Below are 56985 nucleotides of genomic sequence, written 5' to 3' on the forward strand. Positions count from 1 at the left end.
GTGGCAGACCGTGCTGGGGGCGTTGTGCGCGCTCTTCCCCATGATTCCGGAAGCGACGTGGCGCGACCGGTTCGCGCGCGGGCGGGTGCTGGATGCCGCGGGCCATGCGCTGGCCGAGGGTGCGCCGTACCGGCTGGGTGCGGACATCCATTACTACCGCGAGGTGGTCGAGGAGCCCGCGATCCCCTTCGAGGAGACGGTGCTGCACGTCGATGCCCACCTGGTGGTCGTAGACAAGCCGCATTTCCTGCCGGTGGCGCCGGCCGGCCGACATGTCCACGAGACGTTGCTGGGGCGCCTGATGCGGCGCCTGGACAATCCGCACCTGGTGCCGCTGCACCGGCTGGACCGCGACACCGCGGGGCTCGTGCTGTTCTCGGCCGATCCCGGCTCGCGTGCGGTCTATCAGGCGCTGTTTCGGGATCGACGGATTGCCAAGGGCTACGAGGCGCTGGCGCCGGCGTTGCCGGAAATGGCCTTCCCAATGGCGCACCACTCGCGGCTGGAACCGGGCGAGCCGTTTTTTCGAATGCGCGAGGTCCCTGGGACGGCCAACAGCGAAACCCGGATCGACGTGATCACGCGTGGTGACGACCTCTGGCAATACCACCTGGAGCCGGTCACCGGCCGCAAGCACCAGTTGCGCGTGCACATGGCGGCGCTGGGTGCACCGATCGTCAATGATCCCACCTACCCTGAGGTGGAGCCGCGTCGCCACGATGACTTTACCCGGCCACTGATGTTGCTCGCGCGCAGGTTGGAGTTCTTTGATCCCATCGATGGGGGGCTGCGGAGTTTTGAGAGCGCTTTTCGCTTGTTACCTGCGACTTGACGAAAGTGCTCCGGTAGTCAGGTGCGGCTACGGGAGCTGGAAAATACGCCGTTCATCACGCGCTGCTACAATGCCAATCTCACCCGAGGAGATTTCACCGCCAAGGCGTGCTGCATCACCTGTTTCCTGTTTCCGCGTTATTGACGAGCGTTGCCCTCCTGCTGGCGGGCAACGGGTTGCTCAGTACGCTGCTGGCAGTGCGGGGCAGGGCGGAAGGCTTCAGTGACGGCCTTATCGGGCTGATCATGTCGGGCTATTTCGTCGGTTTTTTTCTTGGCACGTTCCTTGCGCCGCCGCTTGTGGCGCGCATCGGCCACATTCGGTCGTTTGCCTTCTTCGCGGCCTTGGCCGCATGCACGGCGTTGATTTACCCGTTGGCGGTCCTGCCCGCCGCGTGGCTTGTGCTGCGCGTGGTTACGGGTGTTGCGCTGGTGGGCCTGTGCACCGTGATCGAAGGGTGGCTCAATGCGCAGGCGGCTCCCGCGTACCGAAGTAGAATTTTCGCCGCCTACATGACAGTCAGCCTGCTGGCGCTTGCATCGGGGCAACTGATGCTGGACCTGCAGCCGCCGGGAAGTTTCGTGCTTTTCAGCGTCGCGGCGATCCTGATGTCGTTGGCGGCCATGCCGATAACCGCAACCCGGTTGGCGCAGCCCATGATGCTGCCAGCGGCACGAGCGCAAGTCGGCAGGGCACTCCGTGCGGCGCCGACGGCGGCTGTTGGGTCGCTGCTGGCAGGACTTGTCCTAGGCGCCTTCTGGGGTATGTCGCCGGTGTTTGCCGAGCACCGTGGGATGGACCGCGCAGGCGTGGGCATATTCATGGCGCTGGCCATCGCCGCCGGTGCGCTCACGCAGTTTCCAGTGGGCCGGCTGTCCGACCTTGGCGACCGGCGCACGACCTTGGCGGCCGTGGCTGCAGTTGGGGCGGTGGCGGCGGGCGTGATATTGCTCCCCGTGGGCGATGGTCATTTGCTGCTGATGGCGTTCGCCGCCTTTGCGGGGCTGGCGTTCACCCTTTATCCGTTGTGCGTTGCGCACCTGCTTGACCGTCTTCCGCAACAAGAGCTGATGTCAGGTTGCAGTGCGCTGCTGCTGCTCAATGGCGTGGGCGCGGCCATAGGCCCCGCGCTGGCTGGCGGGCTGATGGCTTGGTTTGGGCCGGACGCGCTGCCCGTTCTATTTCTTCTGGCGATGCTGCTGCTCGCCTTGCTGGCGGGAGGGCGACGACTGCTGCGCGCCCGCCACCTGCTCAACCCCGCGCGCTTCCACCCGATGTTGCGCACGACACCCACGGTATTGGAACTGCTTCCGGAGATTCCTGACGCCCCCAACGAAGGATCGACATCATGAACGCACGACTCCACTCCGCAGCAGACCAAGCCGCCCACAGGCTGAGTACCTCGCCCAGGATGCTGCTGGCCACCGACCTGGATGGCACGTTCCTGGCCGGCGATGCGCGCAAGCGCGAGCGCTTGTACCGGATGATCAGGGAGGACGCCAGCATGCGTCTGGCATGGGTCACGGGTCGTGGTTTGGAGGCCGTACTGCCGCTCTTGGCCGATCCCGCACTGCCGCGTCCCGACTACCTCATCTGCGACGTCGGCGCGACCGTCGTGGACGGAGCGACGATGCAACCCGTGCAACCGCTGCAGTCGGCGATCGAATCGCGTTGGCCCGGGGAGCGAGCGGTCGCCCAGGCCATGGCCAAGTTCGAAGGGCTCGTGCGGCAGGACGTTCCGCAGCAGCGGCGATGCTCGTATTACTGCGAGCCAGATCGACTGGCGGCCATTCGCCAGGACATCAATGCGGCCGCAGATGCGCTGGGTTGCCAAGTGCTTTACTCGGCCGATCGCTACCTGGACATCCTGCCGAGTGCCACCGACAAGGGCGAGACCCTCGCGCGCCTGGTCGAGCATGTGGGCGTGCCCCGTCGGCAGGTTCTGGTCGCGGGAGACACGCTGAACGATCTGGCCATGTTCACCTCCGGGTTCGCCGGAGTGTGCGTGGGCAGTTCGGAACAGTCACTGCTGCAGGCCACCGAGGCGCTGGACCACGTGCTGCACGCGGATGACGCGGGGTGCGGCGGGATCCTGCAGGCCATCGAGCACTTCTCGGCCACGTCGCGAGGTAAGCCTTCGAAAGCGCGCGTCCATGCCGAGCTTTCGGGCAAGTCGGAGCTGGTGATGGTGTACCACCGGCTTCCCTACGAGGAAGCGCTGGTGGATGGCGTGCGTACCCGTCGACCGCCCAGCTCACCCAACGGCATCATTCCCAGTCTGCTCAGTTTCTTTGCCGATGGACACCCCGGCTCATGGGTGGCCTGGAGCGTGGCCGAGCGCAAGGGCGTGCCGTTCGAGGTGCACTGCGACGTGGATGCCGAGCGCTTTCCCAACCTGATCGCGGCGCGCGTACCGCTCTCGAAGTCCGAGGTTGACACGTTCTACAAGCGCTTCTCCAAGGAAGCCTTCTGGCCAGTGATCAACACATTCTGGGAACGGGCACGATTCTCTGAGGCCGACTGGGGGCTGTTCTGCGATGTGAACCGCAGGTTCGCGGAAACCGCGGCCGCCGAGGCGGCGCCAGGGGCTACGGTCTGGATGCATGACTACAACCTGTGGATGGCGCCATCGCACCTGCGACGGTTGCGGCCAGACCTGCGCATCGCATTCTTCCACCATACCCATTTCCCATCGCCGGACATCTTCAACATCATTCCGTGGCGACGGGAGATCCTTGGCAGCCTCCTGGCATGCGACTACATCGGCTTCCACATTCCCCGCCAGTCGGAGAACTTCGTTGATGCGGTCCGCAGTGCGATGCCCGCCGAGGTGCTGGGAAAGGTGTCCTGCGCGCCACGTTTCCTTACGTACGGCTGCGCGCTGGGGCTGGACACGATGACCACCGAGCTGGTGGCCGGCGATCGGCGGGTGCGGTTGGGCGCGCATCCCATCGGGACGGATGTTGGTCGCATCCGCGAGACCGTGGGCCGCGACGATGTGCAGGAAGCCATCGGACGCATCCGACAGGAGATCGGAGACCGGAAACTGGTGCTGTCCATCGAGCGACTGGATTACAGCAAGGGCACGTTGGAGAAGCTGCAGGCCTTCGAAAGCTTGCTGGAGCGCTATCCCGGGATGCGTGGCGAGGTGACGCTGGTGATGGTGTGCGTGCCGGCTGCCAAGGAAATGACCGTCTACCGGTCACTGCAGACGCAGATCGAGCAGGCCGTTGGCCGCATCAATGGCCAGCACGCGCGCCTGGACTGGACGCCTGTCCGGTTCTTCGCTCGTCCGCTGCCGTTCGAGGAGGTCGTGGCGCACTACGGCGCGGCCGACGTCATGTGGATCACGCCCCTGCGCGACGGACTCAACCTGGTGGCCAAGGAGTTCGTTGCGGCGCAGGGCGCGGTAGGCAGCAGCGGCGTGCTAGTGCTGTCGGAGTTTGCCGGTGCGGCCGTTGAGCTGAAGGGGGCACTGCTGACCAATCCGCATGACCCCGCGGACATGGTGGCCAAGTTGCTGCAGGCGCTGGTGATGACCGACGCCGAGCGTGATGATCGCCAGCGCCACTTGTTGGAGACGGTGGTTCACCATGATCTCTCGCGATGGGGGCGCGAGTTCCTGGCCGCGGTGAGATTGGCGGACGACGGAACCCAGGCGAGGACACACTGACCGTCGCCAGTACGGCCGCGCAGCCGCTCAGGTCCATTCGCGGGAAGGAAGGGTGTGACGGCGCTGGGGTCTTCCGACCAGGTCCAGGAAGCGGTTGAAGATTGCGTCGGCCTGCAGCTGCATTGCCTGCACCTGCGTCACCGTCTGTGCCCGGATCCGGTCGACATCGGCGGCATGCCCTTGGTCGACCAACTCCCGCAGGTAGGCCGCATTGCCCAGCCAGCGTTCGATCAGCGGTTGGTCCACCTCTGGGTGGAACTGCAGCCCGTACACGTTGTCGCCATGGCGGAACGCCTGGGGTTCGCAGCCGTCCGTGCGCGCCAGATGGACCGCGCCGGGAGGGACCTGGAAACTGTAGTGGTGCCACTGGAACACGGGCGCTTCGTCGCCCAGTGGGGCCAGCACTGGGTCGGCCTTGCCTTCGTCGGTGAGCTGCAACCGATGCCAGCCAACCTCGGGGGTGGGGTGGCGGCGCACCGGGGCCCCCAATACGTGGGCCAGCAGTTGGGCCCCCAGGCAGATGCCCAGCACCGGGCGGCCGAGTTCCAGCATGCGTTCGATGGCGCGCATCTCGGTCAGCAGGTGCTCGCGGTGGGTGTGGTCTTCCACGTTCATCGGCCCACCCAGCACGATCAGGCCGCGGTACCGCTCCACGTTGGGCTGCGTGTCGGGGTGCCGCTCGAAGTTCTTGAAGCGGATGCGGTGTCCGCGCCGCCGTATGAGCGGGTCCAGCGTGCCCAATGGCTCTGCGGCAACGTGTTGGAAGACCAGAATGCGGGACATGGGGGTAGGCGTGGCGTACTGACATCACTATGCCAAGTCGCGACGAGCGGGGCGATAACGGAGGATTGCCCGCACATGACGACAAGGCATAAGGCGGCCTCTTCTGCCCGGGTTCGTGGAGATCTGACGGGCATAGGCCGGGGGGGGCGAGCGTCGTCGCCCGCGAGGCATTGAGCAGGGGGCGCTACCCCTTCGGCGCCGCCGCTATCAGGGCGATGGCGATGATGGCCAGCCCGATGGCCGCCCGGTTCCAGCGGCTGGTTTTTTCGCCGAATACCAGCACGCCAACCAGCGTGCCAAGCACCACGACCCCGATGTTCATCGCGGCGAAGACCACCGACGGATTGTCGGGTAGCGCCTGGTGCGCGCGCACGTAGAAGACGATGTTGCCGAAGTTCAGCACCCCCAGCAGTAGCCCCGCCACGAGATGGCGAAGGTCCAGTCGCGTCTGCCCGCGCCGCTGCCTGAGCAACTGCCAGGCGACCATCAGTGCGAAAGCGACGGCGAAGGCCACCTGCAACGAAGCCAACGAGGGCGTCCCCGCCAGCGCGATGCGCTTGAGCAACACATCCACCACCGCGAAACCCACCCACACCACCAGCAGCAGGCCCCAGCTGCGGCGCACAGCTGACTCTTGCTCCGGGCGCATGACAATGCCGCCCACGGCCAGCAACCCCAAGCCCAGCCCGGCCAGGCGCAGGCCATCAACGCGCTCGCCAAACAGGGTGAACGCCGCCAGCAGCGACAGCAGCAGCGACAGGCGCTGGGCGACGTCCGTCCGCACGATGCCGGCGGCCTTCACCGAAGCCGCCAGCACCAGGAACAGCGAAGGCAGCACGACGGCCAGCCCCAGCAGCGCCGCCCACGGCGCGTCCGGTGCACGCAGGCTTTCGAGCGAGGGCTGCAGCACCCAAGCGCACAGCGCCGTCGCAGCGAGGTAGTTCCACGTCACCAACTGCGCCACGTCCAGCCGGTGCCGCGGTGCCAGTTTCAGCAGCACGGACACCAGCACGCTGCAGACCGCGCTGTACAGGATGAGGTGCATCGCGCGGGCGTGGTCCCGCCGGGATCAGCGCGGCTTGAAGGGCTTGCGTGGGCCTGCGCCGTGCGGGCGACCGCCTGGACGGCTGTCATGCGGGCGAGCGCCTTGCGGGCGCGGTCCGCGCGGACGGAAGTCATCGCCGTGCCCACCCCGCGGGCGGTCATCATGCGCGCGCGGCGGACGGCCTTCGCCCTCCCCGTGGTGCTGCGGTTGGCGCCAGCCCCCCTGGCCAGGGCGGCTGATGCGCAACTGCTGGCCGGCCACGCGGACCTTCTTCAGGTGCTCCATGATCTCGCGGGGCATGCCTTCGGGCAGGTCGATCAGGCTGTGGTCGTCGCGGATGTCGATGCGGCCGATGTAGCGGCTCTCCAGTTCGGCCTCGTTGGCGATCGCGCCCACGATGTTGCCCGGCTTGACCCCGTGGACGTGACCGACCTCGATGCGGAACGTCTCCATGCCCGCCTCGGGCGCGCGCGGCGCGTCGAATTCGCGGGCAGGGCGCGGCGCTGGCGCGGCATCGCCGTGGTCGTCGAACATCGCCTCGCCGACATTGGAGGGCGCGTTATGGGTGGGCGGCGTGAACTGACGCTCGGCATGGCGCGGTGCGTGCTCGCGCCCGGTGGAGGGGCGCGGCTCACGGGCCGGGCGTTCATCGCGTTCACGGAACTCGCGCTGCGGGCGCGGGCCTCGCTCGCGGTCGCCGAAATCGCGGCCGCGTTGCTCGAACGGTGCGCCGCGCTCGGGGCGCGTCGGCGCCGCCAGCAGCAGCGGCGTGTCGCCCTGGAACAGCTTGGCCAGTGCCGCGGCGATCTCGATGGCCGGCACGTTCTTCTCGCGCTCGTAGCGCTCGATCATCTCGCGGAACAGGCCCAGCTCGCTGCTCTGCAATGCTTCGCCGATCTTGCCGAGGAAGCGGTTCACGCGCTGCTCGTTCACCGTCTCGATGCTCGGCAATTCCATCGGCTCGATCGGCTGCCGGGTGGCGCGCTCGATCGCGCGCAGCATGCCGCGCTCGCGTGGGGTCACGAACAGGATCGCCTCGCCCTTGCGACCAGCGCGACCGGTGCGGCCGATGCGGTGGACGTAGCTCTCGGTGTCGTAGGGGATGTCGTAGTTCAGCACGTGGCTGATGCGCTCCACGTCCAGGCCGCGCGCGGCCACGTCGGTGGCGACCAGCACGTCGATCTTGCCGTCCTTGAGGTTCTGCACGGTCTTCTCGCGCTGCGCCTGCTGCACGTCGCCGTTGATCGCCGCCGCGGACACGCCGCGCGCCGACAGCTTCTCGGCCAGTTCCTCGGTGCCCAGCTTGGTGCGGGCAAACACGATCATCGCGTCGAACGGCTCGGCCTCGATGATGCGGGTGATGGCGTCCAGCTTGTGTACGCCGCTGACCGACCAGTAGCGCTGGCGGATGTTCGCCGCCGTGGTGGTCTTGGCCTTGATCGCGACCTCGACCGGGTCCTTCAGGTAGGTCTGGGCGATGCGCTTGATCGGCGCCGGCATGGTCGCCGAGAACAGCGCGACCTGGCGGGTCTCCGGCGTCTTCTTGAGCACGTTCTCGACGTCGTCGATGAAGCCCATGCGCAGCATCTCATCGGCTTCGTCCAGCACCAGGCAGCGCAGTTCGGACAGGTCCAAGGTGCCGCGGTCCAGATGGTCGATCACCCGGCCGGGGGTACCGACCACGACGTGCACGCCGCGCTTGAGCGCCTGAAGCTGCGGGTAATAGCTCTGGCCGCCGTAGATCGGCAGCACGTGGAAACCCGGCATGTTCACCGCGTACTTCTGGAACGCTTCGGCCACCTGGATGGCCAGTTCGCGCGTTGGAGCGAGCACCAGCGCCTGCGGCTTGAACTGCTTCGGATCGATCTGCGCCAGCACCGGCAGGGCGAAGGCGGCGGTCTTGCCGGTGCCCGTCTGCGCCTGGCCAAGCACGTCGCGGCCTTCCAGCAGCGGCGGAATGGTCGCGGCCTGGATGGGCGAGGGCGTCTCGTAGCCCACGTCGGACAGGGCTTTGAGCAGTGACTCGGGCAAGCCCAGATCGGTGAACTTGACGGAGGGAGTTTCGGCGGATTCGGTCGTTGCGGGCGTCTCGGCGCTCATCGCTAAGTCTCGTTGGCGCCGGCGCAAGGGCCGGTCGGGGACCGCACAGTTTACCCGTCTGCTGAACGGGGCGTGTGATGTGGCAGGAAACCGCAGCCAACGCACCCCCGCGAACCGGGTGCGCGGACGCCGGCATTGTCCATGGGAACGCGGTGCAGCTTGGGTTTCGGCCTGCTGTGGGACACTGGCAGCCGGATAGCCCGCCCACCTCGCCCTATGCCTCCTGTTCGCTTCGACAACGCCTTCCTGCGCGAATTGCCCGGTGACCCGGAGGTGGGCCCGCGCGTGCGGCAGGTCGAAGGCGCGCTGTGGTCGCGCGTGGCTCCCACGCCGGTGACGGAGCCGAAACTGCTGGCGCACTCGGCGGAAATGGCGGCACGACTGGGGTTCAGCGATGCCGACCTGGCCGACCCGGCGTTCGCCCAAGTATTTGGCGGCAACGCGTTGCTGCCGGGAATGGATCCCTATGCCGCCAACTACGGTGGCCACCAATTCGGGCATTGGGCGGGCCAACTGGGCGACGGGCGTGCCATCACCTTGGGCGAGGCCATCAACGACGCCGGTGAGCGCTGGGAACTGCAGCTCAAGGGGGCGGGCCTGACTCCGTACTCGCGCACCGCCGACGGCCGCGCGGTGCTGCGTTCCTCGATCCGCGAGTTCCTGTGCAGTGAGGCCATGCACCACCTGGGCGTGCCCACCACCCGCGCGTTGAGCCTGGTGGGCACTGGCGAGGGCGTGGTCCGCGACATGTTCTACGACGGCCATCCCGAACTGGAGCCCGGCGCCATCGTGTGTCGCGTGGCGCCATCGTTCATCCGCTTCGGCAACTTCGAGTTGCCGGCCTCTCGGGGCGACTTCGACCTGCTCCGGCGACTGGCCGATTTCTGCATCCGCCGAGACTTTCCCGAGCTGCGGGGGCAGGGCGAGGCCCTGTATGCCGATTGGTTCGCCCAGGTGTGCGAGCGCACCGCCGTGCTGATGGCGCACTGGATGCGTGTCGGCTTCGTGCATGGGGTGATGAATACCGACAACATGTCCATCCTCGGGCTGACCATCGATTACGGCCCCTACGGCTGGGTGGACGACTACGACCCGGACTGGACACCCAATACCACCGACGCCCAGCGCCGTCGTTACCGTTTCGGCCAGCAACCGCAGGTCGCGTACTGGAACCTGGGGCGGCTGGCCGGGGCACTGTCGCCGCTGTTCGGTTCGACCGAGCCGCTGCAGGAAGGGCTCAGGCGTTACGTGGTGGCGTGGAACTCAGCCGAACGCGACACCACCGCCCGCAAGCTGGGGTTGCTGGAGGCGCGTGACGACGACCTGGTGCTGATGCAGGACCTGCGTGATCTCCTCAAGCAGGCCGAGGTGGACATGACGTTGTTCTTCCGCGGATTGGCCGACGTGGACCCGGTCGCGCCCTCTCTGCTGCCACTGGTCGATGCCTTCTACAACGCGGAGAGGCAGGCGCAGGCCGCGCCGGCACTGGAGGCGTGGCTGCAACGCTACGGCGCGCGCGTGTTGGGTGAAGGCGCCCAGCCCGACGCACGACGCGACAGCATGAATGAGGCAAACCCCCGCTACGTGCTGCGCAATTACCTGGCGCAACAGGCCATCGATCGCGCCACGCACGGTGACATGGATGGCGTTCAAGAGCTGCTGGACGTGATGCGCACGCCATACACCGACCAGTCCGGCAAGGAAGTTTTCGCCGGCAAGCGTCCAGACTGGGCGCGAAGCCGTGCGGGGTGTTCGATGCTGTCCTGCAGTTCGTAGCGCCGCGCTAACCGTCGATTCACGTCGCCCGTCGCATCCTCCAACCGCGTACCCCGTCTGGGCTGGAGGCTGGACCACCATGACTGCAATCAACCTGCTGACGTTGGGCCGGTGGCGGACCCTCCTGGGCCTGATGGCCGTGCTGGTGGCCGCCGCGTCGCTGGCCGGTTGTGTGACTCCCCTCGGCGATGGTTACCCTGGCGAGCGCTACCCGGGTGATGGTTACGGCCAGGGCTATGGCAACGAGCGGGCCTACGGCACCGTGCAGGAGGTCGACCTTCGCAGCGGACGCCTTTTCATGACCCGCGACGACGGCCAGTACGGGCGCTCGGAGTACCTGGAAGTCGGCTTCGATCGCAGTACGCGCATGTACTACCAGGGCCGCGAAGTCGACATTGGCGGTCTGGAACGCGGTGATGGCGTCCGCGTGGAGGGTGTGCGCACGGGCAGGCGCCTGCTCGCGCGCACCATCGAAGTGGTGCGCAACGTGCGCGACGGCCAGGGCGGCGGCTACTACGGCGACGACCTGCGCGGGTCCATCAGTTACCTCGACACCCGCGCACGGCGAATCGAGGTGGTGCGCGACGGGTATGGCGGCAGGGCCGAGCGCGTGTACTACGACCAGCGCACCCGTGTGGAATACCGGGGCCAGTACCTGCGCCCGGAGCAGCTGGAACGCGGCGACGTGATCCGAGTGCGGGCCCGACCGTCCGGCAGCGACTGGTACGCCGAGCAGATCTGGGTGGAGATCGACGCGCGCTCGCGCCGGTGATGCGTCGTGCCTGACGGTCAATGCGAGCCACCATACCCGCACCGGTTTGGAAGGGTTCTTTCCGCGCGTGGCTGGCCAGTGGCCATGACCGCCCCATGAGTGGGGAAGGGCGGCCCCCCTCTGGGCCGCCCCAATCGATCACCTCACGTCACGGTACGGTGGTCGTCACCGCGCGCGTCAGCGTGCTGTCCAGGGTGTAGTTGGCCAACACCGTTGTGTACCCCTTCACCCGGTACTTGTAGGTGCCGGGCATGGCCACCGCGAACTCCAGCACTTCGGGATTGGACAGGCTGGCGCCACTGGCAACTTCGTTGCCGGCCGGATCGACCAGCGAGAAGTCGATGTCGACACCGCCATCCCAGCCCAGTGTGGCCTGGATGAGCGTCACGTCAGCGCCCACTTCGAAAGTGAATTCATCCACTTCCAGGTTCTCGACCGACGGTCCCATCGTGCCCGTGTACCGGGTGGTCGTGGTGGTGAAGGCGGTTGTCGTGTCATATAGCTTGCCCTCCGTCAGGCTGCCGTCGAAATAGACGTTGCCCTGCACGCCGCGCAACTCCACCCGGTGGGCCCCTTTACCCAGGCCGGTGATGGCAAAACGGCCGTTGGTCTCGGCGGTGGAGCTGTAGAAGCTGATGCGGCCGCGGTTGACGCCATCCACGTAGACGTCGGCCTGGCCACCCTGGGCATTGCGCGGATAGATGAACTGCATCGCGTCGCCTTCAAACGCCAGGTTCAGCCGCGGCACCGACTTCTTGGTGACACTGGCCTTGCGGTAGGTGCCGTCCGTGGACCCCACGTTGTTCACGCTGCTCCAGTTGCCGGTGTAGTCCAGCAGACTGTAACTGTCGGCCGCGATGATCCACTTGCCTTGGCTGGACCATTTTGTCGCGCCGCCCAGGAACGCGGCGCGCTTGCCTTCGGTTCGCGAGGCCAGGTCCACCGCGGCCAGTACGTCGATGTAGCCGGCGCCCACCACGTGGTACGGGTAGTTCATGGGCGAGGAGGTTTTCATCAGGATCTCCTCGACCTGGTCGGGAGACAGGGTTGGGTTGGCCTCCAGCAACAGAGCAGCTGCACCCGCTACGAACGGCGTGGCCATGCTGGTGCCGCTCATGCTGGCGTAGTACACGCTGTAGGCGGGGTTCACGGGGTCGTTTACCGGCCCCAGTGCCGGCAGGGCAGTGTTGGGCGCACGGGTGGAGATGATGCTGGAGCCGGGCGCCACCACGTCCACGTGCTTGTAGAAATCGCCTTCCACGCCGCGACTCGAGAAGCTGGACAGGTCCTTGGCCTTGGTGCCCGAGCCCACGTTGATTACCCAAGGCACGATCGCATAGGGATTGAGGGTGTTCTCCGCCGGACCGTCATTGCCGGCGGCGAAGGCCACCACCATGCCCTTGCGGTATGCCTCGTAGCTGGCCTTGTTGATGGGGTTGTTGGGGTCGTACACGCTGTTGGAGCTGCCCCATGAGTTGGTGATGATGTCGATGCCGTAGCGCTCGCGGTTGGCCAGCGCGTAGTCGAAGCCCATCAGCGCGTACAGGATGCTGATGCCTTCGCCGGCGCCGATCCCCACCAGCTTGGCCTGTGGCGCGATGCCGTCGTGGTAGCGCGCGCGGCGCGGATCGTTCTTCGAGGCCTCGCCCGTGCCGCCCACGGTGCCTGCCACGTGCGTGCCGTGGCCGCTGCTGGTGTCGGTGTTTGGCACGTTCTCCAGCCAGGCCGATGCGCCGGCCAGGCCCAGGTCGCCTACCAGCTTGACGTTCTGTACCACCTTGGCGCCCTGCGGCAGGTCGGGGTGGGTGGCGTCCACGCCTGAGTCAAGCACGGCAATGGTCACCCCCTTGCCACTCAGGCCAATGAAATCATGCACCTTGTGGCCGTTGGTGACCTCGCCAGACTGGTAGTTCATCCACTTCAAGCTCGCGTCGAAGTAGATGCTTTCAACCCCCTCCCACTGTGCGACCTGGCGCACCTGCGACGAGGTGAGCAACGCGCCCACCATGGGTAGCGCCCGCATCGGCAGCGTCTCGTTGGTCAGGCTGGCCAGGCGGGACATCTGGTTGCGGTCGCTGAAGGTGACGATCACGCGGTGGGTGGGGTGGGCATCCAGCCGCTGTTGCAGGTCCGGGGAAAGCAGGGCAGCCGCGTCGGCGGGGCCGGCCAGGGCCAGCCCCAATGCGATGGCGAGTCCCAGGAAGGAGCGGGCAGGAGTGCGACGGTGTGGCATGGAGCGGTACCCCAAGATTGGACGTGCCCCCACCCTGCGCCGCAGCCGGGCATAACGCAGCCCGGAAGTTCCCCCGTGGATTGCGGGGGAAAACACCCAGGCCGCAGGGGCGTCGTCGGCGCGGTAACCGGCATTTAACGCACCGGGTCGCATGCTCGTTACCAAGCCGCCCTGCGGTGAACGCACGTCCGGGCACCGGGCTACCCCCGGCACGGGTCCCGCCGCGCAAAGGGACCCGCCATGAAGACCTGGATTCTTGTCGCCGACGAAGCCCATGCCCGCCTGTTCGAGAGCGAGCGACTGGATGGCGAGCTGTCGGAAGTCGCCGACTTCGTCCATCCCGAGGCACACCATGCCGATCGCGGGCACCGCGACCGCCTGCCACGAGCCCACCAGAGCGTGGGTAGCGCCCGGCACGGCATCGAGCCGCGCACCTCGACCGAAGAAAAGGTCACGCGCGAATTTGCCGCGGAGCTTTCCGAGTTCCTGAACGAGGCCCGGGTGGCCCATCGCTACGACCACCTCGTGCTGATGGCGGCTCCGGCGTTCCTGGGGTCGGTGCGCTCTGAGCTGGACCCGCAGGTCGCGCGGATGGTGACCCATGCGCTGGACAAGCAGATCACCGATGCCAGCGTTGACCGTATCCGCGATGAGTTGCGGCACCTGCACTGAGCGTTGACGTAGGCTGACATGCGGGGCGTCCGGCGCATGCCGGTACAATGTGCGGATGCCCCTGATCACCCTGCAGAACGTCGATTACAGCATCGGCGGCCCGTTACTGCTCGACAACGTCGAGCTGTCCATTGAACCTGGCGAACGTATTGCGCTGATCGGCCGGAACGGCGCGGGCAAGTCCACGTTGCTCAAACTGCTGTCCGGTGACCTGCATCCGGATGACGGCGAGGTGCGGCTTGAAGGCGGGGTACGTGTTTCCCGACTGGAGCAGGAAGTGCCCACCGATGCCGAAGGCAGCGTCTTTGACGTGGTCGCCGCCGGCATGGGGGAGTTGGGCCACTGGCTTGCCGAATACCACCACCTAAGCCACGCCGAGCACGTGGACACCAACCGGCTGGCCGCGGTGCAGGCCAAGATCGAAGCCGCCCACGGCTGGAGCGTGGACCAGCGTGTCACCGAAACCCTGACCCGGCTGGACCTGGACGGCGAGCAGGCGTTCGCGGGCCTGTCCGGCGGCATGAAGCGGCGAGTGCTGCTGGCCCGTGCGCTGGTGTCCGCGCCGGATGTGCTGCTGCTGGACGAGCCGACCAACCACCTCGACATCGAGGCCATTGACTGGCTGGAAGGCTTCCTCAAGGCCTGGCCGGGCGCCCTCGTGTTCATTACCCATGACCGCCGCTTCCTGCGAGCACTGGCCACCCGCATCGTCGAGATCGACCGTGGCCAGGTCACCAGCTGGCCCGGCGATTGGGCCAATTACGAGCGCCGGCGCGAGGAGCGGCTCAACGCCGAGGCGCAGGAAAATGCGCGCTTCGACAAGTTGCTGGCGCAGGAGGAAGTCTGGATCCGCCAGGGCATCAAGGCTCGTCGCGTACGCGATGAAGGCCGCGTGCGCCGCCTCAAGGCCATGCGCAACGAGCGTGCACAGCGCCGCGAGCAGCAGGGCAATGTGCGCATGGAAGTGGCCCAGGGCGAGGCTTCCGGCAAGAAGGTGATCGAGGCCCGTGACGTGTCGTTCGACTACGCCGGCAAGCCCATGATCAAACGGCTGGACCTCACGATCATGCGCGGCGATCGCATCGGCCTGATCGGCCCCAACGGCAGCGGCAAGACCACGTTGATCAAGGTGTTGCTGGGGGAGCTGGCGCCGACCTCGGGTGAGGTGCGACAGGGCACCAACCTGCGTGTCGCGTACTTCGACCAGTACCGCGCCACCCTGCGCGAGGATTGGAACGCACTGGAGAACGTGGCCGAGGGCCAGGATTTCGTCGAGGTAAACGGCAAGCGCAAGCACGCCATCGGTTACCTGCAGGACTTCCTGTTCACCCCGGAGCGCGCACGCGCGCCGATCACCCGCCTGTCTGGCGGCGAGCGCAACCGCCTGCTGCTGGCCAAGCTGTTCGCCCAGTCGTCGAACCTGCTGGTGATGGACGAACCCACAAACGACCTCGACGTCGAGACGCTGGAACTGCTGGAGGAACTGCTGGGCGAGTACGAGGGCACGTTGCTGCTGGTCAGCCACGACCGCGACTTCCTCGACAACGTGGTCACTTCCACGCTGGTGATGGAGGGTGACGGCAGGATCGGCGAGTACGTGGGCGGCTACAGCGACTGGCTGCGGCAGGCGGCGACGGTCCCGGGACGGCCGACCGTCGCCCAGGCCAAGGTTGCGTCCACCGCGCGCGGGAATGCGGCTCATGGGCAGGACGCCACTGCAAGCAGCGCTGCCGCGGCAACCAGCAGCACGAATGCGGTGCCTGGTTCTGGTGCCGTGCCGGCCAAGCGCAAGCTCAGTTACAAGGACGCGCGCGAATTGGAACAACTCCCTGTGCGGATCGAGCAGCTTGAGGCGGAGCTGGAATCCCTGACCGCCCAGATGAATGACCCAACCTTCTACCAGCGCGATGCTGCGGCGATCACCGCCCACACCAACAAGCTGGGCGAAACCCAGCAGGCCCTGGATACCGCATACGCGCGCTGGGCAGAACTGGACGGCTGAGGCGCGCAATGCTGCAGGATGACCTGTTCGGGAGCGGAGGCCGGAAACCGGTTGAGCTGCACCGGCTGTTCTTCGCGCTGATGCCAGACGAGGCGACGCGCGACCGGCTGCATCAGGCCGCCCTGCAATTGAAAGAGGCGAACGCACCCGGTGGGCGTTGGATCAACCCCCGGCGTTACCACGTGACGTTGCAGTTCCTGGGCGAGTTTGACGGCTTGCCCCAAACCCTGGCGACGCAGGCCTGTGCGGCCGCCGCCAGGGTCAAGGTGGCAGCGTTCCCGCTCGTGCTGGACCGCGCCGGCAGCTTCCGCAACCGCTCCATCCCATGGTGGCTGGGCCCCGCCGATGAGGTGCCCGGGCTTGCGACACTCTGGCACGACCTCGGCCTCGAACTGGCCCGGGCAGGGGTGCGGGTGCCGAGTGGCCAAGGGTTCCGGCCACATGTGACGGTACTGCGCGATGCCGACAGTGCATTGCCTGAGGCGCCCATCGCACCAGTCACCTGGCACGTGGACAACTTCACGCTGGTCCACAGTGTTCTCGGCGCGCAGAGTGCCTACACCTCGCTGGGCACGTGGCCCCTGGTGGGCTGAACCGCTCCCGTGGCGAATTCCCGCCCGAGTACGCGGGAGCGGCTGACGGAGTGGCGCCAGCACCGGCAACGCGTCCGGTACTGGCGCGGTTGAACGTCAGCGCTGCCTGAAATTGAATCCGGGCGACTTGTCCAGTTCGCCTTCGGGGGTCAGTACCGCAAAGCTCTTGCGATCGCCGTCCACCACCACCGGAATCGCGTCCTGGAACAGCGGACGCCGGACAAACCGGATCTCCCAGCCGAAACGCTCCAGTTCACTCAGCGTCTGCAACTGGGCCTCGTTGAGCTGCGCGCGCAGCGCACACGTACTTGTACCCGCCGTGTTCCGACGGTCCCTCAAACCATTATCTGCCATGGGCCCTCTCCTCCTCCTCTCCTGCAGACACCCAACGCAGGGCGAGGGCAGAATGGGTCGTCCGCCGTTGCCGGTCCGCCATGGCCACCCCTGATCCCCGCATCGACGCTTACATCGCCCGGTCGGCCCCGTTCGCCCGGCCGATCCTGGCCTACCTGCGGGACGTGATGGGCGGGGCCTGCCCGGAAGGTGAGGAGGCCCTCAAGTGGGGATCGCCGCACCTGACCTACAAGGGCAAGCTGGTCTGCGGCATGGCGGCTTTCAAGCAGCACGCCACGTTCGGTTTCTGGCAGGGCGGGAAGGTGCTGGGCGCCGCGGCCGGCCGCGCCGAGGCGGCGATGGGGCAGTTCGGGCGCCTGACCGAAGTGTCCCAGCTTCCGCCGCGCGAGGTGCTGGAGGACTACGTCCGGCGGGCCATGCGCCTGATCGATGAAGGCGCGACCCGCAAGCCCGCGAAAGCCTCGCCCCGACCCGCGCTGCCCGTCCCGGAGGACCTGGTGCGCGCCCTAGCGGCAATGCCCGCGGCGCAGGAGACCTTCGATGCATTCCCGCCGAGCCAACGGCGCGAATACATCGAATGGATCACCGAGGCCAAGCGCAACGACACCCGCCAGCGGCGGCTTGCCCAGGCCGTGGAATGGATGGCCGAAGGCAAACCGCGCAACTGGAAGTACATGAACTGCTGAGGTGTCCCTCAGCGCGGAGCCTGGTCCAGCCGCAGCACCGGATACAGGTTGTAGCGCGCATCCCACGAGGAATGGCGACGGGCGAAGAACTCCAGCCGCGCAGCCGGGTTGGCGGCGAAGCCGGCGTCCGCCTTCAGGCGTGAGTCGAACTCGGCCTTCACCGCCAGGTCCTTGAGCATTTCGCGGGCCACTTCCTCGGCCACATAGTCCTCCATGTACTCCTTGCGCTCGAAGGCGTTGTTGAACCCGCCCCACGCGGCGATGGAATCCGGTGCCTGCGGTTCCAGCAGCGCCATCACCAGCCGCGACTTGGCTTGGGCGATGGGCACGAAGAGGGCGCCGGCGGGAATGTCCGCGCGCTCCTCGCCCCATGCCCCCAGCAGCGTCAGGCGCTGGTGGCCTTCCACCGAGCCTTTGCCCGCTTCGGACTGGGTGGCGCGGAACGCCTGCACCGGGGTTTGCGTGAGTGCCGTGTCCAGACGCCGGTAGTCGACGCCGTGGATGTCCAATTGGCGGGCCACCGCGATGGCGTGCGCGGGGGGCACCACGTAGCCCGCGCGTGGCGCCGCCACGGTCAGCGACGGGACCACTTCGTCGCGGAGCGGCAAGTGCCAGATCTGCGGCTTGGTCTCGTCGTAGCGCGTCATCAGCGCACCCGATACCTCCGACGGTGTCCGCGTGTAGGCATAACCCCGGTAGGCGATCGTGCGCGCCTTGTCGGTAGCCTTGTAATCCAGCGCCACCGGCTGCCCGGCCACCGCCGCGGCTCGGGCATCGGCAGCACGCGCCTCCGCCTGCCAGCGCTGGCCATGGCGGGCGACCAGGTCCAACACCGCCAGGATGGTGTTGCGCGTGACCTTTACCCGATGCGGGTATTCGCGCCAGGAGTGCGTCTCCACCAGCATGCCGAGCCGGTTGCGCTGGGCGATGTAGCTCTGCGAGAAGCGCGGCGGCGCCACGCCGTCCTCGAAGCCCGACGCCGGATTGTCGTTCTCCACGAACGACGGATAGAACGGCAGTGGCAGTGAACCCTGCCTGGCCAGCGCGGCGATCACGCCGTCGCGCCATTCGGTACCGGCCTTGCTCAGGCCTGCATCGCCGCCATGCACCGGTTCGACCTGGATCGACACGTCGTGTTCGAACTTGGCGCCGTCGGTGACGTGCAGGTCCACGTAGGCCAGCGGGTCCCAGCGGTTCACCAGCGCCAGCATTGCCTGCATTTCCGGCGTGTCGGCCTTCACGTAGTCGCGGTTGAGGTTGTAGTTCTGCGCGGTGGTGCGCCAGCCCATTTCCTCGGGGCCGCGCTGGTTGGGGCGGTTCCAGCGTGCGAAGCGTTCGTGGCCATCGACGTTGAACACCGGCACGAACAGCAACACCTGGCGTTCCAGCGCGCCTTTGCCGGCCTTGCCCTCCAGGTTCTCCCGAAGCGCGAGAAAGCCTGCGTCCTTGCCGTCAATCTCACCCGCATGGATGCCGCCCTGGATCAGGGTGACCGGCAGGCCCCGGGCGCGCGCGGCCTCCGGAGTGAAGGCACCGGTCTTCGATACCACCAGGACCTGCATCGGGCGGCCCTCCGGCGTGGTGCCGAAGGACTCGCAGCGCACCGCGGCGGGGTAGGCTCGGGCGAAGGTCTCACACAGGCGGATGACCTCGTCGTAGCGGCCGGTGCGGACGAAGCCGGAGTGCTCGGAGATCGTCGCCAGGCCGCCGTTGTCGGCCGGCGTCGCGGTGGCGGTCGCGGACAGGCAGGCGAGGATGGCGGCAAGCAGCGGCATTCGGTTCATTCGACGGTCCGGAGACAAGGCAATCGCCGATGGTAAGTCCGGTCGGCTGTGAGAGACCCTGCTGGAGGTCACGACTACCAGCAGGGTCAATTGGGTAATGGCAGGCCCCAAACCGCCCTCGGGCGGGCTTGACCGGCTAAGGCGGCTTCGAAGATGAATGGGGGGAGGTGGAAAACACCCCCTGTGGATGGGGTAGGCTTTGCCCCTTTGCACCAAATCAGGGTCGCTCGATGTCGTCCACCACCAGCACCGTTGCCACCGCCAATCGCGGCCGCATGCCGCGGCAGATCCCCTACATCATCGGCAACGAGGGCTGCGAACGCTTCAGTTTCTACGGGATGCGCAACATCCTGGTGCAGTTCCTGATCACGGGCCTGTTGTTGCAGCACATCACGGCGGGCAGCGAGCGCGAACTGGCTGCCAAGGACCTGATGCATGAGTTCATGATCGGCGTCTACTTTTTCCCGCTGCTGGGCGGCTACCTGGCCGACCGGTTCTTCGGCAAGTACAACACCATCTTCTGGTTCAGCCTGATCTACTGCGCTGGCCATGCATGCCTGGCCATCTTCGAGGAGAGCCGCACCGGCTTCTTCACCGGCCTGGGCCTGATCGCGCTGGGCGCGGGTGGCATCAAACCGCTGGTGGCATCGTTCGTGGGCGACCAGTTCGACAAGTCCAACGAGAAGCTGGCCAAGGTGGTGTTCGACGCCTTCTACTGGATCATCAACTTCGGATCGCTGTTCGCGTCGCTGCTGATGCCGCTGTTCCTGAAGAACTACGGGGCCAGCGTGGCGTTCGGCATTCCGGGCTTGCTGATGTTCGTCGCCACTTTCGTGCTGTGGCTGGGCCGCAAGAAGTACGTGATGGTGCCCCCGGCGCGCACGCGTGACCCGCATTCGTTCGCCAACGTCATCCGCACCGCGCTCAATACCCCGCGCGAAGGCGAGGGTGCGCCCGGCCGGGCGCTGGCTGTTGCCGGCGTCGCGGTCGCGGTGGGCATGCTGCTGGGCTGGGCGCTGTCCGCGCTTGGCCTGGCCACATGGTGGCCGAAGGACTTCGGCTTCGTCATCACGTTCTGCCTGGCGTTGGTGGTGCTGGTGGCCGGCGTGGGCGGGGGCGCGTGGTTGCAGTTGGACCGTGCGCGCGGCGTGCATCCCGACGCCGCCATCGCCGGCGTGCGCAGTGTCCTGCGCCTGCTGGTGATCTTCGCCCTGGTCACGCCGTTCCATTCCCTGTTCGACCAGAAGGCCTCCACCTGGGTCATCCAGGGCAATGCGATGGCCAAGCCGGAATGGTTCGTAGCATCGCAGATGCAGGCGCTGAACCCCGCGCTGGTGATGATCCTGATCCCGTTCAACAACCTGGTCCTGTATCCCGCGCTGCGCCGTTTCGGCCTCGAGCCGACCGCGCTGCGCCGCATGACCGCGGGCATTGCCTTCAGCGGCCTGGCCTGGATCGTGGTCGGCCTGATCCAGCTGCAGATGGATGGCGGTACGCCGATGTCCATCGTCTGGCAGGTGCTGCCGTACGCATTGCTGACCTTCGGCGAGGTGTTGGTGTCGGCCACCGGTCTGGAGTTCGCCTACAGCCAGGCGCCGTTGTCGATGAAGGGCGTGGTGATGAGCTTCTGGAACCTGACCACCACCATCGGCAACCTGTGGGTGCTGCTGTCCAATGCCGCCGTGCGCAATGACACGGTGACCGGCCAGATAGCGCAGACCGGGTTCAGCGAGACTGCGTTCCTGATGTTCTTCTTCGCCGGTTTCGCGCTGGTGGCGGCGCTGGCCTTCGGGTGGTACGCGCGGCGCTACCCTGTCGTGGACAACTACCGGCCGGCGGATTGACCGCGTGCTGACCTTCGCCCTGATCGCGGTGACGGTGCTGGTGTCGTGGCTGGCGTTTGACCGGCTGCGACTGCTGGACCGGTTGACCCTGTGGCCACCGGCCGTCAGCCGCCAGCACCAGTACGACCGCCTGCTGACGCACGGCTTTGTCCATGCCGATTGGCAGCACCTGCTGCTCAACATGATCACGCTGTTCTTTTTCGGCCGGATGGTCGAAGGCGTGATCAGCCAGCTGATCGGTCCGTTTGGCTTTTTGCTGTTCTATCTGTCCGCGATTGTCGTCGCGATGCTGCCCAGCTACCTGCGGCACCGCAACGATGCGCGGTACCGCAGCCTGGGTGCGTCCGGCGGCGTGTCGGCGGTACTGTTCGCATTCGTGCTGCTGCAACCGTGGTCGCTGATCTTCGTGACCATCGTGCCGGTGCCGGCCATCCTTTACGCGGTGTTCTACGTGGGCTACTCGTTCTGGATGGACCGGCAGGGCATCGACAACGTCAACCACAGCGCGCACCTGGCGGGCGCGATCTACGGGGTGCTGTTCATGCTGTTGATGGAGCCGCGCGTGGGCGCGGTCTTCCTGGAACGGCTGCTCAGCCCCTCGTTCCTGCGCTGACGACGCGGGATCAGCCGGCCCTGCTTACGCGCAAGGCGGGCGCGGACTCGGGTTCCCCGTAGGTGTTGGTCAGCCGGTGGTGCACCAGTCTGTCGAGCTCGGCCGCGAGCGTGGCCGGGTAGACGTCGTCGCAGGACAGCTCATACAGTTGCTCCACCAGTGCCTCGTCTGAGAGGGCCTGGAGCGGCGTGGGATACAAAGTGGCCATGGTGGTTCCCCCCTGGAATGCGTGGACTGTGCATGATCCAACGCACTCGATCGGCGAAACCGGCAGCGCCGGCCTGCAGGCATGTTCACGCCGCGGTGCCATCCGGCACGCTCTGATATTGCCGACTTACCCTCGAGGCCTCGCCATGACCCATCCGGCTCCCGCCATCCACCACGATGCCGCCAATTGCCGCTTTGCCACCACGGTGGAAGGTGTCATTGCGCATCTGGATTACGAAGTGGAGGCCGGGGTGCTGGTCATCACCCACACCATCGTGCCGGCCGCCATCGGCGGTCGCGGTATCGCCGGGCAACTGGTACAGGCCGCCTTCGACCACGCCCGCAGGTGTGGCCTGAAGGTGCGCCCGGAGTGCTCCTATGCCGACGTCTGGGCGCGGCGACATCACGAGACGGTGGGTGACCTGCTGGGCTGACAAGCCCGTCATGCAATAACAGGCGGCCAGGTCGTCGCTGGCGGACCGGGCCCTGACGACCTGCCGGAGGGGCTGGATCGCGGCGCCCAAGCCCCCCAAAGCATGCAGCCTGGCCCAGTTTGTGCCAGCATGCGCCCCCCACCACGCGCCCGGCCCACGCCCCCCATGCGCCTGAACAAACACATCAGCGACACCGGTTTCTGCTCACGCCGCGAGGCCGACCGCCTCATCGGCGAAGGCCGGGTCACCGTCAATGGCATCCGCGCCCGCGTTGGCGCCGAGGTGGGCGAGGGCGACGAAGTGCTGGTGGACGGCCAGAAGCTGCAGGTCCGCACCGCCGCCAAGGGCCAGAAGAAGCACGTCTACATCGCGCTGCACAAGCCGGTGGGCGTGACCTGCACCACCGAGTCCGACGTCAAGGACAACATCGTCGACTTCATCGGCCACGAGAAGCGCATCTTCCCGATCGGCCGCCTCGACAAGGATTCCGAAGGCCTGATCCTGCTGACCAGCAACGGCGACATCGTCAACGAGATCCTGCGCGCCGAAAACAAGCTGGAAAAGGAATATCTGGTGGCGGTGAACCACGCGATCACCGACGAGGTGCTGCGCGGCATGGCCCGCGGCGTGCCGGTGCACGGCCAGACCACGCTGCCGTGCAAGACGGGGCGGCTGGGCAAGTTCGGCTTCCGCATCACGCTGGTGCAGGGTCTCAACCGCCAGATCCGGCTGATGGCGCAACACTTTGGCCTGCGGGTGAAGAAGCTGGTGCGCGTGCGTATCGGCAACGTGAAGCTGGGTCACCTCAAGATTGGCCAATGGCGCAACCTCACCGACGCGGAACTGCGCGGGCTGCTGCCCAACCGCACCGAGTGGTGACCCGCGGCGTCGCCGGACGCCGTTGTAACCAGGGCCGACGCCTGTTTTCTGGATGCGTTCATCACATGCCGACGGCTATGGTCGGCTGAAATTTCGACTGGATTGGACAACGGATTGCCTCCCCATGAGCCGTCTGCTGATTGTTGCATTGGTCGCCTTGGCGCTGGCTGCCTGCGAGCGTGAGAAACCCGCGCCGACGCCTGCTGCCGTCGCCACCGCCGAGCCCGCCCCCACGCCAGTCGCGCCGCCGACGGGGCTGCAGGACGTGGTGGAGAGCCAGCCGGGCTACATGGTGGGCATCACCTTTCCCAAGTCCGCGGCGCGCTATCCCGGGCTTGCGGCCGAGATCAAGGCGTACGCGGATGCGGCCCGCGCCGAACTGGTGACTGCCGCCAAGGGCAGGGGCGCCGACGGCAGCGCTGCCGAGATGTACGACCTGTCGCTCACCTTCAGCGACGTCCTGGAGACGCCCGACCTGGTGGCCGTGGCGGCTGACGGCAGCAGCTACACCGGCGGCGCGCACGGCAATCCGCTGCTGGAGCGCTTCGTGTGGTTGCCCAAGCAGAACCGGCGTCTGACCGCCGAGCGGCTGGTGCCCGATGCGAAGAACTGGAAACCGCTGTCCGACCTGATCCGCGAGCAACTGCACACTGCACTGTCGCAGCGCCTGGACGCGGATGAGCTCTCCCCCCAGGATCGCGCCGAGATGGCCCGCAGCGCGGGCCGCATGATCGACGAGGGGACCGCGCCCAATGCAACCAGCTTCCGCCAGTTCGAGCCGGTGCCGGGCCCGGGCGGCAAGCTGGCCGGGCTGAAGTTCGTGTTCCCGCCGTATCAGGTGGGGCCGTACTCCGACGGGGTGCAGTCGGTGCAGCTCCCGGCGTCGACGCTGCTGCCGCTGATCGGCCCCGAATACCGCGACCTCTTCGCCACCCAGTAAGCCCGCGCTATGCTGGCCGCGTTGCCCACCGAGGATGTGGACGATGGCGGCAGTGCATCCCTTCAAACACAGGGTGTCCGGCCTGTTGGCGCTGGCCGACGTGCGGATGGACGGCGAGCGCGACTGGGACCTGCAGGTCCATGACGAGCGCCTGTACGCAAGGCTGCTGGCCGAAGGCTCGCTGGGGCTGGGCGAGGGCTACATGGATGGCTGCTGGGACACCCGGAATCTGGACGGCCTATTGACCCGCCTGCTGCAGGCCCAACTCGACCAGCGCGTACATGGCTGGCATTGGGTGCTCGATGGCCTGCGCGCACACCTGACCAACCTGCAGACCCGCTGGCGCAGTCGCGAAGTGGGCGAGCGCCATTACGACCTCGGTAATGACCTGTATCGCGCCATGCTGGGCCAATGGATGGTGTACAGCTGCGGTTACTGGGCCCATGTCGACGACCTGGATGCCGCGCAGGAGGCCAAGCTGGACCTGGTCTGCCGCAAGCTGGGCCTGCGCCCCGGCATGCACGTGCTGGATATCGGCTGCGGCTGGGGCGAGGCCTTGAAGTTCGCCGCCGAACGCTACCGCGTGTCCGGTGTGGGCATCACCATCTCGAAGGAGCAGGCCGCGTTCGCGCGCGAGTTATGCGCCGGTTTGCCGGTGGAGATCCGCGTGCAGGACTACCGCGAGCTGCACGAGCCGTTCGATCGCATCCTGTCCATCGGCATGTTCGAGCACGTGGGCGTGCGCAATTACCGCACCTACTTCGACGTGGTGCGCCGCTGCCTGCGCGACGACCCGGCGACCGGGGGTGGCCTGTTCCTCCTGCACACGATCGGCACGAACATCTCCGCCACCCACACCGACCCGTGGATCGGTCGCTACATCTTCCCCAATTCGATGCTGCCGTCGGCTGCGCAGATCGCCAGCGCCGTCGAAGGTCGTTTCGTGGTGGAGGACTGGCACGGTTTTGGACCCGACTACGACCGCACGTTGCAGGCCTGGCGCAACAATGTGGAGGCGGCGTGGGACCACCTGCCGCCGCGCTACGACGAGCGTTTCCGGCGCATGTGGCGCTTCTATCTGGCGGCGTCGATGGCGACGTTCCGCAGTCGGCGCTCGCAGTTGTGGCAGATCGTGATGTCGCCACGCGGCGTGCCGGGCGGACTCACGGCCGTGCGCTGAAACCACCGCCGGCGCGAGCTGTATGGCCAGGGTGGAGGCGTTGACGCTGCCCGGAGAACGATGACTCCTCCGTTTGACCCGCGCGCGCGCCGGAGGGCAAGCAATTGCGGGCAGCTCGTTCGCCGTTGACCCGCATGGAGGCCATCAACAAGCTACTGCTGATCGGGCAGGGCGCCAACGACCCGCGCGTGAAGCAAGCCGAAAGCGACCAGATCGTGCAGGCGATGCAGGCACACTGAATTGAAGAAACAGTCCGGCGTCAGAACCGCAGTGTCGTCGTGGTCCCGCGCCCCGGTGCGGAGTCGAAACGCAACTGCCAGTGCAGGTGCTCGCACAGCCGCGAGATCAGGTCCAATCCGATGCCGCCGCCGCCGCGGTCGCCACCGCCGCGCGCCAGCTTGGCGTAGATCGCGCTGATCTCCTCCGGGCTCATGCCGTGGCCAGGGTCGTCGATCACCACGGTGGCGGGCGCCTCCAGCCGGACGCGGATTTCGCCGCGGTCGCTGTTCTCGATGGCATTGCGCAACAGGTTGCCGATGGCCGCCTGCACGATGGCCAGCGGTGCCTGGATCTCGCTGGCCGGCAGCGGGTCCACGCGTACGGTCAGCGCCTTGTCCTCCAGCAGATGGCGGTGGTCGTCCACGATTTCGGGCAGCAACTGGTCCAGGGCGATGCGGTCGCTCGCCTTGCCCAACTGCGCCGGCTCCTTCGCCAGCACCAGCAGCAGCGAGATCAGCTGCTCCACGTGCGAGGCCGTGCGCTGGATGCGTTCCAGCCGCTGGTGCACGTCGGGAGTGACGTCCGGCTGCGTCAGCGCGATCTCCGCGGCGCCGGAAATCACCGCGATCGGCGTGCGCAGCTCGTGGCTGGCGCTGTCGATGAAGGCGCGCTCGCGCTCGACGAAGCGGTCGTTGCGCCGCAGGTAGCCGTTGAGCGCCTCGGCAATCGCGTCGAGGTCGCTGCTGGCGGTGTGCGGCAAGCTCACTTCCTGGCCGGGCTGGTCCGGGCGCAGGTCGCCGATCTGCCGCGTAAACGCATTCAACGGCCGCACCAGGTGGTTGACGCTGAGCCACACCGCCAAGCCCAGCAGGAAGGTCATGGCCAGCGCCGCGCCCATCACCACGCGGGCCAAGTGCTCTTCGTGCTGCTCGAAATCGGTGATGTCGATGGTGAGCACGGCACGGCGTCCATCGATGTCCCGCACGAGCGCAGCGATCGGCATGCCGTCGTGTTCGATGTCGTCATACAGGCCGGGCGTCAGGGCCTGCAGGTCGGTAGGGATGGTGCGACCCGGGCTGCCGTCGTACAGGCGCATCGAGGCGGTGTCATGCCAGGCCGCGGCCGGGTCCTGGCTGCGCCGCTCGGCCAGGTAGTCCAGCTCCGACGCCAGAATGGCGCGCCAGACCAGGCGTTCGGCGTACTCGTTGGTGATGGCGCCGTAGGCAATGACGGCCAGGGTCAGCAGCACCAGGTACGCCAGCATGCCCAGCAGGATGCGCTGGCGCAGATTAGCCTTGGCCATGCATCGCCTCCGGGACTGGCGCGCCTTCGGTGGCAGGCCCCAGCCGGTAACCGACGCGGGGCAGGGTGTGGATCAGCTTGGTAGCGTCGGTGCCATCGACGCTGCGGCGCAGTTCGTAAATGTGCGAACGGAGCATGTCGCCGTCGGGCGGACTGTCGCCCCACAGTGCCTGTTCGAGGCGTTCGCGGGTGACGGCGGCGGGGCTGGCCTGCATCAGCACCTCCAGAAGCTTGCGGCAGGCCGGGTACAGGTGCAGCGGACGACCGCCACGGGTGACCTCCAGCGTGGTCAGGTCGTAGCGCAGGTCGGCCACTTCCAGCACGCGGGTGCGCCCGCGGCCGGTGGCGCGGGCTTGCAGGGCCTCCAGCCGCACTTCCAGCTCGGGCAAGGCGAAGGGCTTGGTCAGGTAGTCGTCGGCGCCGGCACGGAAGCCGGCGATCTTGTCGGGCAGTTCGTCGCGTGCGGTCAGCATCAGCACCGGCACGTCACGACCGGCCTCGCGCAGGGCGCGGACCACTTCATGGCCCTCCATGCGCGGCAGCATCCAGTCCAGCACGATGGCGTCGTAGGGGTGGTTCAGCGCCAGGTGCAGGCCGGTGCGGCCGTCGGGCGCGGCATCGAGCACGTGGCCGCGTGCCTCGAAGTACTCGAAGAGGTTGGCCACCAGGCTACGGTTGTCTTCCACCACCAGTATCCGCATGGAAGCGGGTGTCCTCGCGCCAAGAGCGCCTGAAACAGTCGGTCGGGCAGTCTGCGTGGGCCGATGTCGGAACAATGTCCGGGACGGCCCGTCGGCCCATGTTGGGCGGTGGCCGGGGCGGCGGCAAGCGCGGAAATGTGAACCCCGTAACGCCTGTAACGAGCCTTTTACAAGCCTCCGACGTCTCTCCGACGCCGCCGGCCCGACCATCGCCGCGGGCTTCGTACTCGGCACGCATACGGTGGACTTCTCCTCCTCCAATCCCCAAGGTACCCGCAGAGGCCAGTCCGGCTGGCGTCTGGCGGCCAGGGCGGCAAACGATCCGCGGCTCGATGCCGCGGTGAGGCATGCCGTCGAGCCAGGTGTGACGCCGCGCCATCGGCTGCCACCGTGGCCGGAGCTCTGGGTGCCGTGGCTGGTGGGGAGCATGGTGCTGGCGGCGATGACCGCCACCGATTTCGACTTCCGCTGGACCAGTTGGCTTTATGGTCTGGAAGGCCAGCGCTGGGCGCTGAAATCGGCCTTTGTGACCGAGGAACTCATCCACAGGATGGGCCGCGACCTGTCCACGCTGGCATGGCTGGCCGTCTTGGCCACGTGGGTGATGACGTGGCGGCGGACGGCATATCGCGACTCGCGCCGGCCGCTGGCAGTGCTGGCGGTGTCGGTGCTGCTGGCGACCAGCCTGGTGGCGTGGATCAAGTCCTGGTCCAACATGGACTGCCCGTGGGACCTGTTGCAGTACGGCGGCCACCGGCCGTTCGTGGCGCTGTGGGAGGCCCGCCCGGCGACGCTGGGGCACAACCGCTGCTTCCCGGCCGGCCACGCGAGTGCCGGCTATGCGTGGACCGCGCTGTACTTCTTCTTCCTGGCCGTGCGCCCGTCGTGGCGCTGGTTCGGGCTGGCGACGGGCGTGGTGACGGGCCTGGTGTTTGGTCTGGCACAGCAACTGCGCGGCGCGCATTTCCTGTCGCATGACGTGTGGGCCGCGCTGCTGTGCTGGAGCGTGGCGGTGGTGGTCTGGCGCCTGGCCGGTCGGCGCGGAGGCGTGGCATGAGTTCAGTGGCGTGGCCGCGTAGCGGCCTGTGGGCGACCGCGCGGCGGTGGGCGGCGGTGCGGCCATGGTTGACGGTCGAGCAACTGGCCTGCATGGCCAGCCTGTACTTCTCGGTGGTGTTCAACCTCGCGTACTGGCGCGCCGTGGTGGCCACCGGGTCGCTGCATGGCGCCGGTGGCGCGCTGACCGGCGTATCGATGTTCCTGGCCATCACCGCGCTGCATGCGCTGCTGCTGGGCGTGCTGCTCAACCGTTGGACGGTGAAGCCACTGCTGGCCTTGCTGCTGGTGGGCACCGCGGCCGCCGCGTATTTCGCCAGCGCCTACACCGTGTTCCTGGATGCGGACATGGTGCGCAACGTGCTGCATACGGATACCAAGGAGTCGCGTGAGCTGTTCGCACCGGGCATGGTGGGTTGGGTGATGCTGACTGGCGTGGTGCCGGCGGTGGCGCTTTGGCGCGTGCGCATCGTGCGCCGGCCACTGGCCCGCGCGGTGTGGCAGCGTGCGGCCTGGATGGCGGGCGTGGCCGCAGTGGCGGTCGTGGCCCTGCTGTTGTCATTCCAGAACGTCTCGGCGCTGATGCGCAACCACAAGGAGCTGCGCTACCTCATCGCCCCCGGCAACTATCTGGTGTCGCTGGCCCAAGTGACGCTGGAAGACCATGCTGGCGCCCAGCGACCGCGCGCCCCGATTGGTCTGGATGCCAAGGTGGTAGGGCGCCCGGCCGGCGCCAAGCCGCGACTGCTGGTGCTGGTGGTGGGCGAGACGGTGCGTGCGCAGAACTGGGGCCTCAACGGTTACGCGCGTCAGACCACGCCGCAACTGGCTGCGCTGGCGCCGCTTAACTTCGCCGACGTCACCGCGTGCGGCTCGGCCACCGAGGTGTCGTTGCCATGTATGTTCTCGCCGTGGGGCCGCGCGGATTACGACAAGGATCGCATCAAGCATTCGCAGTCGCTGCTGCACGTGCTCGACCACGCCGGCATCGCCACGCTGTGGCGTGACAACCAGACCGGTTGCAAGGGCGTTTGCGAGGGCCTGCCGTTCGAGTCGTTCGAGCACGGCACCGTGCCCGGCGACTGCACCACCGACGGCTGCATGGACGACGTGCTGCTGAGCGGCCTGATGGACAAGGTGGACCGCCTGCCGCGCGACGCGGTGGTGGTACTGCACCAGTTGGGCAACCACGGCCCCAGCTACTACGAGCGTTACCCGCAGTCGTTCCGTCGCTTCACCCCGACCTGCGACACGTCGGAGTTGGGTGACTGCTCGTCTCAGCAGGTGATCAACGCCTACGACAACTCGATCCTGCACACCGATGACTTCCTGGCAAAGGCGATACGCCAGCTGGCCGCGCACAAGGACCGCGACACCGCGTTGGTCTATGTTTCCGACCACGGCGAATCGCTGGGCGAGAAGGGGCTGTTCCTGCACGGCGTACCGTACGCCATCGCGCCCGACACCCAGATCAAGGTGCCGATGATGATGTGGATGTCGGCCGGCATGGCCGCCAGCCGCGGCATTGACCTGGCGTGCATGCGCGCCCGTACCCAGCAGCCGGCCAGCCACGACAACCTGTTCCACTCGGTGCTGGGCCTGTTGCAGGTTCGCACCCGCGAGTACGACCCGGGGCGGGACCTGTTCAAGGGGTGTGTGATGTCAAAGGCCTGATCCACGCAGGCCAGCCGGGCAGGGCGGAACCCGGATTTCGTCGCGCGGGCTTCACGCAGCCAACACCCTGTTAAGGTGCATTGTCACACCACGTCGGCTTGGGGGGTCCGGGCAGGCCACATCCGCCTTGGCAACTGGATTCGATGGACTACCACCAACTTTTCGAGCAGTCCCCGAACCCATACATGGTGGTCGATCGGGACCTGCGCTACGTCGACATGAACCAGGCCTACCTGGAGGTGACGGGACGCAGCCGCGACCAGCTGGTGGGCGTGCCCCTGTTCGAGGCCTTCCCCGGCGACGGCACGCCGCTGGGCGATGAGAACGTGCGGATGTTGCGGGCGTCGCTGCGCAAGGTATTGGACACCGGGGTTACCGACACCCTGGGGTTGATCCGCTACGCCATCGAACGGCAGACGCCCGATGGTCCGGTGATGGATGACCGCTACTGGTCCGCTACCCATACCCCCGTTCTCGATGCGTCGGGGCGGACCACCCACGTGCTGCAGCACACGGTGGACGTGACCGAGTTGCAGCGCCTCAAGGAGGCCCTGCGCGCCGCCACCATGCCGCAGGAGGAGGCGGCGCGCTTGGAATCGATGGAAGGCGGGGTCTTCCAGCGCGCACAGAGGGTGCAGGCCGCCAACACTCAACTGGAAGAGCAGCGCACGCAACTGCTCAAGATGTTCGAGCAGGCGCCAGGATTCATGGCCTACCTGCAGGGGCCCGAACACCGGTTCACGCTGATCAACCAGGCTTACTCTGAGTTGGTAGGCGATCGTGGGCTGGTCGGTCTCACACTGGTCGAGTGCCTGCCGGAGGCGGTGGAGCAGGGCTACCTGCGCCTGCTCGACGAAGTCTTCGAATCGGGAAAGCCCTTTGTCGGCCATGGCATGCGCCTGGAGCTGCAGCGCAGCCCGGAGCGCGGACTGGAGCAGGTCGTCGTCGACTTCGTCTACCAGCCTGTGAGGGATGCCGAGGGCCGGGTGACCGGGATTTTCGTGCAGGGCAACGATATCACCGCGCAGGCGATGGCTCAGGAGGAGCTTGCTCGCTACCACGCCGATCTCACCGAACTGGTTGAGGAACGCACCCAGGCCCTGCACGCCAGCGAAGCCGAGCGTCGTGTGGCTGAGGCCGCACTGCTGCAGGCGCAGAAGCTGGAGGCGGTCGGCAAGCTCACCGGCGGCATCGCGCACGATTTCAACAACCTGCTGCAGGTGGTAGGTGCCAACCTCGACCTGGCGCGCGGGAACGAGAACGTGCCCATGCCGGTGATGGAGCGTCTGGATGCCGCCGGACGCGCGGTCCGCCGCGGTGCGCGTCTGGTCTCGCAGTTGCTGGCTTTCGCGCGCAAACAGCCGCTCAACCCCACCGTATTCGACATAGGCGACCGGCTGGAACGCCTGGGCGACCTGCTGCAACGCACGCTGGGTGAAGGCACCGCCATTACCCTCGACCTGGACATCGCCCCGGATGTCGGCAACGTCGAGGCCGACCCGGTGCAATTCGACAACTCCGTGCTCAACCTGGCCATCAATGCCCGCGACGCCATCCGCGGTGAAGGACTGGTGTCGATCCACTGCCGGGGTATCGACGGAGCGGCCGTTGGTCGCACGGGCGAGGCCATGGTGCAGGTGGTGGTGCAGGACAACGGGCGTGGAATGGCCCAGGGTGTGCTCGATCGCATATTCGAACCGTTCTTCACCACCAAACAGGTGGGACGCGGGTCGGGCCTGGGAATGCCGATGGTCTACGGGTTCATGCACCAGAGCGGCGGCAATATTCGTGTGGAGAGCACCGAGGGCGAGGGCACGACCGTGGCGTTGTATCTGCCCTTGACCGGCAAACAGGCCTCGCCGGTGGCACCGGAACTGACCGATGCGCGCCGCGGGCACGGCGAGATGGTGATGGTGGTGGAGGACGACGAAGCTGTCCGTGCCGGCTCGGTGCGGATGCTGCGCGCGCTGGGCTACCAGGTCTGCGAGGCGGCCGATGCTGCATCCGCCAAGATGCTGGTCGACAACGGCATCGTGCCCGATCTGCTGTTCACCGATGTGGTCATGCCCGGGCCGATGCGCAGCACGCAACTGGCGGCCTACGTGCGCGCCCGCCATCCGCGGGTGGTGGTGCTGTTTACTTCGGGTTTTGCCGAGGAAGCACTGGCCCGGGATGGCGGCCTTGAGCCCGGCGATGAGTTGCTCGAGAAGCCGTACCGCATGGACGTGCTGGCCCAGCGCGTCCGCGCACTGCTGGACTCGCGAGATACCCGTGAAGCAGGCCGACCGCTCCGCATCCTGCTGGTGGACGATTGCCCCGACGAGCGTTTCCTCACCAAGGCCCAGCTGCAGTCGCTGGGGCATTCGGTGGACACGGCGGCGACGCCGGACGAGGCGCTCGCGCGCTTGGCTGACGGTAACTGGGACGTGCTGATGACCGATGTCGAGCTACCGCTGTACTCAGGCATCGAACTGGCCCACAAGGTGCGTGAGCGTGGCATCCCGGTGCACGTGGTGTATGTCAGTGGCCACGACGTGGCCACCCTGCGTGAGCGGGGTGCCACTGGGGCGATCCTTCCCAAACCCTTCGACGCCACGCAGCTCGCCAAGGCGCTGGGCGTCGCCGAGTCCGTGTCCGCTGGCTTCTGAGCGTTCGCCCAGCGGGACCTCCGCTCCCTTGGGCCTTATCGCAAAAGGAAAGGCCGCCCGGATTGCTCCGGGCGGCCTCCTTCACGCCTGACGAGGACGCGTGTTACTTGCCGGCGGCGGCAGTGCCACCGGTGAGGCCGCGGCGCACCAGCAGCGGCTCGATCTTCGGTTCGGCGCCGGTGAAGTCCTTGAACAGCTGCAGCGCGTCCTTCTTGCCGCCCTGCGATAGCAGGGTGGCGCGGAAGCGGTCGCCGTTCTCGGTCTTCAGGCCACCGTTGTCCTTGATCCACTGCACGGTGTTGGCGTCCAGCACTTCCGACCAGATGTAGGCGTAGTAGCCGGCCGCGTAGCCGCCCATGATGTGGCTGAAGTACGGGGTCTTGTAGCGCGGCGGCACGGCCTCGAAGTCGGTACCGTTCTGCTTCAGCGCGGCGGCTTCGAATGCCATCACGTCCTTGGCGGTCGGGGCCTTGTCGGCGGTGATCTGGTGCCAGCGCTGGTCCAGCATCGCCGAACCCAGGTACTCGGTCGTGGCGAAGCCCTGGTTGAACTTCGACGCAGCCAGCACCTTGTCCAGCAGTTCCTTCGGCATCGCCTCGCCGGTCTGGTAGTGCTTGGCGTAGTTACCCAGGATTTCCGGCCAGTCGGCCCACATCTCGTTCACCTGCGACGGGAACTCGACGAAGTCGCGCGGCACGTTGGTGCCCGAGAAGTACGGGTACTTCACGTCCGAGAACATGCCATGCAGCGCGTGGCCGAATTCGTGGAACATCGTGGTGACCTCGTCCCAGGTCATCAGCGTCGGCTTGCCTTCGCTGGGCTTGGGGATGTTGAGGTGGTTGGCCACGACCGGCTTGGTGCCAAACAGCGCGTTCTGGTCCACGTACGAGTTCATCCACGCGCCACCGCGCTTGGACGAGCGTGCATACGGATCCATCAGGAAGATCGCCAGCTGCTTGCCGTCCTTGTCGAACACGTCATAGACGGTGACGTCCTTGTGGTAGACCGGCAGGTCGGTGCGCTGCTTGAAGGTGATGCCGTACAGCTTGGTCGCGGCGAAGAACACGCCGTTCTCCAGCACGTTCTTCATCTCGAAGTACGGCTTGAGCTGCGACTCGTCGAAGTTGTACTTGGCCTGGCGCACCTTCTCGCTGTAGAAGGCCCAGTCCCACGGCTCGAGCTTGAAGGTCGGCTCGCCCTTGGCGGCCTGTTCCTTGTCGATCATCGCCTGCAGCGCGGCGGCCTCGACCTTGGCGTTGGCCACCGCGGCCGGGGCCAGCTTGCCCAGCATGGCGTTGACGGCTTCCGGCGACTTGGCGGTCTCGTCTTCCAGCACGTAGGCGGCGTAGGTCGGGTAGCCCAGCAGCGTGGCGCGCTCGGCACGCAGCTTCACCACCTTGGCGACGATCTCGGTGTTGTCGTACTGGTTGCCGCGGCTGCCACGGACCACCGAGGCGCGGTGCAGCTTCTCGCGCAGCGCACGGTTCTGCAGGTAGGTCTCCGGCGGCTGGCCGGTGGTGTTCTGCAGCGCCAGCACGTACTTGCCGTCCAGCTTGCGCTCCTTGGCGGCTTCGGCGGCGGCGGCGATGGCTTCGTCGGACAGGCCGACCAGCTCTTCCTTGGTGTCGACGATGATCGCCGAGTCATTCACCTCGGCCAGCACGTTCTGGCTGAACTGGGTGCCCAGCTTGGCCAGCTCGGCGTTCATTTCCTTCAGCTTGGTCTTGTCGGCGTCGGACAGGTTGGCGCCGGCGCGGACGAAGTCGGTGTAGTAACGCTCAACCAGACGCACGCCCTCGGCGTCCAGGCCCAGCGTGTCCTTCTTGTCATGCAGCGCCTTGATGCGCGCGAACAGCTTGGGGTCCAGGCGGATGGCGTCGCTGTGCGCCGACAGCTTCGGCGCGAACTCGGCCTGCAGCTTCTCGCGCTCCGGGTTGGTGTCCGCACCGACCAGGTTGTAGAACACGTACGCCGCGCGGGTCAGCAGGCGACCCGACTTTTCCATCGCCACGATGGTGTTCTCGAAAGTCGGCTCTTCCGGGCCGTTGGCGATCGCCGCCACTTCCTGGAGCTGCTCGGCCATGCCGCGCTCGAACGCGGGCGCGAAGTCGCTGTCCTTGATCTTGTCGAAGTGCGGGTACTGCAGCGGCAACGTGCTCTCGGCGAAGAACGGGTTGGATTCCTGCTTCACGGCGGTCTCGGTGGAGGCGGGCTGGTCGGCGGACGGCTTGCACGCGGTGACGGCGACGGAGGTCAGGGCCACGGCGAGGGCAAGCGCGAGGGGATGCTTCATTGGGTGGAGTCTCGGCGGCGGAAACGGAACCCGAAGCCTACCGGAACAGCGGGCCCCAAGGCCCGTGACGAATGGCACGGGCAGGCCCGGGTTCAGCAGGACTTCTGGCATGGCCCGCCGTCCCGTCGGTAGGTCTAGACTCGGCCACTGGACGGCTCCGGGGCCACGGGCAGCGCCCGGCCTGTTCAGGGATGCGTCGGATCGCGGCACAACTCACAGGAAGGGGAAGGCATGAAGAAGACGAAAGTGGGATGGTCGGCCGGACTGGCGGCCTGCCTGGCAATGATGGCGATGGATGCGCTGGCGGCGGAAATCACCCGTTACGTGGTGCTGGTGGACGGCACCAGGCAGGCCGGGCACCAGGTGGTCACCACCGGGGACGATGGAGTGACCCATGTCGACTTCATCTTCAAGGACAACGGCCGCGGCCCCGAGCTGAAGGAGACCTTCACGCTGGCCCCGGACCACACGCTGGCCACCTATCAGGTAACTGGCAGCAGCACCTTCGGCGCGCCCGTCGATGAGTCGTTCAAGCGGCAGGGCGGACAGGCGACGTGGAAGTCGACGTCCGACCAGGGCGAGCAGTCCGTGTCGGGCACGGCCATGTACGCGCCGCTGGGTGGCTCGCCGGCGATGGCGTCGGTCAGCCTGGGAGCATTGGCCAAGCGGCCCGACGGCAAGCTGCCGCTGATCCCTGGCGGCACCCTGTCCGCGCGCAAGATCACGGAAGTCGAGGTGAAGCGCGGGCAGGACACCCGCCGCGTGCAACTGATGGCGCTGACCGGCATCGGCCTGGTGCCGCAGTTCGTGTGGGCCACCACGGACGCCGAGCCACGCCTGTTCGCCGCGATCGTGCCGGGCTGGATGCAGCTGATCGAGGACGGCTGGAACGAGAACGCTGCAGCCCTTGAACAACGCCAGAAGCAGGCGGAGGGCGAGTTCCTGTCGGGGCTCAACACCCGCGTCGCGCATCCGCTCGCGGGCACGACGTTGATCCGCAATGCCCGCCTGTTCGACAGCGCCAAGGCCACGCTGGGCCCGGCATCGGACGTGTTGGTCAAGAACGGTCGCATCGTGTCGATCAAGGCTGCCGGTGGGCGCGCCGCCAAGGCCGACCAGGTCGTGGATGCCGCCAACCGCGTGCTGCTGCCGGGACTGTTCGACATGCACGGCCACGTCGGCCGCTGGGACGGTGGCCTGAACCTCGCTGCCGGCGTGACCACCGTGCGCGACATGGGCAACGACAACGCCACCCTGCAGCAGATCATCGGCGAGGAGAAGGCCGGCACGCTTCTGACCAGTCGTATCGTTGCCGCAGGCTTCCTCGAAGGCGAAAGTCCGATGTCCGCGCGCAACGGCTTCGTGATCAAGACCCTCGACGAGGCCAAGAAGGCCGTCGACTGGTATGCATCGCACGGCTACGTGCAGGTCAAGATCTACAACTCCTTCCCCAAGGACCTGCTGCGCGAGACCACCGCCTATGCCCATTCCAAGGGGTTGCGCGTCAGCGGCCACGTGCCGGCGTTCATGCGCGCGCGCGACGTGGTGGAGCAGGGGTACGACGAGATCCAGCACATCAACCAGGTGCTGCTGAACTTCCTGGTGGATGACACCACCGACACCCGCACGCTGCAGCGTTTCTACCTGCCGGCGGAGAAGGTGGCCGACCTGGATTTCGACGGTCCGGCGGTGCAGGACTTCATTGCGTTGCTGGCCAAGCACAAGACCGTGGTTGACCCGACCCTGGCAACGTTCGACTTCCTGCGCCAGCGGGCAGGCGAAATGTCGCAGGCCTACGCGGCCGTCGCCCCGCACATGCCGCCGGACATCCAGCGCGGCCTGCGCAGTGCGGAGATGAAGATCCCCGACGAGGCGACTGCGGAGCGCTACAACCGATCCTACGCCAAGATGATCGAGTTCGTGGGCCGAATGCACCGCGCCGGTGTGCCGATCGTGGCCGGCACCGACGCCATCCCCGGGTTCACCCTGCAGCGCGAGCTGGAACTGTACGTGCAGGCCGGCATGACCCCTGGCGAGGCCCTGCAAAGCGCCACCTGGACGGCGGCGAAAGTATCCCGCGTACTGGACGACCGGGGCACCATCGAGGTTGGAAAGCGTGCCGATCTGGTGCTGATCGACGGTGATCCGGTTGCCAATATCGCCGATATCCGCAAGGTGGCGTTGGTCGTGAAGGGAGATGTTGCGTATTACCCCAGCGAGATCGACGAGGCGTTGGGGATCAAGCCGTTTGCGGCCCCCGTCACCGTGAGCCGGACCGGTCGCTAGGCCTCCCGGCCATCTGGGGGGGGTTCGGGCCCCCAGACGGCCGAGTACGGGCTCGTTAACGTTGTTGTAACATCGCCGTGCTCAGCGAATCGCCACGCGCCCAGCCGGGGCGCCGGGCCGTCATGGGACGGCTCCAGGTAGCCATACCCCTCCGACCCTTTCGGGGCGGGCCGCGTCAGCGGTCGCCCCCACCAGCGAGATCGCCCATGTCCGCACGTCACCCGAGCCCCCGTACCCTTCGCCGCAGCGCCCTCGCGGTCGCCGTTGCCATCCTGTTGCCGATGCAGGCCCTGGCCCAATCCACTTCCCCGCAGGAAGAGCAGGCTGCGCCGCAGGCGCAAGTCGATGCCAAGACCCTGGACACCGTGCAGGTGACCGCCACCCGCAAGGTCGAGAACCTGCAGGACGTGCCGGTGTCGGTCACCATGGTCAGCGCCGAGACGCTGGACGTGCTCGGTTCGGGCGGCAACGACGTGCGCTTCATGTCCGGTCGCGTGCCCAGCCTCAACATCGAGTCCTCGTTCGGTCGCGCGTTCCCGCGTTTCTACATCCGCGGCTACGGCAACACCGACTTCCGCCTCAACACCTCGCAACCCGTGTCGCTGGTGTATGACGATGTGGTGCAGGAAAACCCGATCCTGAAGGGCTTCCCGGTGTTCGACCTGGACCGCGTGGAAGTGCTGCGTGGCCCCCAGGGCTCGCTGTTCGGCCGTAACAGCCCGGCCGGCGTCGTGAAGTTCGAGTCCGTGCGACCGTCGCAGGAGTTCAGCGGCTACGGCAAGGTCGGCGTAGGCAGCGACAACATGTGGAACGTCGAAGGTGCCGCTGGCGGTGGCCTCACCGACCAGTGGTCGGCGCGCGCATCGGTGCTGTTCCAGCGCCGCGATGACTGGGTCGACAACACCTACCCCGGCCCGAACGACGGCTTCGAGGGCTACGACGAGTCCGCCGCACGCCTGCAGGCGCTGTACGAAGGCGAGGACTTCGAGGCGCTGTTCAACGTGCACGCGCGCCACCTCAACGGCACGGCGCGTCTGTTCCGCGCCAACATCATCAAGCCGGGCACCAACGACCTGGTCGACGGCTTCGACGAAGACAAGGTCGCCCTCGACGGTCTCAACCACTCCGAACTCGACAGCTTTGGCGCCAACGCCCGCCTGAGCTGGAACCTCGGCAACGGCTACCGCCTGTACTCGATCACCGGCTACGAGACGGTGGAGACCTACAGCCGCGGCGACATCGATGGCGGTTTCGGTGCGGTGTTCCTCGGCCCCGGCAATTCCGGCCCCGGTCTCATTCCGTTCGCTTCGGAAACCGCTGACGGCATTCCGGACCACTCGCAGTGGACCCAGGAGTTCCGCATCGAGTCGAACTACGAGGGTGCGTGGAACTGGCAGGCCGGCCTGTTCTATTTCAACGAAGACTACGACGTCGAAAGCTTCAGCTATGACTCGCTGGCCGGTGGCGCGCAGGACGGCTACGAGCGCGTGAACCAGACCAACGACGCGTGGGCGGTGTTCGGCGCAGTCACGTGGGAGGCCACTGACAAGCTCGAACTGCGCGCCGGCGCCCGCTACACCTGGGACAAGAAGGACCTGACCGTCGAGGAGTACTGGAACACTGGTTTCGCACCGTGCGTACTGGCTGGCAAGTGCACTTTGGCGCAGCTGGCAGCGCAGGAGCCGGACGGCGACCTGTCCGCGCATCCGGAAGACAAGAAGTTCAGTTGGGATCTGTCGGCGACGTATGAAGTCAACGACGACGTGAACCTCTACGCGCGCGTCGCCACCGGGTACCGCGGCAGCAGCATCCAGGCCGCCGGCGCGTTCAACGCCAAGTCGATCGCCGAGCCGGAAACCTCCACCGCATTCGAGGCGGGCGTCAAGGCCGACCTGTGGGACAGCCGCGCCCGCATCAACGCTGGCGTCTTCTACTACGAGGTCAAGGACCAGCAGCTCACCGCGGTGGGCGGCTCGTCCAACGCCAACATCCTGCTCAATGCCGACAAGTCCTCCGGCAAGGGTTTCGAGCTGGACTTCCAGGCCTACTTGACCGACAACCTGCTGTTTACGCTGGGTAGCAGCTACAACGACACCGAGATCAAGGACAGCGATCTGGCCGTGTCGGTGTGCGCGCAGTGCACCGTGACCGACCCGACCGATGGCGCCGGCAAGGCGTTGATCGATGGCAATCCGTTGCCACAGGCCCCGGACTGGACCCACAACCTGACCCTGCGTTGGGGCCTGCCGACCGCCAATGGCGGCGAGTTCTATGCCTACACCGACTGGGTGTACCGCAGCGAGCTCAATTTCTTCCTGTACGAGTCGAAGGAGTTCACCGGCAAGTCGCTGGTCGAGGGCGGCCTGCGCCTGGGCTACACCTGGGGTTACGGCAAGTACGACGTGGCCCTGTACGGGCGCAACATCACCGACGAGGTGCAGGTAGTCGGCGCGATCGACTTCAACAACCTGACGGGCATGATCAACGAGCCGCGCCTGTTTGGCCTGGAGTTCAAGGCCAGCTTCTAAGCCTTCACGCATCCGCAACACCCGACGCCAGCGCGGCTTGCCCGCGCTGGCGTCCTTGTTTCAAGCCAGCCACATCGGCGTATGCTGGACTTCCCGAGGGGAGACCGTGCCATGACGACCGCCTACGACTTCTCCGCCACCGACATCGATGGCCAGCCCCGCGCGCTGGATGAATACCGCGGCAAGGTGCTGTTGGTGGTCAACGTGGCTTCCAAGTGCGGCTTCACCCCCCAATACACCGGATTGGAGCAGCTGTGGCGCGAATACGGCCCGCGCGGCCTGGTGGTGCTGGGCTTTCCCTGTGACCAGTTCGGCCACCAGGAGCCCGGCAACGAGGCCGAGATCAAGGACTTCTGCTCGCTCACCTACGACGTCACCTTCCCGATGTACGCCAAGGTCGACGTCAACGGCAACGCTGCACATCCGCTTTGGAAGTGGCTGAAGGACGAGAAGGGTGGCTTCCTCGGCATCGACGCCATCAAGTGGAACTTCACCAAGTTCCTTGTCGGCCGTGACGGCCGCGTGCTCCGGCGCTACGCGCCCAACGACAAGCCCGAATCCATCGCCGCGGACATCGAAGCCGCGCTGGCCTGACGGCGCCGCGACCGATGGATGCGCCCAAGGTCCCATTCGAGGTCACGTTCCAGCTCTCCGGCAAACGCCTGCGCGCTGAGATCAGCGGCGTGCACGACACCTGGGAGGTGATGCTATCGCGCTGGATGGACATCGCCGATGAGGTGCGTCGCCGGCGCCCCACCCAACTCCTGGTGGTTGACCGGATGGCGGGCAATCCGATGGCGCCGGGCGACCGCCAGCGTTTCATCGCCGCGCTGATCGGCCAGGGCTTGGAGGGCGTTCGCATCGCCTATGTCGAGGCCCATGACGATCGGATCCCGCTCGCCGAATCGGTGGAGATCCTCGCCCGCGAACGCGGATACGCGGTGCGCGTGTTTGGTAACGAGGCCGCCGCCTCTGTGTGGCTGACCTACGGCGAGGAGTAGCTCACTTCTCGACGAAGGCGCGTTCGAGAACCAGGGCGCACTGGCGCGAGGGGCTGGCGGCTGCGTCCGGGCCTTCAGGTGCCGTCGACCGGGCGGTTCAGCGCTTCCTGTGGCAGTAGTGCGAGCATCTCCTGGATGAGGCCGGGGATCATCTGCTCGGAATAGCCGCGATGGACGTGGGCCACCTTGCCATCGCGGTCGATGACGAACATGTTCGGCACGGCCCGAACACCGTAGCTGTCGCTGATGACGCCGCTGGCATCATGTACGTAGGTCATTTCGAATTCGCGATTGGCACGCAACACCGCCAGGTAGTCGCGGCGGTCTTCCTTGTAGTTGACCGCGATGACTTCGAGGTGATCGCGCCCCACAGTCTTCTGCAACCTGGCCAGTAACGGCAACTCGCGCCGACAAGGGCCGCACCACGAAGCCCAGAAGGTAACGATCACCACCTTCCCGCGATGCTGGCTGACGCTGATGGGCTGGCCTTTCAGCGTGCCCAGCGCGTCCGGCGGAAATTCACCTGGCGCGGGCTGCGAAGGCAGCGGTGCGGAGGCTCCCAGCGGCATTGCGATGGACAGCAATCCCGCCAGGCAGGCCGTTCTCATCTTCCCCATGACCCCATCCCTTGGCGTTGAGGCGATGGAGTCTAGCTTACTTCTCGACGAAGGCGCGCTCGAACACGTACTGCCCCGGCGTACCGATGCGCGGCGCTGCGGTGAAGCCTCGGCCGTCGAGCAGGGCGCGGAAGTCGGCCAGCATCTGCGGGCTGCCACAGATCATGGCGCGGTCATGCTCGGCGTCCAGCGGCTCGATACCCAGGTGTTCCATCATCCGCCCATCGGCCATCAGGTCGGTGAGGCGGCCGCGCTGGTCATGGCCGTTGAAGGTGAACGGCTCGCGTGACACGGCGGGGTAGTACTTCAACTTGGCGGCAATCGTCTCGCCGAGGAACTCATGGCGAGGCAGCTCGTTGATGATGTAGTCGCGGTACGCCAGGTCTTCCGCACTACGTACGCCGTGGCACAGGATGACCTTGTCGAAGCGCTCGTAGGTTTCAGGGTCCTTGATCACCGACAGCCACGGCGCGAAACCCGTACCGGTGCCCAGCAGGTACAGGTTGCGGCCCGGGTGCAAATCAGAAATCAGCAGCGTGCCAGTTGGCTTGCGGCCAATCAGGATCGTGTCGCCCGGCTTGATGTGCTGCAGTCGCGAGGTCAGCGGTCCGTTCTGCACCTTGATGCTGAAGAACTCCAGTTGCTCTTCCCAATTGGCGCTTGCGATGGAGTACGCACGCATCAACGGCTTGCCGTTCACCTCCAGCCCGATCATCACGAACTGGCCGTTCTCGAAACGGAAGCCGTCGTCGCGGGTAGTGGTGAAGCTGAAGTAGGCGTCCGTCCAGTGACGGACGTCCAGCACGGTCTCGGTGCCGAAGGCGGATGACATGGGCGGGCGGGGGAAGACAGCGGATGACTCGCCATTTTACGCCACCCGCCGACAGGGTGCCTAACCGGCTCCCGGGGGCGCTCCGTCCGGGTGCTGCGCGGGGGGCGCTCCCACGGCCGCGGCGAGGGCGGCCGCGCCTTGTTCGGGGCGCTGCCGATCCCGCTCCACATCATGCTCCACCGCGGCAATGGCGTCGCGCGCCAGCAGGCCCAGGTCGGCCGCGTGCTTCGCGATGGCGGTGCTGTCGGCCGCGCGCAGCATCGGGACACGGGTGCCTGCAATGCGCTGCAGGTGGCCGTCGACGGCCGTGTCGAAGGACGAATCGGTCTCGGGGTCCACATCGCGGATATAGATCGCGGCGATGCGGTCGCCAAACTCCAGCGCTGCCTCGGCATACAGCTCGGCATCGGCCTGGCCCGAATCCCCGAGCAGTACCCAGCGCAAGTGCGGAAAGCGGGTAATCAACGCGCGTGCCCGTTCCAATTTGTGCCCATGCCCGGGCGTCCGGATGAACTTGCCGGTGTCGGTGCCCAAGTCGCGCAGGAAGATGGGCCCCGGCGGGATGCCGTTGAGGTCCATGAAATCCTCGAGCAGGTCGTATAGGTTCCACGGCGAGCTCGAGACGTAGAACAGGGGATTCGGGCCGGCACCTGCCACCCCCCGCTGGAGCGCGTGGTACAGCGCGGCCACGCCTGCCAGCGGCTTGCGCGTCCTCGCGTTGTGCAGGAAGGTCAGTTGCGCCGCGACCTTCCAGTTGGTGATCCCGCTGTGCAGGATGGTGTCGTCGATGTCGGAGATGATGCCGATGCGTGCCTCGGGAAGGATGCGCAATACCGGCTGTGGCGTCGTCAGCGTGCCGTCTGCCAGCATGACCGTCGCGTCCTCCCACAACGTGGTGGGCGGTCCGCTCCCCGGAACGGTTGCAGCGTAATAACCCTCATGGTCCGAGGTGACTTCGACTTCATGCCGGCCGAATCGGGCGCGAACCGGAGCGCCCGGCACCTCGTCGCTTTCGAAACGCCGCCAGGTGTCCAGCAGGTTGTCCCACCACCCGGCGCCCTCCAACGGGCCATTGCCTGGCCTTTCCGCCAGCACGCGGCCCATCAGCTCGATGGCCGTGCCGTCGCCATAGCCCCGATATGCGGCGATGTGCAGCGGTCGGTCGAAACCCAACCGCGCCTTCAGACGCCGTCGTGCCGCGTCCAGCGCGTCGTCGGCGACGATGATCCGGTCGCGCACGTACTGCCCGGTGCGTTGCCGCCACGGTACCTGCGCGTTGTCGTCGGACTCGCCCATGTCCATCTCTTGGCCCTCATCCCTCCGCCTGTGTGGCACGAGCCTGCCGCATGCGGCGTCAAGGCACGATCACGGCCGGCCCGCCATGCCCGGCGGGGTGATCCGAAGCAGGCGGCCATCGTCTTCATCGGTCACCACGTACAGCAAGCCATCGCGCGTTGCGCGCACATCGCGGATGCGCTCGTCCAGTTCGGTAAGCAGCCGTTCCTCGTTGGTGATCCGCTCACCGTCCAGTGAGAGGCGGATGAGGGCGCGCCCCGACAATGCGCCCAGGAACAGGCTGTTGTTCCACTTGGACGCCGGCTGGTTGACGTGGAACGCCATGCCCGAAAGCGCCGGCGATTTCTCCCAGACGTGGTACGGCTGCTCCATTCCCGGCGCGGCGGTGCCGATGGCCTCCGGGATCTGCAGGCCCGAGTAATTGATGCCATGGGTGATGATCGGCCAGCCATAGTTCTTGCCGGCCTCGGGCAGGTTGATCTCGTCGCCACCACGCGGTCCATGCTCGCTCTGCCAGACCTTGCCCGTGCGCGGGTCCACCGCCATGCCCTGCATGTTGCGATGGCCATAGCTCCAGATTTCGGGGCGCGCGCCTTGGCGCCCGACAAAGGGGTTGTCCGTCGGCATGCTGCCGTCCAGGTTCAACCGCACCAGTTTTCCCTGCAGCATGTCCAGCTTCTGCGCGGTGGGCCGGTCGTTGCGCTCGCCCTGGCTGATGAACAGGTGTCCCTTGTCGTCGAAGACGATGCGCGAACCGAAGTGGTTCGGCCCCTCCAGCTTGGGTTCCTGCCGATAGATCACGCGCACTTCGGACAACGTGTCGCCCTGCAGCAGGCCCGTGGCCACCGCAGTCCCTGCGGTGTTATCCGGGCCCGGCTCGGCGAAGCTCAGGTAGATGCGACGGCTGCTGGCATAGTCCGGCGCCAACACCACGTCCAGCAGGCCGCCCTGGCCGTGCGCATACACCGCCGGAACGCCCTTGATCGGCGCCGACACGGCACCGGCGTTGGACACCCGGCGTAGTTGTCCCGGCCGCTCCGTGACCAGGAAACCGCCCTCCGGCAGCGGTGCTACCGCCCACGGATGCGCGAGTCCGCGGGCGATCTCGGTCAACTGGAACGCGCCAGCCGTGCTTTGCATGGTGGATGCGGCCTGCGCGTTCGGGGCAGGACGGGCCCCAGCTGGCTCGGGAGAGTCCTCCCGGGCGCCACAGGCAGCCAGGGGCATGAGCAGGGCGATGCAAGTTGCAAGTCGGGAAAGGGTGGGCGGCATCTCACTCTCCTGGCAACGTGGGCCCGGCCAAGGGCGATGAACGGCAGGCGGCCAGCATACCCCGGGGCCCTTGCCGATGCGGCTGGCATGACTCCGGTCAAGGCGGTTGGCGTGCAGGGCGATGAGCATGGCTGCGTCACCCGGCACGGCGCCGGGTGCCCCCGACAGGAGATCCTCATGCTGTTCGATATCGCCACCCTGAAAGATGACGCCACCGCCGCGGCAGTCACCCAGGCCATCCTTGCGCGTGATCCCACCGCGCAAATCACCGTGCAACTGACCCATCGTCGCGTTCGTGTCGAGGGCCTGATCACCGAGCACCAGGTGTTGGACGCGTTGCAGGGTGCCGGACATTTCGCATCCAAGGCGCCGCCGCACAGCGGCGAGGGCAGCACGTGCTGCGGTGGTTGCGGCGGGTGACCCGCGGCCGCTGACGGTCCGACGCACGCAATCGATTGCCCGATCCGGCCACGCGGAATTGCGTGATCGATTGCAGCGTTCTTGTCCTCAGCAGCGAATCAAAAGCGTTTCTTTCTCCTGACCGTCCGCCAAGCAGGTGGGCGGCGTTTCGCACATTCGGGAGGAATGCATTCATGAGGACGACATCCATTGCGATCGCGACATGCGCGTTGTGCGCCGTGGTCGTACTACCCAGGGACGGTCAGGCGCAACGCGCCGCTGTCGGCCGATCAAGCATGCAGGCAAGCTCGCTGGAGCGCGCTCAGGACGTACCCGTGGTGATGCCACGCGCCAGTGCGGCCACTCGCACTCGCAATGCCGGTGCGGTTACCCGCTACGATCTTCCCCTGCGCGGCGACGATCTTGCCTCTGGGGAGCGCTACTTCGTCGGCAAGAAGATCCACAGCGAGTCCGGATCCCAGAAATGGGGCTACGACATCGGCATGATGAAGTACAACGGGGACAAGGACGAGTGGTCGGAAGTCAAGCCGGGCACGGACTGGAAAAGCATCAAGAACGGCAACTACTACGTGTATGGGAAGCCGGTATACGCCATGGGCGCCGGCAAGGTCATTCGTTGTTGGCGCAACGCGCCGGAGAATCCGCGACCCTACAGTTCGGCCTTGGGCGACGACTGGGACGAGGCATTCAAGGATCGCGACTGGCTGCACCAGAAGTGGCGTGACAAACTGATGTCCGGCGCCGGCAACCACCTGCTGGTTGAAGAGGATGACGGCGACCTGGTGCTGTATGCGCACGCACAGCCGGGCAGCATTCCGTCGTCACTCTGTCCGCACAACGCGACCCTCTACAGCAAGGCCGAGGCCGACAGCGAAGGCGACGTTCCGGCCGCCCAGCAGGCGCGCGTCAAGGCAGGCGACCGACTGTACCTGATCGGAAACTCGGGCAACTCCAGCGCGCCACACCTGCATGTGCACAAGCAGACTGCGGGCGGCGACCCGGTGCAGATGCAATTCAATCGTGGTTTGGCGAACACCATCCCCGACTTCCGCCATGCCGACATCAACAAGTGGACGCGGTTTGCCGGTCAGCGCATTCCCGATGGCCCGGTGCTGATCTGGCCGCCGCGGAAGCTGGCGGGCGAATACTCGCGCCACGGATACCCGGCCAAGGACTACCAGCGCCTGTTCGACCACTTGGCGGACTCTGGTTTCCGGCCGGAATGGCTGGACGGCTACAGCGTTGGCGGCAACCCATACCTCAACTTCACCTGGCGTCCTGCCACTGTCGCATGGCGTTCCTATTTCCTGCTCTCGCCGGCCGACTACCAGGCCCGCTTCAACGAGGCCGACCAGGACGGCTACAGGCCAACGCAGGTGGAAAGCTCGCTGGTCAACGGCCAGCCGCGCTATTCGGCGACCTTCGTGAAGGGGCTGCCGGGTGGCGCCATGGCGCGGCACGGCCTCACGACGGCCCAGCATGACGCGTTGATCCAGGAGGCCAAGGGCAAAGGTCTTTCTCCAGTGAATGTTTCGGTGGTGTCCGTTGGCGGTGAGCGCCGCTACACGGTGCTCTACCGCTCCGAGGGTGTCGGCCGGTGGGAGATGAAGTCGCAGGTTCCCGAATCAGGCTACCAGGCGCTTTACGACAGCAATGCCGCCGCCGGCCGCCGACCTGTGTACCTCAATGCGTACATGCACGCAGGACAGCCGTTCTACTCTGTGATCTTTGCCGAGAAGCCTGCCGGAGCGCGCAAGGATCGTCACGGGATGAGCGCGGCGCAATACCAGGCCGAGTTTGATGGCGCACGCGCATCGGGATTGCCCACACGGGCCGTGTCCGCCATCGACGGCGCGCAGTCCAGCCACCGCTATCTGGCCTATTGGCGCAAGTGATGTGGGCCTGCTGCGCCGGACTGTGTCCGGCGCAGCAGCATGGTGACCCGCGTTGGGCTACGGTAAGTGCGGCAGCAGGTGGTGCCCTGGGTCCCGCAAGCCCTCGGGGCCAGTGGGTGGACGGGAGGGGTAGAATGGCAGGTCCCCACTGCCAGCCACCTTGCCCGCCGTGTCCGCTCCCACCCACGCTTCCAGCAACCCCGCCGACTTCCAGCCCGTTTCCATCAAGCAGGAAGACCTGATCCAGTCCGTCGCCGACGCACTGCAGTACATCAGCTATTACCATCCGGTCGACTACATCAAGAACCTCGCCGCCGCGTATGAGCGCGAGGAGTCGCCGGCGGCCAAGGACGCCATCGCCCAGATCCTGATCAACTCGCGCATGAGCGCCGAGGGCCATCGTCCGATCTGCCAGGACACCGGGATCGTCACCGTATTCCTCGAAGTCGGCATGAACGTGCGTTGGGATGACGCCACGATGGGCCTGGAAGACATGGTCCACGAAGGCGTGCGTCGTGCCTACAACTACCCGGACAACAAGCTGCGCGCCTCCGTGCTGGCGGATCCGGCCGGCAAGCGCATCAACACCAAGGACAACACGCCGGGCGTGGTCAACGTCAAGATCGTGCCGGGCAATACCGTCGACGTGATCGTCGCGGCCAAGGGCGGTGGTTCGGAGGCGAAGTCGAAGTTCGCGATGCTCAATCCGTCCGACTCCATCGTCGACTGGGTGCTCAAGACCGTGCCGACCATGGGCGCCGGCTGGTGCCCACCGGGCATGCTGGGCATCGGCATTGGCGGCACCGCGGAGAAGGCGATGCTGCTGGCCAAGGAAGCGCTGATGGAGCCGATCGACATCACCGAACTGCAGGCCCGCGGCGCGAGCAATCGAGCCGAAGAGCTGCGCCTGGAGCTGTACGAGAAGGTCAACGCGCTGGGCATTGGCGCCCAGGGCTTGGGTGGCCTGACCACCGTGCTCGACATCAAGGTCAAGGATTACCCGACCCACGCCGCCAACCTGCCGGTGGCGTTGATCCCCAATTGCGCTGCCACGCGCCACGCCCATTTCACCCTCGACGGCAGCGGCCCGGTGATGCTGGATCCGCCGTCGTTGGCCGACTGGCCCCAGCTGACCTATGACGCCTCCAAGGGCCGCCGGGTCAACCTCGATACGCTGACCAGGGAAGACGTCGCCTCCTGGAAGCCGGGCGAGGTGCTGCTGCTCAACGGCAAGCTGCTCACCGGCCGTGACGCCGCGCACAAGCGCATGGTCGACATGCTCAACAAGGGCGAGCCGCTGCCGGTCGACCTCAAGGGCCGCTTCATCTACTACGTCGGCCCGGTCGATCCGGTGCGCGATGAAGTCGTCGGTCCCGCCGGCCCGACCACGGCTACCCGCATGGACAAGTTCACCGAGCAGGTGCTGGCACAGACCGGCCTGATGGGCATGGTCGGCAAGGCCGAGCGTGGCCCCGCGGCGATCGAGGCGATCAAGAAGCACCAGTCGGCCTACCTGATGGCCGTAGGCGGCGCCGCCTACCTCGTGTCGAAGGCGATCAAGGCGGCCAAGGTCGTCGGTTTTGCTGACTTGGGCATGGAGGCCATCTACGAGTTCGAGGTGCAGGACATGCCGGTCACCGTGGCGGTGGATTCGCAGGGCACCTCGGTGCACAACACCGGGCCGAAGGAGTGGCAGGCGCGCATCGGCAAGATCCCGGTGGTCGTGGCCTGACGCGACCTGAGGGGCGAATGCAAAAGGGCCGGCATCAATGCCGGCCCTTTTTGTTTGTCGACCCGCTCAGTACCACTCCAGTAACGAGATGCCCAGGCCCACGTAGGTGGCGCGGTGGTTGTAGTCGATCAGGCTTTCGCCGTAGCCGTCGAACACCTGCAGGTGGCCGCGGAACGAACGGCTGATCGGGAACCCCCAGTCAAACTGCATTGCCCCGTGGGCATCCTCGCCGGAGCGCAGCGAGTGGCGCGCCATCAACGCGAACTCATGCCCGTTCCAGCGCCGGACCAGCGTGGCATCGGCTCGGCCCACATAGTCCTCGATGCCCGGGTTCTCGTCCTCGCGTTCCCCGTCGGGAATGCGCCACCAGGGGCGCACGGTCAGGGCCCAGTCGTCGCGATCCAGCCCGACGTTGAGCATGACCCGGTTCCAACTGCGCGAGATCGGATCGGCACGGCCATTGGACTGGTGGTTGAAGCCCACCGCCAGCATCCGCCCGCGCCAACCCAGCAGCGAGTAGTTGTTGCGGAACACCAGCATCACTTCCGGTTCGTAGTTGGTCTCGCGGAAGGGCCGCGATTCCTCGCCGTTGTAGACCTGCCAGCGCGAACTCTGGGTATATGCCGTCCACAGGTCGCCGTTGTCGCCGAACAGATTCTCCGCCACCTTGGTCTTGAAGCTCAGCTGGAACTTCGCCTCCGTGTCGTCCAGCGGCAGCGGCTCGCCGCTGGTCTGCTCGCCGGATCGCGAAGACGAAGGTAGCGTATTCGGGTGGCTGGTCCAGAACACCGGAAACAGGTACACCGGCTTGTACCCACGCAGGTTGAACAATCCCAGCTTGGAGTCCTTCGCCAACTCCCAGCGGCTATCGAGTATCGACCCCTTGCCCGCGTTGGCGATGCGTTGGTCGAAGATCGAGTCGTGCTCCGAGCGGAACAGTTCGCTGAGCATGCGCCGGCTGTCGTCGCGGCGGCTGGCCGCTTCGCGTTCCGCGCGGTCGTACTCTGCGATGCGTTGCTTGGTCAGTCGTGCTTCGGCCGCTGCCAGGTCAGCCGCGGTGGATGTCACGCGGCCGCGCCCCATCGCTTCGTCGTAGCACTTCAGCCGGTCGGCATCGGATTCGATCGAGAGGCACGCCGAAGCCGGTGTGGCGCCCGTCATTGGCGCGGCGGGCGGTTCGGCAGCGAGCGCGATCGCTGGAGCCAACACCGCCGAAACAGCCGCGGTGGCCACGTGCCGAAGCACGGGGATCGGATGGCAGGCACTCATGGACGGAAATATCGGGCAACGTGCATGGATTCACACCCACCAGGCAAACGCGAACAGCCCCAGCATCCCGAAGGCCAGCCCCAGCTTGAGCACCGTGCCGAGCAGGATTCCAAACCAGGTGCCGACGCCCACCTTGGTCGCCAGGCCCAAGTCGCGGCGGTGCACCAGCTCACCGGCCAGCGCGCCCACGAACGGGCCTGCGAACAGCCCCAGCGGACCAAAGAACAGACCCACGAAGCTGCCCAGCACCGCACCCACCAGCGCCAACTTGCTGGCCCCCACGCGCTTGGCCCCCATTGAGCCCGCCAACAGGTCGATGCCCAGCGACAGCACGGTCAGGATGCCTAGCGCGAGCAGCCAGCCCCAGCCGACGTACTGGAAGTCGCCGGCCCACGCCGCCATCACCATGCCGGCGAAAACCAGTGGAATGCCCGGCAATGCGGGAAGTACCGTGCCGGCGATTCCCACCAGCATCAGGAGGGCTGCAACAACGTACAGGATCGTCTGCGTATCCAATCAGAACCTCATTGTTTTCCGAGGGTTATGCCACAAATGGGTGCGATTGCATTTTCACCTGCCGCGGGGTACCGTGCGGGCGCTGTGTTTGCCAAGGGTCACCGTGAACCGTGGCCCGATGCGGTTGATCTGTTCGGCACGTACGTACGATCCGCTACATCGTTGCACCTGGATCCTCCTTGCAACCAGCACGTTACGAAGGTGAAGGACCAACCAACTCGTTTCAAGGAGCAAGCCAAAATGTCGAGCCGTGAGCAAGGTACCGTCAAGTGGTTCAACGACGCCAAGGGTTTCGGCTTCATAAGCCGTGAGAATGGCGAAGACGTATTCGTGCACTTCCGTGCCATCCAGTCCCAGGGCTTCAAGAGCCTCAAGGAAGGCCAGCAGGTCAGCTTCACCGTCGTCCAGGGCCAGAAGGGCCTGCAGGCCGATGCGGTGCAGCCGCTGTAACTTCCTGACGCTGCCGGGGCGACGCCCCTTGCATTCAAACCCGGCTTCGGCCGGGTTTTTGTTTTTCGCGCCTGAGTCGACAGCATTGGAAACGGCGATTCCAAAAAAGACAGCCCGCTCAAGGCGGGCTGTCTACGGGTACGCGGCCGTCAGTTCTGCGACGGAGAGTTCTCGGCAAAGTACTCGTGGTTGTCGGCGTTGTTGAGCGCGCCATCCGGGTTGGTGGATGCCAGGTTCTTGGCGCCGGCCTGGCCGTACACGACGTCGTCGGTGCCCGCGACCACGTTGAAGTGGCTCATCTCGTGGATCAGCGTGCCAGCCTTGGAGTCGGTGCCGGTCAACGGCGCATTCCAGAACGCGCGGCAAACGAAGATCTCATACGGACGTGTCGGGTAGACATAGGCGTAGTAGCTCTGGTTGCAGCCGCAGTTGACCGTGATCTGTCCGCCGCTCTGGTCCATTGCCGCATCGATGTCGACGAAATGCTGTTCGGCGGTGTTGTAGCGCGAGCTGGTATAGGCGCCGAACCACGTGGTGTAGCGGGGGCCCACCGTGCTGGCGTTCAGGTAGCCCTTGGCGTTTTCGGAATAGTTGCGCGCGGCAGTGACGGCGCTGCCCAGCGTGTTGATCTGGGTAGTGGAGCAGCCCACATAGCTGACGCCGTTGACCACGCTGCCGCCGCTACCAGGCTTGCCCTTCTGGCTGGTGCCGGCCTTCATCGCGCCCAACTGGTCGCTGCCGTCCACCCACAGCTTCAACGGCACGCTTTGCGCCATCATCGGGTGGCCGTTGGCGTACTTGAGCATCTCGCCCGTCGACAACGAAGCAAATTGCAGCGGCACCTTGTAGGTGACAGTGTAGTCGCCGGTCTTGGACAGGTCGTACGCGGCCGACAGGTCCACCATCACGCGGATGGACTCGCCGGCACGCAGGATCGCGAAATCCGCGGCCTGCGGCAGCGGACGCTTGATCATCGGGCCTTCGTACTGCACGGGCTGCCCGTCACGCGTGATTTCAAACACCTTGGCTTCGATGAAATCGGACGGAAGCTGCCACTTGGGCACGCGTACCGTGTGGCGGCTGGTATTGGTCACCGTGACTTCAACCGACCCGAGGAAATCCGAAGCGCTGCCGGTTGCGGCGGCGATGCTGACGCGCAGCGGGTTCTGGGTGGCATTGGGTGATGCGGCGGTAGCGGCGGCAATGGCACCGGCAAGCACGGCCGTCCCGGCCACGAGGGGTGCAATACGAAGTTTCATCCAGTCTCTCCCGAAGTATGGACGTCCGCAGTTGCGGACGTCGCCGACGATAGCGACTGGAAGCCTTCGGCGCACCCTGCAATGCAGCACGATGCGTCAGGGATTTCCCTCGTTGTGATGGTGATTGGATGCTTCTGCTTAGCAGGGTAGGGTGGTGCGCGCTTCAGTGCGTTTCACCACCCTGCACCTGTGCCCAACAAGCATCGATCGATGCGTGACTCAACGCGCCCAGGCGCGCCCGTTGTACACGCGCACGTAGCTGCCCTCACGGATACCCGAGATATCGTTCTGGGTCACGACCGTGGTGCGGCCATCGTTCATGCGTACGTACACGTTGTAGCGCGCGCCGCTGACGCGATTCTGGATTGCGTTGCCCGCAACTGCGCCGGCCACCGCGCCGGCCACGGTCGCGGTGTTGCGGCGGCCCTTGCTTTCATCATCGGCCAGCTCGCGTCCCGCTGCCGCACCGACCAGACCGCCCAGCACCGCGCCGGTGGCATTGGGAACGGTACTGCCGGAAATCGTCTCGATGCGGGTCACAGTGCCGCAGTCATAGCAGCTGGCCGTGCTGCCGCCGTACGTCGAGGGGCTGCCGCTGTAGCCGGGAGACGTTGCACACCCGGCAAGCGCTGCCGCCGTAACCGCTGCCAGACCCACCAACCTGAGATTGACCGTATTCATTGCAGACTCCTTCGCCTTGGGATCGAATCACGGCGCGAGCCGTGCAGGCGTAACCTAGGCCTTGGGGAGTGAATATCGCCTCAACTCGGCACGCAAGGCCGCACGCGGTTCAGCTTGCGGCCATGCGTAGCGCGTTCAGCCTCGGAAGTCCTGGTGGCAGGCCTTGCAGGCGCCGCCCACATCCTTCATCAGCGCCTGCACACCGGCGCAGTTGAGTGGCGGCGATGCCAGGGCGGCGTCCAGCGTCGCGCGCAACTTGCTGGCCGCATCGCCGAAGCGGGCGTCGTCGCGCAGGTCGGGGAACGCCGGCTCCAGGTCATTGGCGAGGGTTCGCAGCGATTGCACGTGCGGCAACGAGTCCGTGGGACCACAACGATTCTGTTCGAGGCTGCTTTTCAGCTGGCCCATGTGCCACTGCTGCACGTGCATCACGGATTCGGGGAAATGGTCTTTGCGGGCATGTAGTGCCCTCAACGCCATCACCGTCGCCACGACGCCGATCACCAGGCCGATCAGGAAGAGGAACAGGTATCGTGCGCCGTGGCCGCCTTTGACGGGGGCAGTGGGCATCGGGTCTGGGGTGCTCATCCGTCGTCTCTCCATGGTCGAAGTTGCCGGGACGATAGCACGGGCCCTGCCGGTACTGGCCCCTGGGGCCTTTACAATGGCGGCCATGAGCACCTCCACTCTCGACCCTGTCTGGACCGATCGTTTTTCCGGCGTCGACCGCCTCTATGGCGTCGGCTCCCTGGCGCGTTTTGCCGCATGCCGCGTGGCAGTCGTGGGCATGGGGGGCGTCGGGTCCTGGGTGGTCGAGGCCCTCGTGCGCACCGGCATCGGCCATCTGGCCCTGATCGATGCCGATGACATCTGCGTCTCCAACTCCAACCGCCAGTTGCCGGCGCATGCAGGGCAGTTCGGGCGAGCCAAGGTCGAAGCCATGGCCGAGCGCTGCCGCGCCATCAACCCGCATGTCGACGTGGTGCCTGTGGCCAGCTTCCTCACTGCGGCCAACCAGGCCCAGCTGCTGGACCAGGGCTTCGACCTGGTCATAGACGCCTGTGACAGCTTCCGCAGCAAGGTGGAACTGATTGCGTGGTGCCGTCGTCGCAAGCTGCCGGTCATCGTGGTCGGGGCGGCGGGCGGGCGGACCGACCCCACGCTGGTGCGCGTGCGTGACCTTTCGCGCACCGAGCACGACGCCATGCTGGCGCTGATCCGCAAGAAGCTGCGCGCCGAGTTCAATTTCCCCAAGAATCGGGACCGCTACTTTGGCGTCTCCGCGATTTACTCTTTGGAAAACGTGCGCTATCCGCAGGCCGATGGCACGGTTTGTGGCCTGCGTCCGCAGGTGGCAGGTGACGCTGCCCTCAAGCTGGATTGTGGCGCGGGGTTGGGGGCGGCCACGCACATCACCGGTGCGTTTGCGTTCGCGGCCGTCGGGCGGGCGTTGGACATCCTGCTCAAGGGCCGGGCCAAAGCCGCCTGAAGCAGCTTCACGGCGCTGGCGGCAGCCGGAACAGACGCTCGGCGTTCTGGCTGGTGGCCGCGGCGACTTCGCCAGGGGTCTCCCCACGAAGCCGTGCCACCACGTCCAGGATCACGCTCAACCGTGCGGGCTCGTTGCGCTGGCCGCGGATGCCGGCATCGGGTTGGTCGGGTGAGTCAGTCTCCAGCATCAGCATCTCGATGGGCAGCCCGGCCACCAGTGTGCGCAGCCGGTTCGCGCGTTCGTAGGTCACCGGTCCGCCCAGGCTGACCAGGAACCCCAGTGCGTGCAGTCGCTCGGCTTGCTCGCGGCTGCCCGGGAAGCTGTGCACAACGCCACGCAGCGGCGCGAAGCGGCGGATCGAGGCGATCACCTGGTCCACTGCGCGGCGGGCGTGCACGATCACAGGCAGATCGAAGTCGCGGGCAAGCCGTAGTTGCTGCTCGAAGTAGATGATCTGTTCGCGCGGGTCCAGGTCTTCCACGAAGAAGTCCAGGCCGCATTCGCCCACCGCTACCGGGCGCTCGCGTTCGATCCAGTCGCGCAATTCCAGCAGATGCGCGGGACGATGCGCCGCGAGGTACATCGGGTGCAGGCCATAGGCGGGGAACAGGTCGGCGTGGGTGCGGCAGATTTCACGCAGCTTGGGCCAGGTTGCGGCTTCCACGGCAGGCAGTATCTGGCGCGTCACGCCCACGGCGCGCGCGCGTGCGATCACCGCCTCTCGGTCGGCGTCGAACTCGGGCGCATCAAGATGGCAGTGGGTGTCGACCAGCATGGCCGGGTCATCGGCGCGGTGTGTCGACGAGATTGGCGGGCGGCTTGCGATTCTTCCAGTTGGCCAGCAGCAGCGTGCCCAGGCCCAGCACGATCTCGTCGATGAAAGGGATCGGGTCGAACGGCCAGAGCACGCTGATCGCGAATGCAACGGCCGTCAGCTTGAACAGGGTGGGATAACGAAGCCTGCGGGCCCAGTTGAGCAGCGGAAGGAGCAACGGGTTGGCCATGGCGACATCATCTACGGCTGGGACTGTGCGCACGCTATCACGCCATCCGTGCCCCGTTCACATTTGCGACAGTCTCGCAGCGCTGGCTATGTACTTATTCAGGTTGGGAGTGCTGCAATGCCCCCAACACAACCGCGGGACTGTCCCGTCGCAGGAGGCTCCATGAACAAGAACATGCTTGCTGTTGCACTCGCTTCGCTGGTGGTCGGCGGTGTGGCAGTGGCGGCCTACAACAGTTTCCGGGGCGGTGACGCCCAGGATGCCCAGTTCACCACCGCGACGAATGGCCAGCCGGCCCCGTCGATCGGAATGGACGCGGGCGCCAACAGCGCCATCGATCCGAACCAGCTTGAGTACGCCGACGTGGTCAACGTCAAGGCGGTCAACGAAAAGCAGGCGCAGTACGCCACCGTCCTCGGCACCGAGGCGATCCGCGAGACCAGCACCACCAACAAGCCGCGCGAAGTCTGCGAAGACGTCACCGTGCAGGAGCGTGCCCCCGAGCGCGACGGCAACGTGGGTGGCACCGTGGCAGGCGCGCTGATCGGTGCGGCCGTGGGTAACCAGGTCGGCGGTGGCGACGGCCGCAAGGCCGCAACCGTTGCCGGCGCTGTCGCCGGTGGCTATATCGGCAACCGCGTCGATCGCAACCACGTGGGTGGCAAGGTCACCACGCGCACCGAGCGCCAGTGCCACACCGTTACCGATACCTCGCAGTCGTCCAAGGTGGTGGGCTACAACGTGACCTTCCGCAACCCGGACGGCACCACCGGCACCATGCGCACCAGCAGCAAGCCGGGTAACCGCATCTCGCTGGGCAGCGAGAACGCGGTGGTGGGCTATGACGTGACCTATCGCTACCAGGGCCAGGAGCGCACCGTGCGCATGGAAGAGCGTCCGGCGGGCGAGCGCCTACCGGTTGTCAACGGTGAAGTGGTCACCCAGACCGCGGCTGCCGCAGGCACTGGCAGCAACGGCTGACAGCGCTGGCAAGCTGGACGTGAGTTCCCAAACGGGGCCGGACCATCCGGCCCCGTTCTGTTTTTGCGGGGTGTGGCGGGGTGCCCTGCGCGATCTGGCACCGCTACAATGACGCCTTTCCTTTGCCCGTTGCCGAGTGCGTCCATGGCCCTGAACCCG

50 protein-coding genes and 1 pseudogene (2 of these 51 cut by a window edge) are annotated in these 56985 nt (G+C 66.4%); 30 read left to right on the forward strand and 21 right to left on the reverse strand.

Features of this window, described 5'->3' with window-relative positions; all coding sequences use genetic code 11:
* The 3 genes from N800_RS02810 to ggpS all read left to right on the forward strand — a co-directional run.
* A protein-coding gene (locus N800_RS02810; protein ID WP_036134544.1) for a pseudouridine synthase crosses the window boundary here: on the forward strand, positions 1–832 show its 3' portion. Its footprint begins 65 nt before the window's first position; the window shows 832 of its 897 coding nt (coding positions 66–897); the start codon falls outside the window, past its left edge; the stop codon is at positions 830–832.
* Positions 833–951: 119 nt separating this feature from the next.
* Positions 952–2184 carry an MFS transporter gene (locus tag N800_RS02815; RefSeq protein ID WP_036134778.1) on the forward strand — a complete coding sequence of 411 codons (1233 nt, stop codon included), beginning with the start codon at positions 952–954 and terminating at the stop codon, positions 2182–2184.
* Positions 2181–4505 carry a glucosylglycerol-phosphate synthase gene (gene ggpS / locus N800_RS02820; RefSeq protein ID WP_232227523.1) on the forward strand — a complete coding sequence of 775 codons (2325 nt, stop codon included), beginning with the start codon at positions 2181–2183 and terminating at the stop codon, positions 4503–4505. Before N800_RS02815 ends, ggpS begins: the two co-directional genes overlap by 4 nt.
* Positions 4506–4532: 27 nt before the next feature.
* On the opposite strand, the gene N800_RS02825 is transcribed toward ggpS, so the two are convergent.
* The 3 genes from N800_RS02825 to N800_RS02835 all read right to left on the reverse strand — a co-directional run bounded on the left by N800_RS02825 (position 4533) and on the right by N800_RS02835 (position 8433).
* The gene (locus N800_RS02825) at positions 4533–5288 is read right to left on the reverse strand and encodes a type 1 glutamine amidotransferase (RefSeq protein WP_052107848.1); all 756 of its coding nucleotides are present in this window, start codon (positions 5286–5288) and stop codon (positions 4533–4535) included.
* 184 nt (positions 5289–5472) lie between these two features.
* Complete coding sequence (locus tag N800_RS02830; protein ID WP_036134548.1) at positions 5473–6333, reverse strand: EamA family transporter; 861 nt, start codon at positions 6331–6333, stop codon at positions 5473–5475.
* Between the two features lie 24 nt (positions 6334–6357).
* Positions 6358–8433, reverse strand: coding sequence for a DEAD/DEAH box helicase (locus N800_RS02835; RefSeq protein ID WP_036134550.1), 2076 nt, complete (start codon positions 8431–8433; stop codon positions 6358–6360).
* Positions 8434–8649: 216 nt separating this feature from the next.
* Here N800_RS02835 and N800_RS02840 point away from each other — a divergent pair, with 216 nt between their 5' ends.
* On the forward strand, positions 8650–10209 hold the full coding sequence (locus tag N800_RS02840) for a protein adenylyltransferase SelO (RefSeq protein ID WP_036134552.1): 1560 nt from the start codon (positions 8650–8652) through the stop codon (positions 10207–10209).
* Positions 10210–10288: 79 nt separating this feature from the next.
* Positions 10289–10981, forward strand: coding sequence for a hypothetical protein (locus N800_RS02845; protein ID WP_036134554.1), 693 nt, complete (start codon positions 10289–10291; stop codon positions 10979–10981).
* Between the two features lie 148 nt (positions 10982–11129).
* Here the strand turns inward: N800_RS02845 and N800_RS02850 are convergent, their stop codons facing one another.
* A complete protein-coding gene (locus tag N800_RS02850; RefSeq protein WP_052107849.1) occupies positions 11130–13214 on the reverse strand; it encodes a S8 family serine peptidase in 2085 nt (694 codons plus the stop codon).
* A gap of 240 nt (positions 13215–13454) precedes the next feature.
* Here N800_RS02850 and N800_RS02855 point away from each other — a divergent pair, with 240 nt between their 5' ends.
* Genes N800_RS02855 through thpR form a run of 3 tightly spaced genes read left to right on the forward strand, consistent with a single transcriptional unit; the run spans position 13455 to position 16481 of the window.
* Positions 13455–13886 carry a host attachment protein gene (locus tag N800_RS02855; protein WP_036134559.1) on the forward strand — a complete coding sequence of 144 codons (432 nt, stop codon included), beginning with the start codon at positions 13455–13457 and terminating at the stop codon, positions 13884–13886.
* A 55-nt stretch (positions 13887–13941) separates the two neighbouring features.
* The gene (locus N800_RS02860) at positions 13942–15888 is read left to right on the forward strand and encodes an ATP-binding cassette domain-containing protein (RefSeq protein ID WP_036134560.1); all 1947 of its coding nucleotides are present in this window, start codon (positions 13942–13944) and stop codon (positions 15886–15888) included.
* An 8-nt stretch (positions 15889–15896) separates the two neighbouring features.
* Positions 15897–16481: an RNA 2',3'-cyclic phosphodiesterase gene (thpR, locus tag N800_RS02865; protein WP_052107850.1), complete on the forward strand. Its 585-nt coding sequence runs from the start codon at positions 15897–15899 to the stop codon at positions 16479–16481.
* Between the two features lie 96 nt (positions 16482–16577).
* Here the strand turns inward: thpR and N800_RS02870 are convergent, their stop codons facing one another.
* Positions 16578–16835: a hypothetical protein gene (locus N800_RS02870; protein WP_052107851.1), complete on the reverse strand. Its 258-nt coding sequence runs from the start codon at positions 16833–16835 to the stop codon at positions 16578–16580.
* An 80-nt stretch (positions 16836–16915) separates the two neighbouring features.
* Here N800_RS02870 and N800_RS02875 point away from each other — a divergent pair, with 80 nt between their 5' ends.
* On the forward strand, positions 16916–17521 hold the full coding sequence (locus N800_RS02875; protein ID WP_036134562.1) for a YdeI/OmpD-associated family protein: 606 nt from the start codon (positions 16916–16918) through the stop codon (positions 17519–17521).
* An 8-nt stretch (positions 17522–17529) separates the two neighbouring features.
* On the opposite strand, the gene N800_RS02880 is transcribed toward N800_RS02875, so the two are convergent.
* Entirely contained in the window at positions 17530–19305 is a 1776-nt protein-coding gene (locus N800_RS02880; protein WP_036134563.1) for a M14 family metallopeptidase, read from the reverse strand.
* 230 nt (positions 19306–19535) lie between these two features.
* Between N800_RS02880 and N800_RS02885 the strand changes: the two genes are divergently transcribed.
* Together N800_RS02885 and N800_RS02890 are read left to right on the forward strand one after the other, a co-directional pair.
* Positions 19536–21149 (forward strand): POT-type proton-dependent oligopeptide transporter, encoded by a 1614-nt coding sequence (locus N800_RS02885; protein ID WP_052107852.1) that lies wholly within the window; start codon positions 19536–19538, stop codon positions 21147–21149.
* A gap of 4 nt (positions 21150–21153) precedes the next feature.
* Positions 21154–21762 carry a rhomboid family intramembrane serine protease gene (locus tag N800_RS02890; RefSeq protein ID WP_036134565.1) on the forward strand — a complete coding sequence of 203 codons (609 nt, stop codon included), beginning with the start codon at positions 21154–21156 and terminating at the stop codon, positions 21760–21762.
* 10 nt (positions 21763–21772) lie between these two features.
* Here the strand turns inward: N800_RS02890 and N800_RS02895 are convergent, their stop codons facing one another.
* A complete protein-coding gene (locus tag N800_RS02895; protein WP_036134567.1) occupies positions 21773–21970 on the reverse strand; it encodes a hypothetical protein in 198 nt (65 codons plus the stop codon).
* A 145-nt stretch (positions 21971–22115) separates the two neighbouring features.
* Here N800_RS02895 and N800_RS02900 point away from each other — a divergent pair, with 145 nt between their 5' ends.
* The 5 genes and pseudogenes from N800_RS02900 to N800_RS16415 all read left to right on the forward strand — a co-directional run.
* Entirely contained in the window at positions 22116–22403 is a 288-nt protein-coding gene (locus N800_RS02900; protein WP_036134568.1) for a GNAT family N-acetyltransferase, read from the forward strand.
* Positions 22404–22568: 165 nt separating this feature from the next.
* Positions 22569–23282 carry a pseudouridine synthase gene (locus N800_RS02905; protein ID WP_036134570.1) on the forward strand — a complete coding sequence of 238 codons (714 nt, stop codon included), beginning with the start codon at positions 22569–22571 and terminating at the stop codon, positions 23280–23282.
* Positions 23283–23406: 124 nt separating this feature from the next.
* A complete protein-coding gene (locus N800_RS02910; RefSeq protein ID WP_036134572.1) occupies positions 23407–24222 on the forward strand; it encodes a DUF3298 and DUF4163 domain-containing protein in 816 nt (271 codons plus the stop codon).
* A gap of 43 nt (positions 24223–24265) precedes the next feature.
* Entirely contained in the window at positions 24266–25402 is a 1137-nt protein-coding gene (gene cfa / locus N800_RS02915) for a cyclopropane fatty acyl phospholipid synthase (protein ID WP_036134574.1), read from the forward strand.
* Between the two features lie 95 nt (positions 25403–25497).
* Positions 25498–25635: pseudogene (locus N800_RS16415) on the forward strand (alpha/beta hydrolase family protein); the annotation flags it as partial.
* 26 nt (positions 25636–25661) lie between these two features.
* Here N800_RS16415 and N800_RS02920 read toward each other — a convergent pair.
* Positions 25662–26924, reverse strand: coding sequence for a sensor histidine kinase (locus tag N800_RS02920; RefSeq protein ID WP_036134576.1), 1263 nt, complete (start codon positions 26922–26924; stop codon positions 25662–25664).
* The gene (locus tag N800_RS02925; protein ID WP_036134577.1) at positions 26911–27624 is read right to left on the reverse strand and encodes a response regulator transcription factor; all 714 of its coding nucleotides are present in this window, start codon (positions 27622–27624) and stop codon (positions 26911–26913) included. Before N800_RS02925 ends, N800_RS02920 begins: the two co-directional genes overlap by 14 nt.
* Positions 27625–27964: 340 nt before the next feature.
* Here N800_RS02925 and N800_RS02930 point away from each other — a divergent pair, with 340 nt between their 5' ends.
* The 3 genes from N800_RS02930 to N800_RS02940 all read left to right on the forward strand — a co-directional run bounded on the left by N800_RS02930 (position 27965) and on the right by N800_RS02940 (position 33002).
* Positions 27965–28681, forward strand: a complete 717-nt coding sequence (locus tag N800_RS02930) for a phosphatase PAP2 family protein (RefSeq protein WP_198032455.1) — start codon at positions 27965–27967, stop codon at positions 28679–28681.
* Positions 28678–30354, forward strand: a complete 1677-nt coding sequence (locus N800_RS02935) for a phosphoethanolamine transferase (protein WP_036134579.1) — start codon at positions 28678–28680, stop codon at positions 30352–30354. The genes N800_RS02930 and N800_RS02935 overlap by 4 nt, the downstream gene beginning before the upstream one ends.
* A gap of 143 nt (positions 30355–30497) precedes the next feature.
* Positions 30498–33002: a response regulator gene (locus N800_RS02940; RefSeq protein WP_036134580.1), complete on the forward strand. Its 2505-nt coding sequence runs from the start codon at positions 30498–30500 to the stop codon at positions 33000–33002.
* A 103-nt stretch (positions 33003–33105) separates the two neighbouring features.
* On the opposite strand, the gene N800_RS02945 is transcribed toward N800_RS02940, so the two are convergent.
* The gene (locus N800_RS02945) at positions 33106–35295 is read right to left on the reverse strand and encodes a M3 family metallopeptidase (RefSeq protein WP_036134582.1); all 2190 of its coding nucleotides are present in this window, start codon (positions 35293–35295) and stop codon (positions 33106–33108) included.
* Positions 35296–35526: 231 nt separating this feature from the next.
* On the opposite strand from N800_RS02945, the gene N800_RS02950 reads away from it, so the two are divergent.
* The 4 genes from N800_RS02950 (at position 35527) to N800_RS02965 (ending at position 41110) form a co-directional block, all read left to right on the forward strand.
* The gene (locus N800_RS02950) at positions 35527–37581 is read left to right on the forward strand and encodes an amidohydrolase family protein (RefSeq protein WP_036134583.1); all 2055 of its coding nucleotides are present in this window, start codon (positions 35527–35529) and stop codon (positions 37579–37581) included.
* Between the two features lie 206 nt (positions 37582–37787).
* On the forward strand, positions 37788–40109 hold the full coding sequence (locus N800_RS02955) for a TonB-dependent receptor (protein WP_036134585.1): 2322 nt from the start codon (positions 37788–37790) through the stop codon (positions 40107–40109).
* Between the two features lie 111 nt (positions 40110–40220).
* The gene (locus tag N800_RS02960; RefSeq protein WP_036134588.1) at positions 40221–40703 is read left to right on the forward strand and encodes a glutathione peroxidase; all 483 of its coding nucleotides are present in this window, start codon (positions 40221–40223) and stop codon (positions 40701–40703) included.
* A 14-nt stretch (positions 40704–40717) separates the two neighbouring features.
* Positions 40718–41110: a hypothetical protein gene (locus N800_RS02965; protein WP_036134591.1), complete on the forward strand. Its 393-nt coding sequence runs from the start codon at positions 40718–40720 to the stop codon at positions 41108–41110.
* A gap of 74 nt (positions 41111–41184) precedes the next feature.
* Here the strand turns inward: N800_RS02965 and N800_RS02970 are convergent, their stop codons facing one another.
* The 4 genes from N800_RS02970 to N800_RS02985 form a co-directional block, all read right to left on the reverse strand.
* Complete coding sequence (locus N800_RS02970) at positions 41185–41727, reverse strand: TlpA disulfide reductase family protein (RefSeq protein WP_052107855.1); 543 nt, start codon at positions 41725–41727, stop codon at positions 41185–41187.
* 37 nt (positions 41728–41764) lie between these two features.
* Positions 41765–42559, reverse strand: coding sequence for a ferredoxin--NADP reductase (locus N800_RS02975; protein WP_036134597.1), 795 nt, complete (start codon positions 42557–42559; stop codon positions 41765–41767).
* A 60-nt stretch (positions 42560–42619) separates the two neighbouring features.
* Positions 42620–43855, reverse strand: coding sequence for an App1 family protein phosphatidate phosphatase (locus N800_RS02980; protein ID WP_052107856.1), 1236 nt, complete (start codon positions 43853–43855; stop codon positions 42620–42622).
* A gap of 69 nt (positions 43856–43924) precedes the next feature.
* The gene (locus N800_RS02985; RefSeq protein WP_232227524.1) at positions 43925–44995 is read right to left on the reverse strand and encodes a PQQ-dependent sugar dehydrogenase; all 1071 of its coding nucleotides are present in this window, start codon (positions 44993–44995) and stop codon (positions 43925–43927) included.
* A 219-nt stretch (positions 44996–45214) separates the two neighbouring features.
* Between N800_RS02985 and N800_RS02990 the strand changes: the two genes are divergently transcribed.
* The 3 genes from N800_RS02990 (at position 45215) to N800_RS03000 (ending at position 49174) form a co-directional block, all read left to right on the forward strand.
* Complete coding sequence (locus N800_RS02990) at positions 45215–45547, forward strand: hypothetical protein (protein ID WP_036134601.1); 333 nt, start codon at positions 45215–45217, stop codon at positions 45545–45547.
* A gap of 35 nt (positions 45548–45582) precedes the next feature.
* Entirely contained in the window at positions 45583–47442 is a 1860-nt protein-coding gene (locus tag N800_RS02995) for a hypothetical protein (protein ID WP_156962851.1), read from the forward strand.
* 169 nt (positions 47443–47611) lie between these two features.
* Positions 47612–49174 (forward strand): fumarate hydratase, encoded by a 1563-nt coding sequence (locus tag N800_RS03000; protein ID WP_052107857.1) that lies wholly within the window; start codon positions 47612–47614, stop codon positions 49172–49174.
* A gap of 66 nt (positions 49175–49240) precedes the next feature.
* Here N800_RS03000 and N800_RS03005 read toward each other — a convergent pair whose 3' ends face one another.
* Both N800_RS03005 and N800_RS03010 read right to left on the reverse strand, forming a co-directional pair.
* The gene (locus N800_RS03005; protein WP_425476490.1) at positions 49241–50335 is read right to left on the reverse strand and encodes a phospholipase A; all 1095 of its coding nucleotides are present in this window, start codon (positions 50333–50335) and stop codon (positions 49241–49243) included.
* Between the two features lie 138 nt (positions 50336–50473).
* Positions 50474–50959: a DUF456 domain-containing protein gene (locus N800_RS03010; protein ID WP_036134608.1), complete on the reverse strand. Its 486-nt coding sequence runs from the start codon at positions 50957–50959 to the stop codon at positions 50474–50476.
* 240 nt (positions 50960–51199) lie between these two features.
* Here N800_RS03010 and N800_RS03015 point away from each other — a divergent pair, with 240 nt between their 5' ends.
* A complete protein-coding gene (locus N800_RS03015; protein ID WP_036134612.1) occupies positions 51200–51409 on the forward strand; it encodes a cold-shock protein in 210 nt (69 codons plus the stop codon).
* A 149-nt stretch (positions 51410–51558) separates the two neighbouring features.
* On the opposite strand, the gene N800_RS03020 is transcribed toward N800_RS03015, so the two are convergent.
* From N800_RS03020 to N800_RS03030, 3 genes are all read right to left on the reverse strand, one after another.
* Complete coding sequence (locus N800_RS03020; RefSeq protein ID WP_036134615.1) at positions 51559–52668, reverse strand: M35 family metalloendopeptidase; 1110 nt, start codon at positions 52666–52668, stop codon at positions 51559–51561.
* Between the two features lie 219 nt (positions 52669–52887).
* On the reverse strand, positions 52888–53349 hold the full coding sequence (locus N800_RS03025; RefSeq protein ID WP_036134618.1) for a glycine zipper 2TM domain-containing protein: 462 nt from the start codon (positions 53347–53349) through the stop codon (positions 52888–52890).
* 135 nt (positions 53350–53484) lie between these two features.
* Complete coding sequence (locus N800_RS03030; protein WP_232227525.1) at positions 53485–53937, reverse strand: hypothetical protein; 453 nt, start codon at positions 53935–53937, stop codon at positions 53485–53487.
* Positions 53938–54022: 85 nt separating this feature from the next.
* Here N800_RS03030 and N800_RS03035 point away from each other — a divergent pair, with 85 nt between their 5' ends.
* Positions 54023–54838 carry a tRNA threonylcarbamoyladenosine dehydratase gene (locus tag N800_RS03035; RefSeq protein ID WP_036134799.1) on the forward strand — a complete coding sequence of 272 codons (816 nt, stop codon included), beginning with the start codon at positions 54023–54025 and terminating at the stop codon, positions 54836–54838.
* A 7-nt stretch (positions 54839–54845) separates the two neighbouring features.
* Here the strand turns inward: N800_RS03035 and N800_RS03040 are convergent, their stop codons facing one another.
* Entirely contained in the window at positions 54846–55616 is a 771-nt protein-coding gene (locus tag N800_RS03040; protein ID WP_036134625.1) for a TatD family hydrolase, read from the reverse strand.
* Positions 55617–55623: 7 nt separating this feature from the next.
* A complete protein-coding gene (locus tag N800_RS03045; RefSeq protein WP_036134627.1) occupies positions 55624–55845 on the reverse strand; it encodes a DUF6116 family protein in 222 nt (73 codons plus the stop codon).
* 162 nt (positions 55846–56007) lie between these two features.
* Between N800_RS03045 and N800_RS03050 the strand changes: the two genes are divergently transcribed.
* Together N800_RS03050 and N800_RS03055 are read left to right on the forward strand one after the other, a co-directional pair.
* Positions 56008–56826: a glycine zipper 2TM domain-containing protein gene (locus N800_RS03050; RefSeq protein WP_036134630.1), complete on the forward strand. Its 819-nt coding sequence runs from the start codon at positions 56008–56010 to the stop codon at positions 56824–56826.
* Positions 56827–56970: 144 nt separating this feature from the next.
* Positions 56971–56985: the 5' end (the start) of an acyl-CoA dehydrogenase family protein gene (locus tag N800_RS03055; RefSeq protein WP_036134631.1), read on the forward strand. Its footprint extends 1149 nt past the window's final position; the window shows 15 of its 1164 coding nt (coding positions 1–15); it begins with the start codon at positions 56971–56973; its stop codon lies off the right edge, out of view.

It is taken from the genome of Lysobacter daejeonensis GH1-9 (genome assembly GCF_000768355.1).
GTDB classification, from domain to species: domain Bacteria; phylum Pseudomonadota; class Gammaproteobacteria; order Xanthomonadales; family Xanthomonadaceae; genus Aerolutibacter; species Aerolutibacter daejeonensis.

Excerpts from the sequence above, each read along its gene's own strand:
- ggpS (WP_232227523.1), top strand. The coding sequence starts at position 2,181 with ATGAACGCACGACTCCACTCCGCAGCAGACCAAGCCGCCCACAGGCTG.
- N800_RS02825 (WP_052107848.1), bottom strand. The coding sequence starts at position 5,288 with ATGTCCCGCATTCTGGTCTTCCAACACGTTGCCGCAGAGCCATTGGGC.
- N800_RS02830 (WP_036134548.1), bottom strand. The coding sequence starts at position 6,333 with ATGCACCTCATCCTGTACAGCGCGGTCTGCAGCGTGCTGGTGTCCGTG.
- N800_RS02835 (WP_036134550.1), bottom strand. The coding sequence starts at position 8,433 with ATGAGCGCCGAGACGCCCGCAACGACCGAATCCGCCGAAACTCCCTCC.
- N800_RS02840 (WP_036134552.1), top strand. The coding sequence starts at position 8,650 with ATGCCTCCTGTTCGCTTCGACAACGCCTTCCTGCGCGAATTGCCCGGT.
- N800_RS02845 (WP_036134554.1), top strand. The coding sequence starts at position 10,289 with ATGACTGCAATCAACCTGCTGACGTTGGGCCGGTGGCGGACCCTCCTG.
- N800_RS02850 (WP_052107849.1), bottom strand. The coding sequence starts at position 13,214 with ATGCCACACCGTCGCACTCCTGCCCGCTCCTTCCTGGGACTCGCCATC.
- N800_RS02855 (WP_036134559.1), top strand. The coding sequence starts at position 13,455 with ATGAAGACCTGGATTCTTGTCGCCGACGAAGCCCATGCCCGCCTGTTC.
- N800_RS02860 (WP_036134560.1), top strand. The coding sequence starts at position 13,942 with ATGCCCCTGATCACCCTGCAGAACGTCGATTACAGCATCGGCGGCCCG.
- thpR (WP_052107850.1), top strand. The coding sequence starts at position 15,897 with ATGCTGCAGGATGACCTGTTCGGGAGCGGAGGCCGGAAACCGGTTGAG.
- N800_RS02870 (WP_052107851.1), bottom strand. The coding sequence starts at position 16,835 with ATGGCAGATAATGGTTTGAGGGACCGTCGGAACACGGCGGGTACAAGT.
- N800_RS02875 (WP_036134562.1), top strand. The coding sequence starts at position 16,916 with ATGGCCACCCCTGATCCCCGCATCGACGCTTACATCGCCCGGTCGGCC.
- N800_RS02880 (WP_036134563.1), bottom strand. The coding sequence starts at position 19,305 with ATGAACCGAATGCCGCTGCTTGCCGCCATCCTCGCCTGCCTGTCCGCG.
- N800_RS02885 (WP_052107852.1), top strand. The coding sequence starts at position 19,536 with ATGTCGTCCACCACCAGCACCGTTGCCACCGCCAATCGCGGCCGCATG.
- N800_RS02895 (WP_036134567.1), bottom strand. The coding sequence starts at position 21,970 with ATGGCCACTTTGTATCCCACGCCGCTCCAGGCCCTCTCAGACGAGGCA.
- N800_RS02900 (WP_036134568.1), top strand. The coding sequence starts at position 22,116 with ATGACCCATCCGGCTCCCGCCATCCACCACGATGCCGCCAATTGCCGC.
- N800_RS02905 (WP_036134570.1), top strand. The coding sequence starts at position 22,569 with ATGCGCCTGAACAAACACATCAGCGACACCGGTTTCTGCTCACGCCGC.
- N800_RS02910 (WP_036134572.1), top strand. The coding sequence starts at position 23,407 with ATGAGCCGTCTGCTGATTGTTGCATTGGTCGCCTTGGCGCTGGCTGCC.
- cfa (WP_036134574.1), top strand. The coding sequence starts at position 24,266 with ATGGCGGCAGTGCATCCCTTCAAACACAGGGTGTCCGGCCTGTTGGCG.
- N800_RS02920 (WP_036134576.1), bottom strand. The coding sequence starts at position 26,924 with ATGGCCAAGGCTAATCTGCGCCAGCGCATCCTGCTGGGCATGCTGGCG.
- N800_RS02925 (WP_036134577.1), bottom strand. The coding sequence starts at position 27,624 with ATGCGGATACTGGTGGTGGAAGACAACCGTAGCCTGGTGGCCAACCTC.
- N800_RS02935 (WP_036134579.1), top strand. The coding sequence starts at position 28,678 with ATGAGTTCAGTGGCGTGGCCGCGTAGCGGCCTGTGGGCGACCGCGCGG.
- N800_RS02940 (WP_036134580.1), top strand. The coding sequence starts at position 30,498 with ATGGACTACCACCAACTTTTCGAGCAGTCCCCGAACCCATACATGGTG.
- N800_RS02945 (WP_036134582.1), bottom strand. The coding sequence starts at position 35,295 with ATGAAGCATCCCCTCGCGCTTGCCCTCGCCGTGGCCCTGACCTCCGTC.
- N800_RS02950 (WP_036134583.1), top strand. The coding sequence starts at position 35,527 with ATGAAGAAGACGAAAGTGGGATGGTCGGCCGGACTGGCGGCCTGCCTG.
- N800_RS02955 (WP_036134585.1), top strand. The coding sequence starts at position 37,788 with ATGTCCGCACGTCACCCGAGCCCCCGTACCCTTCGCCGCAGCGCCCTC.
- N800_RS02960 (WP_036134588.1), top strand. The coding sequence starts at position 40,221 with ATGACGACCGCCTACGACTTCTCCGCCACCGACATCGATGGCCAGCCC.
- N800_RS02965 (WP_036134591.1), top strand. The coding sequence starts at position 40,718 with ATGGATGCGCCCAAGGTCCCATTCGAGGTCACGTTCCAGCTCTCCGGC.
- N800_RS02970 (WP_052107855.1), bottom strand. The coding sequence starts at position 41,727 with ATGGGGAAGATGAGAACGGCCTGCCTGGCGGGATTGCTGTCCATCGCA.
- N800_RS02975 (WP_036134597.1), bottom strand. The coding sequence starts at position 42,559 with ATGTCATCCGCCTTCGGCACCGAGACCGTGCTGGACGTCCGTCACTGG.
- N800_RS02980 (WP_052107856.1), bottom strand. The coding sequence starts at position 43,855 with ATGGGCGAGTCCGACGACAACGCGCAGGTACCGTGGCGGCAACGCACC.
- N800_RS02985 (WP_232227524.1), bottom strand. The coding sequence starts at position 44,995 with ATGCAAAGCACGGCTGGCGCGTTCCAGTTGACCGAGATCGCCCGCGGA.
- N800_RS02990 (WP_036134601.1), top strand. The coding sequence starts at position 45,215 with ATGACTCCGGTCAAGGCGGTTGGCGTGCAGGGCGATGAGCATGGCTGC.
- N800_RS03005 (WP_425476490.1), bottom strand. The coding sequence starts at position 50,335 with ATGACGGGCGCCACACCGGCTTCGGCGTGCCTCTCGATCGAATCCGAT.
- N800_RS03015 (WP_036134612.1), top strand. The coding sequence starts at position 51,200 with ATGTCGAGCCGTGAGCAAGGTACCGTCAAGTGGTTCAACGACGCCAAG.
- N800_RS03020 (WP_036134615.1), bottom strand. The coding sequence starts at position 52,668 with ATGAAACTTCGTATTGCACCCCTCGTGGCCGGGACGGCCGTGCTTGCC.
- N800_RS03025 (WP_036134618.1), bottom strand. The coding sequence starts at position 53,349 with ATGAATACGGTCAATCTCAGGTTGGTGGGTCTGGCAGCGGTTACGGCG.
- N800_RS03030 (WP_232227525.1), bottom strand. The coding sequence starts at position 53,937 with ATGAGCACCCCAGACCCGATGCCCACTGCCCCCGTCAAAGGCGGCCAC.
- N800_RS03035 (WP_036134799.1), top strand. The coding sequence starts at position 54,023 with ATGAGCACCTCCACTCTCGACCCTGTCTGGACCGATCGTTTTTCCGGC.
- N800_RS03040 (WP_036134625.1), bottom strand. The coding sequence starts at position 55,616 with ATGCTGGTCGACACCCACTGCCATCTTGATGCGCCCGAGTTCGACGCC.
- N800_RS03045 (WP_036134627.1), bottom strand. The coding sequence starts at position 55,845 with ATGGCCAACCCGTTGCTCCTTCCGCTGCTCAACTGGGCCCGCAGGCTT.
- N800_RS03050 (WP_036134630.1), top strand. The coding sequence starts at position 56,008 with ATGAACAAGAACATGCTTGCTGTTGCACTCGCTTCGCTGGTGGTCGGC.